56 protein-coding genes and 2 tRNA genes are annotated in these 55,120 nt (G+C 43.8%); 55 read left to right on the top strand and 3 right to left on the bottom strand.

Annotated features, from left to right (window positions below):
• Positions 1-250 precede the first annotated feature (250 nt).
• The 10 genes from BVI01S_RS13660 to rsmI all read left to right on the top strand — a co-directional run bounded on the left by BVI01S_RS13660 (position 251) and on the right by rsmI (position 7,735).
• On the top strand, positions 251-451 hold the full coding sequence (locus BVI01S_RS13660; protein ID WP_061810613.1) for a sigma factor G inhibitor Gin: 201 nt from the start codon (positions 251-253) through the stop codon (positions 449-451).
• 166 nt (positions 452-617) lie between these two features.
• A complete protein-coding gene (locus BVI01S_RS13655) occupies positions 618-2,033 on the top strand; it encodes an aminotransferase class I/II-fold pyridoxal phosphate-dependent enzyme (RefSeq protein ID WP_061810612.1) in 1,416 nt (471 codons plus the stop codon).
• A gap of 15 nt (positions 2,034-2,048) precedes the next feature.
• Positions 2,049-2,681, top strand: coding sequence for a dTMP kinase (gene tmk, locus BVI01S_RS13650; protein ID WP_061810611.1), 633 nt, complete (start codon positions 2,049-2,051; stop codon positions 2,679-2,681).
• 135 nt (positions 2,682-2,816) lie between these two features.
• Complete coding sequence (darA, locus tag BVI01S_RS13645) at positions 2,817-3,146, top strand: cyclic di-AMP receptor DarA (protein WP_034762933.1); 330 nt, start codon at positions 2,817-2,819, stop codon at positions 3,144-3,146.
• A 17-nt stretch (positions 3,147-3,163) separates the two neighbouring features.
• Positions 3,164-3,604 carry a YaaR family protein gene (locus tag BVI01S_RS13640; protein ID WP_061810610.1) on the top strand — a complete coding sequence of 147 codons (441 nt, stop codon included), beginning with the start codon at positions 3,164-3,166 and terminating at the stop codon, positions 3,602-3,604.
• A gap of 17 nt (positions 3,605-3,621) precedes the next feature.
• Entirely contained in the window at positions 3,622-4,605 is a 984-nt protein-coding gene (gene holB / locus BVI01S_RS13635) for a DNA polymerase III subunit delta' (RefSeq protein ID WP_061810608.1), read from the top strand.
• A 7-nt stretch (positions 4,606-4,612) separates the two neighbouring features.
• On the top strand, positions 4,613-5,440 hold the full coding sequence (locus BVI01S_RS13630) for a PSP1 domain-containing protein (RefSeq protein ID WP_061810607.1): 828 nt from the start codon (positions 4,613-4,615) through the stop codon (positions 5,438-5,440).
• A 14-nt stretch (positions 5,441-5,454) separates the two neighbouring features.
• Positions 5,455-5,829: a DNA replication initiation control protein YabA gene (gene yabA / locus BVI01S_RS13625; RefSeq protein ID WP_061810606.1), complete on the top strand. Its 375-nt coding sequence runs from the start codon at positions 5,455-5,457 to the stop codon at positions 5,827-5,829.
• A gap of 251 nt (positions 5,830-6,080) precedes the next feature.
• Positions 6,081-6,842, top strand: coding sequence for a tRNA1(Val) (adenine(37)-N6)-methyltransferase (locus BVI01S_RS13620; protein ID WP_061810605.1), 762 nt, complete (start codon positions 6,081-6,083; stop codon positions 6,840-6,842).
• 20 nt (positions 6,843-6,862) lie between these two features.
• On the top strand, positions 6,863-7,735 hold the full coding sequence (gene rsmI, locus BVI01S_RS13615; protein WP_061810603.1) for a 16S rRNA (cytidine(1402)-2'-O)-methyltransferase: 873 nt from the start codon (positions 6,863-6,865) through the stop codon (positions 7,733-7,735).
• Positions 7,736-7,791: 56 nt separating this feature from the next.
• On the opposite strand, the gene abrB is transcribed toward rsmI, so the two are convergent.
• Positions 7,792-8,073: a transition state genes transcriptional regulator AbrB gene (gene abrB / locus BVI01S_RS13610; RefSeq protein ID WP_034762946.1), complete on the bottom strand. Its 282-nt coding sequence runs from the start codon at positions 8,071-8,073 to the stop codon at positions 7,792-7,794.
• A 490-nt stretch (positions 8,074-8,563) separates the two neighbouring features.
• On the opposite strand from abrB, the gene metG reads away from it, so the two are divergent.
• From metG to BVI01S_RS13475, 27 genes are all read left to right on the top strand, one after another.
• Positions 8,564-10,525, top strand: coding sequence for a methionine--tRNA ligase (gene metG, locus BVI01S_RS13605; RefSeq protein ID WP_061810602.1), 1,962 nt, complete (start codon positions 8,564-8,566; stop codon positions 10,523-10,525).
• Between the two features lie 314 nt (positions 10,526-10,839).
• Positions 10,840-11,607: a TatD family hydrolase gene (locus tag BVI01S_RS13600; protein ID WP_061810601.1), complete on the top strand. Its 768-nt coding sequence runs from the start codon at positions 10,840-10,842 to the stop codon at positions 11,605-11,607.
• Between the two features lie 250 nt (positions 11,608-11,857).
• A complete protein-coding gene (locus BVI01S_RS13595) occupies positions 11,858-13,093 on the top strand; it encodes a G5 and 3D domain-containing protein (protein ID WP_244886941.1) in 1,236 nt (411 codons plus the stop codon).
• Between the two features lie 118 nt (positions 13,094-13,211).
• The gene (rnmV, locus tag BVI01S_RS13590) at positions 13,212-13,772 is read left to right on the top strand and encodes a ribonuclease M5 (protein WP_034762953.1); all 561 of its coding nucleotides are present in this window, start codon (positions 13,212-13,214) and stop codon (positions 13,770-13,772) included.
• Positions 13,765-14,643, top strand: coding sequence for a 16S rRNA (adenine(1518)-N(6)/adenine(1519)-N(6))-dimethyltransferase RsmA (rsmA, locus tag BVI01S_RS13585; protein ID WP_061810600.1), 879 nt, complete (start codon positions 13,765-13,767; stop codon positions 14,641-14,643). Before rnmV ends, rsmA begins: the two co-directional genes overlap by 8 nt.
• A 231-nt stretch (positions 14,644-14,874) precedes the next feature.
• On the top strand, positions 14,875-15,768 hold the full coding sequence (gene yabG / locus BVI01S_RS13580; protein ID WP_061810598.1) for a sporulation peptidase YabG: 894 nt from the start codon (positions 14,875-14,877) through the stop codon (positions 15,766-15,768).
• 300 nt (positions 15,769-16,068) lie between these two features.
• Positions 16,069-16,338, top strand: coding sequence for a biofilm formation stimulator Veg (veg, locus tag BVI01S_RS13575; RefSeq protein WP_032085220.1), 270 nt, complete (start codon positions 16,069-16,071; stop codon positions 16,336-16,338).
• A 119-nt stretch (positions 16,339-16,457) separates the two neighbouring features.
• Entirely contained in the window at positions 16,458-16,640 is a 183-nt protein-coding gene (locus BVI01S_RS13570) for an alpha/beta-type small acid-soluble spore protein (RefSeq protein ID WP_034762960.1), read from the top strand.
• Positions 16,641-16,870: 230 nt separating this feature from the next.
• Positions 16,871-17,725, top strand: coding sequence for a 4-(cytidine 5'-diphospho)-2-C-methyl-D-erythritol kinase (ispE, locus tag BVI01S_RS13565; RefSeq protein WP_034762961.1), 855 nt, complete (start codon positions 16,871-16,873; stop codon positions 17,723-17,725).
• A 71-nt stretch (positions 17,726-17,796) separates the two neighbouring features.
• The gene (gene purR, locus BVI01S_RS13560) at positions 17,797-18,633 is read left to right on the top strand and encodes a pur operon repressor (RefSeq protein WP_034762963.1); all 837 of its coding nucleotides are present in this window, start codon (positions 17,797-17,799) and stop codon (positions 18,631-18,633) included.
• 15 nt (positions 18,634-18,648) lie between these two features.
• Positions 18,649-19,023: a RidA family protein gene (locus BVI01S_RS13555; protein ID WP_034762966.1), complete on the top strand. Its 375-nt coding sequence runs from the start codon at positions 18,649-18,651 to the stop codon at positions 19,021-19,023.
• A gap of 171 nt (positions 19,024-19,194) precedes the next feature.
• A complete protein-coding gene (gene spoVG, locus BVI01S_RS13550; protein WP_032085215.1) occupies positions 19,195-19,488 on the top strand; it encodes a septation regulator SpoVG in 294 nt (97 codons plus the stop codon).
• Between the two features lie 791 nt (positions 19,489-20,279).
• Positions 20,280-21,653: a bifunctional UDP-N-acetylglucosamine diphosphorylase/glucosamine-1-phosphate N-acetyltransferase GlmU gene (gene glmU / locus BVI01S_RS13545; protein ID WP_061810597.1), complete on the top strand. Its 1,374-nt coding sequence runs from the start codon at positions 20,280-20,282 to the stop codon at positions 21,651-21,653.
• A 13-nt stretch (positions 21,654-21,666) separates the two neighbouring features.
• Complete coding sequence (locus BVI01S_RS13540; protein ID WP_034762970.1) at positions 21,667-22,626, top strand: ribose-phosphate diphosphokinase; 960 nt, start codon at positions 21,667-21,669, stop codon at positions 22,624-22,626.
• Positions 22,627-22,869: 243 nt separating this feature from the next.
• Positions 22,870-23,523: a 50S ribosomal protein L25/general stress protein Ctc gene (locus BVI01S_RS13535; protein WP_061810596.1), complete on the top strand. Its 654-nt coding sequence runs from the start codon at positions 22,870-22,872 to the stop codon at positions 23,521-23,523.
• A gap of 85 nt (positions 23,524-23,608) precedes the next feature.
• Positions 23,609-24,166 carry an aminoacyl-tRNA hydrolase gene (pth, locus tag BVI01S_RS13530; RefSeq protein ID WP_034762974.1) on the top strand — a complete coding sequence of 186 codons (558 nt, stop codon included), beginning with the start codon at positions 23,609-23,611 and terminating at the stop codon, positions 24,164-24,166.
• A gap of 114 nt (positions 24,167-24,280) precedes the next feature.
• A complete protein-coding gene (fin, locus tag BVI01S_RS13525) occupies positions 24,281-24,511 on the top strand; it encodes an anti-sigma-F factor Fin (protein WP_061810595.1) in 231 nt (76 codons plus the stop codon).
• A gap of 85 nt (positions 24,512-24,596) precedes the next feature.
• Positions 24,597-28,127, top strand: a complete 3,531-nt coding sequence (mfd, locus tag BVI01S_RS13520) for a transcription-repair coupling factor (RefSeq protein ID WP_061810594.1) — start codon at positions 24,597-24,599, stop codon at positions 28,125-28,127.
• A 295-nt stretch (positions 28,128-28,422) separates the two neighbouring features.
• Positions 28,423-28,959, top strand: a complete 537-nt coding sequence (gene spoVT / locus BVI01S_RS13515; protein ID WP_034762981.1) for a stage V sporulation protein T — start codon at positions 28,423-28,425, stop codon at positions 28,957-28,959.
• A gap of 157 nt (positions 28,960-29,116) precedes the next feature.
• A complete protein-coding gene (locus BVI01S_RS13510) occupies positions 29,117-30,733 on the top strand; it encodes a putative polysaccharide biosynthesis protein (RefSeq protein ID WP_244886940.1) in 1,617 nt (538 codons plus the stop codon).
• 13 nt (positions 30,734-30,746) lie between these two features.
• A complete protein-coding gene (gene yabN, locus BVI01S_RS13505) occupies positions 30,747-32,207 on the top strand; it encodes a bifunctional methyltransferase/pyrophosphohydrolase YabN (RefSeq protein WP_061810592.1) in 1,461 nt (486 codons plus the stop codon).
• A gap of 22 nt (positions 32,208-32,229) precedes the next feature.
• Entirely contained in the window at positions 32,230-32,496 is a 267-nt protein-coding gene (locus BVI01S_RS13500) for an RNA-binding S4 domain-containing protein (RefSeq protein WP_034763029.1), read from the top strand.
• A gap of 98 nt (positions 32,497-32,594) precedes the next feature.
• Complete coding sequence (gene yabP, locus BVI01S_RS13495; protein WP_034763030.1) at positions 32,595-32,891, top strand: sporulation protein YabP; 297 nt, start codon at positions 32,595-32,597, stop codon at positions 32,889-32,891.
• Positions 32,888-33,541: a spore cortex biosynthesis protein YabQ gene (yabQ, locus tag BVI01S_RS13490; RefSeq protein ID WP_034762986.1), complete on the top strand. Its 654-nt coding sequence runs from the start codon at positions 32,888-32,890 to the stop codon at positions 33,539-33,541. The genes yabP and yabQ overlap by 4 nt, the downstream gene beginning before the upstream one ends.
• A gap of 43 nt (positions 33,542-33,584) precedes the next feature.
• Positions 33,585-33,974: an FtsB family cell division protein gene (locus BVI01S_RS13485; protein ID WP_034762988.1), complete on the top strand. Its 390-nt coding sequence runs from the start codon at positions 33,585-33,587 to the stop codon at positions 33,972-33,974.
• A 74-nt stretch (positions 33,975-34,048) separates the two neighbouring features.
• The gene (locus BVI01S_RS13480; protein ID WP_034762990.1) at positions 34,049-34,474 is read left to right on the top strand and encodes a S1 domain-containing RNA-binding protein; all 426 of its coding nucleotides are present in this window, start codon (positions 34,049-34,051) and stop codon (positions 34,472-34,474) included.
• 164 nt (positions 34,475-34,638) lie between these two features.
• Positions 34,639-35,109, top strand: a complete 471-nt coding sequence (locus BVI01S_RS13475) for a DinB family protein (protein ID WP_061810591.1) — start codon at positions 34,639-34,641, stop codon at positions 35,107-35,109.
• Between the two features lie 52 nt (positions 35,110-35,161).
• Here BVI01S_RS13475 and BVI01S_RS13470 read toward each other — a convergent pair.
• A tRNA-Glu gene (locus BVI01S_RS13470) sits at positions 35,162-35,233 on the bottom strand.
• Between the two features lie 9 nt (positions 35,234-35,242).
• Positions 35,243-35,319 (bottom strand) — tRNA-Met (locus tag BVI01S_RS13465).
• A gap of 289 nt (positions 35,320-35,608) precedes the next feature.
• Here BVI01S_RS13465 and spoIIE point away from each other — a divergent pair.
• The 18 genes from spoIIE (at position 35,609) to lysS (ending at position 54,769) form a co-directional block, all read left to right on the top strand.
• Positions 35,609-38,095: a stage II sporulation protein E gene (gene spoIIE, locus BVI01S_RS13460; protein WP_034762993.1), complete on the top strand. Its 2,487-nt coding sequence runs from the start codon at positions 35,609-35,611 to the stop codon at positions 38,093-38,095.
• Positions 38,096-38,186: 91 nt separating this feature from the next.
• The gene (locus BVI01S_RS13455; RefSeq protein ID WP_034762994.1) at positions 38,187-38,927 is read left to right on the top strand and encodes a VWA domain-containing protein; all 741 of its coding nucleotides are present in this window, start codon (positions 38,187-38,189) and stop codon (positions 38,925-38,927) included.
• On the top strand, positions 38,896-39,903 hold the full coding sequence (gene prkT, locus BVI01S_RS13450; RefSeq protein WP_034763032.1) for a serine/threonine protein kinase PrkT: 1,008 nt from the start codon (positions 38,896-38,898) through the stop codon (positions 39,901-39,903). Before BVI01S_RS13455 ends, prkT begins: the two co-directional genes overlap by 32 nt.
• A gap of 68 nt (positions 39,904-39,971) precedes the next feature.
• A complete protein-coding gene (gene tilS, locus BVI01S_RS13445; RefSeq protein WP_034762997.1) occupies positions 39,972-41,375 on the top strand; it encodes a tRNA lysidine(34) synthetase TilS in 1,404 nt (467 codons plus the stop codon).
• Between the two features lie 3 nt (positions 41,376-41,378).
• Positions 41,379-41,927, top strand: coding sequence for a hypoxanthine phosphoribosyltransferase (hpt, locus tag BVI01S_RS22970; RefSeq protein WP_034762998.1), 549 nt, complete (start codon positions 41,379-41,381; stop codon positions 41,925-41,927).
• Positions 41,928-42,030: 103 nt separating this feature from the next.
• Positions 42,031-43,992 carry an ATP-dependent zinc metalloprotease FtsH gene (gene ftsH, locus BVI01S_RS13435; RefSeq protein WP_051758441.1) on the top strand — a complete coding sequence of 654 codons (1,962 nt, stop codon included), beginning with the start codon at positions 42,031-42,033 and terminating at the stop codon, positions 43,990-43,992.
• A 411-nt stretch (positions 43,993-44,403) separates the two neighbouring features.
• Positions 44,404-45,171 carry a type III pantothenate kinase gene (locus BVI01S_RS13430; RefSeq protein ID WP_167562119.1) on the top strand — a complete coding sequence of 256 codons (768 nt, stop codon included), beginning with the start codon at positions 44,404-44,406 and terminating at the stop codon, positions 45,169-45,171.
• 19 nt (positions 45,172-45,190) lie between these two features.
• Positions 45,191-46,072 carry an Hsp33 family molecular chaperone HslO gene (hslO, locus tag BVI01S_RS13425; RefSeq protein ID WP_061810590.1) on the top strand — a complete coding sequence of 294 codons (882 nt, stop codon included), beginning with the start codon at positions 45,191-45,193 and terminating at the stop codon, positions 46,070-46,072.
• A gap of 24 nt (positions 46,073-46,096) precedes the next feature.
• The gene (locus BVI01S_RS13420; RefSeq protein ID WP_061810589.1) at positions 46,097-46,978 is read left to right on the top strand and encodes a peptidyl-prolyl cis-trans isomerase; all 882 of its coding nucleotides are present in this window, start codon (positions 46,097-46,099) and stop codon (positions 46,976-46,978) included.
• A gap of 231 nt (positions 46,979-47,209) precedes the next feature.
• Entirely contained in the window at positions 47,210-48,139 is a 930-nt protein-coding gene (cysK, locus tag BVI01S_RS13415) for a cysteine synthase A (RefSeq protein WP_061810588.1), read from the top strand.
• 159 nt (positions 48,140-48,298) lie between these two features.
• Positions 48,299-49,699, top strand: a complete 1,401-nt coding sequence (gene pabB, locus BVI01S_RS13410) for an aminodeoxychorismate synthase, component I (protein WP_061810586.1) — start codon at positions 48,299-48,301, stop codon at positions 49,697-49,699.
• Entirely contained in the window at positions 49,696-50,280 is a 585-nt protein-coding gene (gene pabA / locus BVI01S_RS13405) for an aminodeoxychorismate/anthranilate synthase component II (RefSeq protein WP_034763010.1), read from the top strand. The genes pabB and pabA overlap by 4 nt, the downstream gene beginning before the upstream one ends.
• A gap of 3 nt (positions 50,281-50,283) precedes the next feature.
• Complete coding sequence (gene pabC / locus BVI01S_RS13400; protein ID WP_061810585.1) at positions 50,284-51,153, top strand: aminodeoxychorismate lyase; 870 nt, start codon at positions 50,284-50,286, stop codon at positions 51,151-51,153.
• Positions 51,154-51,205: 52 nt separating this feature from the next.
• Entirely contained in the window at positions 51,206-51,979 is a 774-nt protein-coding gene (gene folP, locus BVI01S_RS13395; RefSeq protein ID WP_082804741.1) for a dihydropteroate synthase, read from the top strand.
• Positions 51,972-52,331 (top strand): dihydroneopterin aldolase, encoded by a 360-nt coding sequence (gene folB, locus BVI01S_RS13390; protein WP_034763016.1) that lies wholly within the window; start codon positions 51,972-51,974, stop codon positions 52,329-52,331. The genes folP and folB overlap by 8 nt, the downstream gene beginning before the upstream one ends.
• A 1-nt stretch (position 52,332) precedes the next feature.
• The gene (gene folK, locus BVI01S_RS13385; RefSeq protein WP_034763018.1) at positions 52,333-52,857 is read left to right on the top strand and encodes a 2-amino-4-hydroxy-6-hydroxymethyldihydropteridine diphosphokinase; all 525 of its coding nucleotides are present in this window, start codon (positions 52,333-52,335) and stop codon (positions 52,855-52,857) included.
• Positions 52,809-53,033 (top strand): helix-turn-helix domain-containing protein, encoded by a 225-nt coding sequence (locus BVI01S_RS13380; RefSeq protein ID WP_034763022.1) that lies wholly within the window; start codon positions 52,809-52,811, stop codon positions 53,031-53,033. Before folK ends, BVI01S_RS13380 begins: the two co-directional genes overlap by 49 nt.
• A 248-nt stretch (positions 53,034-53,281) precedes the next feature.
• Positions 53,282-54,769, top strand: coding sequence for a lysine--tRNA ligase (lysS, locus tag BVI01S_RS13375; protein WP_061810583.1), 1,488 nt, complete (start codon positions 53,282-53,284; stop codon positions 54,767-54,769).
• The last annotated feature ends 351 nt before the right edge of the window (positions 54,770-55,120 follow it).

Below are 55,120 nucleotides of genomic sequence, written 5' to 3'. Positions count from 1 at the left end.
TTGCTCTTTTTTTTGTGTTGATTTGAAGTTCGAAAAATCATTCCATCTCTCAACCTAATACACTCATAATCTCAAGTCATCAATATACCAACATCTTTTCACAATCTTTTTTATAGAGACATACACAGACACGTTAACGGCAACATAAGATTAGAGTACACTTGATTATTCTGTCAGTTGAAATGTTTATAATTATGTATACAATTAGTGATTTTGAGGCAGAATAGATTGTATGGAGGTGGAGGGCCCGATGGTAAATCAGGAACGTAAGGCGGCTTTGGAAGAGTGCATCGTTTGTCACGTTGAGAAGAAGGTTGGAATCCATCTATACACATCGTTTATCTGCACAGATTGTGAAAAGGAAATGGTTCACACAGAAACGAATGATCCTTTGTACAAAATGTTCATACAAAGGCTGAAAAAAGTGAATACTCCTCAAATCTACTCATAACCAGAAGGTATACATGGTTATGATTTTTTTTGCTTTCAGCGTTTCAATGGTTTATGAGTTTCGTTGATTCACCTCTCTCCAAAAAAGATTTGAATTCTCCGAAGCATGGTGCCGCGTGGGTATGATACGATATGGATGGATATTTTACTTTAAGGAGATAGATGGAATGAAGCGAGATCATACAAGAACCCCGCTGATTGAGGCGATCGAGAGGCATCGGTCCATACAACCCATTTCATTTCATGTACCAGGGCATAAGAACGGTTTATTGGTGCAGGATCAGCCATTTTATCAATCGGATCTTACAGAGTTAAGTGGTTTGGATGATTTACATGATTCCCTTGAGGCGATCCGGGAAGCGGAGGAATTGCTTGGGGATGTATATGGGTCTTTAGCGAGTCACTTTCTGGTGAATGGAAGTACGGTAGGGAATATTGCAGCGATCCTTGCTTCCTGTGAACCGGGGGATACAGTATTTGTTCAACGGAATTGTCATAAGTCGGTGCTGAACGGCGTCAGGCTTGCCAAGGCTATTCCGGTTTTCATTGAAACCGAGTGGGATGGCATGGGGACCGCCCTTGGGATACGGTTGGAGGATATAAAGGAAGCGATGAACGTATTCCCTCATGTGAAAGCTTGTGTACTCACGTATCCGACTTATTATGGCTTTACATACAATCTTAAAGAAATCATAGATGAGTGTCATAAGCATGGTGTCATCTGTCTTATTGATGAGGCTCATGGTGCTCATTTTACATTGGGCACGCCTTTTCCCGAGTCTGCCATGGAGTGCGGGGCAGATATTGTGGTTCATTCCGCTCATAAGATGCTTCCGGCCATGACGATGGGATCGTATTTACATATTGGAAGTAGCCGGGTGGATGCGCATAAGGTAAAAGACTATTTAACTATGCTACAATCAAGTAGTCCTTCGTATCCGATTATGGCATCTCTTGATTACGCGAGATCCTATGTCGGGACGTTTTTAAAAGAGGACTTGGATCAAACACTTGAGCATATTCGCGAATTTATAGATGGGATTGAACGGATCCATCCTCAGCTCATTGTTCAACAGGCACATGATCCATTAAAGCTGATCATGAAGTTCGCAGGGCGGACGGGTTATGTTCTAAAGGAGCTGTTAGAATCTGTAGGTGTCTACCCTGAACTTGCTGATCCGAATCAGGTACTTCTGATTCTTCCTTTAGTAAAGAAGGGTTTTTCGTTTCCGTATAAGGAAGCGATCACCAGGATAAAAAAGGCGCTCGAGGATGAGCCTGTGGTGGAAGTCCTTCCTATGGAGGGAGTAATCAGCCCGAGAAGGACAACCCCTTTCTCAAGCCTTGCATTAACCCTGGAGGAAATGGACGGGAAAGTGGAAGTGTTGATTTCCCTGGACGATGCAGAAGGAGAAGTTTCCGCTGGAATGGTGACACCTTATCCACCGGGCATCCCCATACTGGTGCCGGGGGAACGCATCACTGCAGATGTAATCCGGCGTTTGAACGAATATATAAGGAATATGGCAAACATACAGGGGCATCATCGATTGGCTGACCACTGTCTGTATGTGTATCGATAAAGCGGAGGGAAACAAATGACAAGAGGATTGTTCATTACCGTTGAAGGACCCGAGGGAGCCGGGAAGTCAACGATATTATCAGAGTTATATCAACAACTGCTGCAGGATGGCCTGGATGTTGTCCAGACGAGGGAGCCGGGAGGTATTTCCATTGCTGAGCAGATCAGGGAAGTCATATTAAATACAATGAACACGGAAATGGATAAGCGGACGGAAGCACTGTTATATGCAGCTGCGAGACGTCAGCATCTGGTGGAGAAAGTGATCCCCGCCCTTGAGGCAGGCAGGATCGTGATTTGTGACCGGTTTATCGACAGTTCCCTTGCCTATCAGGGAAATGCCCGTGGAATCGGGATGGAAGAAGTCATGGACATCAATCAATTTGCGATTGAGGATAAGATGCCGGATCTCACGCTGTATTTTGACATTGATCCCGAAGAGGGGTTAAAGAGAATTGCCAAGCATAACGGCAGAGAAGTGAATCGATTGGATCTCGAATCGGTTGAATTTCATACTCGCGTCCGGGAGGGGTATCAGAAGTTGATCAAACAATATCCCGATCGCATTCAAGTCATCGATGCCAGTAAGAGTAAGGAAGCGGTATTTGCTGACGCGTATGAAATCGTGACGGGTTATTTAAACAGGTGAGACTAGTAGAAGAGACGGACTGCCGGGCAAAAATTCGCTGCCTGGTCCTCCGTCTCTTTTTTAGATGAAGCATTGGAGTCTTTTCAATGATATAATAGAAGGAAGTAAATGGCTTTATAACGGAGGAGTTCATTCATGAAGGTAATTATGGCAGTTGTACAGGATAAGGATAGCAATCGTTTGTCTAATGCCCTGATGGAACATAATTTTCGTTCGACAAAATTAGCGAGCACCGGCGGTTTTCTGAAGTCAGGAAATACGACGTTCATTATTGGTACTGAGGATATTCGTGTGGAAAAAGCCTTACAGGTCATTAAGGAAAACTGTCAGTCACGGGATCAAATGGTAGCACCGGTGTCCCCTATGGGTGGAAATGCAGATTCCTATGTGCCTTATCCCGTAGAAGTGGCTGTAGGCGGGGCAACGGTATTCGTTCTCCCTGTAGAACAATTCCATCAGTTTTAAAGTGAGGTTGGATCACGATGAAAATTAATCAGGACCACCGTGTGTCCTTGGATAGCATGGCGAAAGATCAGAGAACTGGCAGTACCGGCCAAGTGAAGTTCGGTCAACTCGTTCAGAAACATGATCAGAAAATGCAGATGGACCAACTTAGTAAGCTTCTTGGGACGATAGAGGACGCAGGCACACGTTTAGCCCAGTCAAGGACATTCAAAGATCTTGCCAAATATAAAACATTGGTCAAGAAGTTTGTACGGGAAGCAGTCGACTTCGGAATGGACCTGAAGCAGTCCCATACCTGGAATCAATATGGGGAGGGACGAAAGCTGAATATCGTCGAAACGGTTGATCAGCATCTTGTCGGTTTAACGGAAGATGTATTGGATAAAGAAAAGAAGTCAATTGATATATTAGGGAAAATCGGGGAAATAAAGGGTCTGCTTATTAATCTTTATATGTAAGAGAGTGATGTTAAGACATGTTGTTTGAAGAGATACAACCATTTCAGCCAGTCGTCCTTCAGATGCTGCAGAATAGTATATTGAAGGATCGTGTCGCTCATGCTTATTTATTTGAGGGTGAAAAAGGGACACGAAAGAAAGAAATGAGCATGCTGTTCGCCAAGGCCTTATTATGCCTGAACCGGGTAGACGGAAAGCCGTGTGAAGACTGCTCCAACTGCAAAAGGATCAATCACGGGAATCACCCGGATCTGCATGTGGTGGAGCCTGATGGTCTATCTATCAAGAAGGATCAGATTAAAAGTCTGCAAGAAGAATTTTCGAAAACGGGTGTAGAATCCAAGAAGAAGATCTACATCATCGTTCACGGAGATAAGATGACGGCGAATGCTGCCAATAGCCTATTAAAGTTTCTGGAAGAGCCGTTAGCAGATACAACCGCGATTCTCATCACAGAAAATATTCATCGGATCCTGCCAACCATTCTTTCCAGGTGCCAGACGGTTTCATTTAAACCATTACCGAAAGAACAGCTGACCCAACAGTTATTGGAAGAGGGGATCCCGCCTCACTTTGCCACTCTTGCAGCCAACTTGACGAACCATTATGAGGAAGCTGTAGAAATATGTCAAAATGAGTGGTTTGCACAAGCAAGAATAATAGTGTTAAAATTATATGAAGTCCTCCAGAAAAGTCCCTTCCAAGCAATGGTCAAAATACAAGAGGATTTTGTACAGCACTTCAAAGAAAAAGATCAAGTCGATCGAGCATTGGATCTTTTACTTCTAATATATAAAGACTTACTTCATATCCAGTTAGGAAAAGAAGAGCAGCTCGTGTACCCGGACCAAAAGGAAAACTGGAAATCCAACGCACTTCAAGTATCAACCAATCGTCTTTCTACTAATATGACGGTGATCCTTGAAGCAAAACGCAAATTAAACGCCAATATGAATTCGCAGCTGCTAGTAGAACAGCTTATGCTAAAACTGCAGGGGTGATGGTCCTTTGTACGATGTTGTAGGAGTTCGCTTTAAAAAAGCGGGTAAAATCTATTATTTCGATCCGGGTGAATTGGACATTCAAAAAGATTGTTATGTAATCGTTGAAACGGTCCGCGGAGTCGAATTTGGTAAAGTAGTCGTAGAGAGAAAGCAAGTCGGAGAAAACGATGTAGTGCTTCCGTTGAAAAAAGTGATTCGGATCGCCGATCAAAAAGATCGATTGATCGTGGACGAGAACAAGTCGTCTGCAACGGAAGCCTATAACGTATGTTGTGATAAAATTAATCAGCATCAATTGGATATGAAATTGGTAGATGTAGAATATACATTCGATCGTAATAAAGTCATATTCTATTTTACGGCTGATGGACGTGTTGATTTCCGGGAGCTGGTGAAAGATCTGGCCTCCATTTTCCGTACGCGCATTGAACTTCGTCAGATTGGCGTTCGAGACGAAGCAAAAATGCTTGGTGGTATTGGTCCTTGTGGCCGCATGCTGTGTTGTTCAACCTTTTTAGGGGATTTTGAACCTGTGTCCATCAAAATGGCGAAGGATCAAAATCTATCCCTTAATCCCACGAAGATTTCAGGTTTATGCGGACGTTTAATGTGCTGTCTGAAATACGAGAATGACGAGTATGAAGCAGCGAAAGAAGAATTACCTGATATCGGAGAAGTGATTAAGACACCTCATGGAAAAGGTAAAGTGGTAGGTCTTAATATTCTGGAACGTATTCTTCAGGTGGAAATCAAAGAAGAAGAGCGGGTTCTGGAATTCACATTAGATGAAATTATGAACGAAGGTGCCGTATCATTCCAAGCCACAGAGTAACGGGGTGTAGTGTCGTGGATAAGAAAGAGTTCTTTGATTCAGTCAGTAACATGGAACAACAAATTGGTGACTTGTATCATCAATTAGGTGAGCTCAAACAATGCCTAGCTGAAATGTTAGAGGAAAATAATTCTCTAAAGTTAGAAAATGAACATTTGCGCCGTAGACTGGAACAAACAGAGAACTCACCAAAAAAGGTACAAACAAACAACGATGCGGGTACGACGAGTGAGTCAGACTTAGAAGATAAAACACTGGATATCGGAGAAGGCTATGACAACCTTGCTCGACTATACCAGGAAGGATTTCATATTTGTAACATACATTTCGGAAGTCCCCGGAAGGATGAAGACTGCTTATTCTGCCTTTCTTTCTTAAATAAGAAATAAAGGACACTTCATTCTTCTGAACAGAATACAGATAAAAAGGACTGATCCACATATATAGTGGGATTGGTCCTTTTTATTCGAAGAGCGCAGGCGGCTTGAACAGGCCCGACAAGCATAAGATGAATGGGCTGAGAAGGCGTTCTTTGCCTTCTTGGACCATTTAGCTTATGACCTCGAGGGACTAGCCGCCGGAGCTGGACAATCGAAAAGCAAAAACAACATATAATAGAAGAAAAAAATGGAGGAAAGGCATGGTCGAGTTAAAAGAAGATGAGCGTTTAGATTATTTATTAGCTGAAAACATGAGGATCATTCAGAGTCCTTCCGTGTTCTCTTTTTCAACAGATGCGGTCCTATTGGCCCACTTCAGCTATTTGCCGATTCATAAGGGTAAGGTAGTTGATCTATGTTCAGGGAACGGCATCATCCCCTTATTGCTGAGTGCAAGAACCAATGTCCAGATAACAGGAGTGGAAATTCAAGAGCGGTTATTTGACATGGCACAGCGGAGTGTCGAGTATAATGACCGTCAACATCAAATCACGATGAAAATAGGCGATGTAAAGGAGATTGATCAACTCCTCCATCATTCTCACTATGATGTGGTTACATGCAATCCTCCCTATTTCAATACGCCGCCAGGAGATAAACGAAATGTGAACGAGCACTATGCGATTGCCCGTCACGAAATCTTATGCACCCTTGAGGATACCATCAAAGCGTCCAGCTATTTGCTGAAACAGGGAGGCAAGGCTTCCTTCGTTCACCGCCCAGGCCGTTTGATGGATATCCTTTCACTGATGAGAAAACATCGACTCGAGCCCAAACGATTGCGCTTTGTGTATCCAAAGCCCGGGAGAGAAGCCAACACGATATTAATAGAAGGAATAAAAGATGGGAAACCGGACCTAAAGATCCTTCCCCCTTTATATGTATACGATGAGCAGAATGAGTACTCTAAAGAAGTACATGATATGCTATATGGAAAACATAAAACGAACCACCAAACATGAACCAGGAGGTGATATTCACCATGAAGCAGCAGAAAAGTTTTCAGGACAGTGAAAAAGGAAGCCTGTATCTTGTCCCCACGCCGATCGGAAATCTCGAGGACATGACGTTCCGTGCCATCCGAATGATGAAGGAAGCGACGGTGATTGCAGCGGAGGATACGAGGAATACCAAGAAACTGTGCAATTACTTTGAAATTGATACACCAATCTTCAGTTACCATGAACATAATAAAGAAACGAGCGGACAGAAACTGATTGAGCGAATGGAGAGGGGAGAGCTCGTGGCCCTTGTCAGTGATGCAGGAATGCCATCGATCTCAGATCCAGGTTATGAATTGGTGAAAGAAGCAATCGAACACAACATTGCCGTCATTCCACTGCCCGGGGCAAATGCCGCCCTTACGGCTCTCATCGCTTCAGGTTTAGCTCCTCAGCCATTTTACTTCTATGGTTTTCTGCATAGAGGAAAAAAAGACAAAAGAGCTGAGCTTGAAACCCTTAAATCGTTGGAGGATACATTTATCCTTTACGAATCACCTCACAGATTAAAAGAAACATTAAAAGAATTATATGCGGCTTTGGGAAATAGACAAATCGTCATCTGCCGAGAGCTCACGAAGAAGTTCGAGGAGTTCATTCGAGGTTCAATCGAGGAAGTAATCGAATGGGCGAATGAGGGAGAAGTGCGGGGGGAATTCTGCTTGTTGATCGAGGGGGCAGGTCCACAAGAGAAAGAGGAGGAAGACGCTTGGTGGAGCAGCTACTCCCTGCAAGATCATGTCCAGCACTATGTAGATGAAGAAAGCATGTCCTCAAAGGAAGCCATCAAACAAGTCTCCAAGGAGAGATCCCTCCCTAAACGTGAAGTATACCAGGCTTACCACGTGGAATAACTGCCAAACAAAAAGGCCTGAGTCGAATGGACTCAGGCCTGTCATATAGCAAAGGATTATTTTGATTGTAAAGATTCCTGAATTTCTTTCAGTAACTGATCTGCACCTTCACGGCTAAGAACTAATTTACCATTCGCAAGCTTGATGTTGTCATCAGAAACTTCACCAGTGATTTGGCAAGTCATGCTTGGCTTATATTTCTTTAAGATGATTCTTTCGTCATCCACATAAATTTCCAAAGCATCCTTCTCAGCGATACCTAATGTACGACGTAGTTCGATTGGAATAACGACACGGCCCAGTTCATCAACTTTTCTTACAATACCTGTAGACTTCATTTGAGAATCTCCTCCAAATAAATATGATTATTTATCTCTATCTGTTTCGTCAATATTCGACAAATTTCATTAACTGATACTATCATACCAACGATTAGGAATCTCGTCAATAATTAAATCTGTAAATTATTAATAATAAATGGATGTTTAAGTCTTGTTATAATAAGCTTTACGCTTTGTTGTAAAAAATTGTATTACCAATTGAATATTATTGTAATGAAAGTAATATTAAATAAGTTTGTCGAATTTTCTTTACCTAATGCACAAGTTCGACATATTTCGACAAAATCCAATGTCGTTTTCGACAAAACTTACAATCAACATTGTTTAGTTGCAGAAACCCTTTATTTTAGGTATATTTTGATGAGATAAGAGGTTAAGATGATAGGTAAGGTTAAGAATGGATGTATATAACAGACATGCCACTATAAACCATTCGGAGTCTGGTTTGGCTTTATGGGGGTAAGTGAAAAATGAGGAGGAACAGGAAGTGGAAGAAAAGTTGAACACCTTCTATATTACAACGCCGATTTATTATCCAAGTGGAAATTTACATATTGGACATGCATACACCACGGTTGCCGGTGATGCCATGGCCCGTTACAAGAGAATGCGTGGATTCGATGTCATGTACCTTACAGGGACGGACGAACATGGACAGAAGATCCAAAGAAAAGCCGAAGAAGAAGGAATCACACCTCAGGCATATGTTGACGGAATTGTAAGTGGCATTAAAGACCTGTGGGAGAAACTGGATATTTCTTATGATGACTTTATCCGGACGACGGAAAAGCGCCATAAGGATATCGTGGAAAAAATCTTCAATCAGCTTGTCCAGCAGGGCGACATTTATCTGGATCAGTATGAAGGATGGTACTGTACACCATGTGAATCCTTTTTTACGGAAAGACAATTAGAAAACGGGAATTGTCCTGATTGTGGACGCCCGGTTGAAAAAGTAAAGGAAGAGTCGTATTTCTTCAAGATGAGTAAATACGTCGATCGCCTACTTGCTTATTATGAAGAAAATCCTGAGTTCATTCAACCAGAATCCCGGAAGAATGAGATGGTGAATAACTTCATTAAACCAGGTTTGGAAGACCTTGCTGTTTCACGTACCACTTTTGATTGGGGAGTGAAGGTACCTGGTGATCCGAAGCACGTCATTTATGTTTGGATCGATGCCCTTTCCAACTACATCACGGCTTTAGGGTATGGCAGCGAACAAGACGCAAACTACTTGAAATATTGGCCGGCGGATGTGCATCTGGTAGGAAAAGAAATCGTCCGTTTCCATACGATCTACTGGCCGATCATGCTGATGGCTTTGGATCTTCCGCTTCCTAAGAAAGTCTTCGCTCATGGATGGCTTCTGATGAAGGACGGGAAAATGTCCAAATCCAAAGGGAATGTCGTGGATCCTGTTACCCTTATCGATCGATATGGTCTTGATTCTCTTCGCTACTATTTATTAAGAGAAGTGCCATTTGGATCGGACGGTGTCTTTACGCCGGAAGGATTCGTGGAGAGGATCAATTTTGACCTGGCCAATGACCTCGGGAACTTATTGAACCGGACAGTGGCCATGATCAATAAATACTTCGATGGAGTCATTCCAACGTATGTTGATTCTAATGGTGAATTTGATCAAGCACTCTGGGATATGAACAATGAAACGGTGAAGAAGTATGAAGAAGCCATGGAAAATATGGAGTTTTCAGTTGCCCTGTCCAGCCTTTGGCAGTTAATCAGCCGTACGAATAAATACATTGATGAAACACAGCCGTGGACCCTGGCGAAAGATGAAGGTAAAAAAGAAGAACTGGGAAGTGTGATGAGTCACTTGGCTGAATCATTGAGAAGAGTGGCAGTCCTTTTACAGCCTTTCTTGACAAGAACACCTAAGAAAATCTTCGAGCAGCTGAATTTGCATGATGAAAACATGCACACATGGGAAAGCCTTGAGCGTTTCGGAGCCATTCCGTCAGGCACCGAAGTAGTCAAAAAAGGGGAGCCTATCTTCCCGCGTCTTGAACTACAGGAAGAGGTAGCCTTTATTAAAGAGAAAATGCAGGGATCTGCTCCTGTCGTGGAAGAAAAGAAGGAAGTTTCCGCACCGGAAGCTTCAGAGGAAATCGGGATTGACGATTTCATGAAAGTTGAGCTTCGCGTAGCCGAGGTGATTGGAGCGGAACCGGTTAAAAAAGCCGATAAACTTCTAAAGCTGCAATTGGATCTAGGCTATGAAAAACGTCAAGTAGTATCGGGGATTGCAAAATTCTATCAGCCGGACGAGCTCGTTGGGAAAAAAGTGATCTGCGTAACAAACCTGAAGCCGGTAAAACTTCGCGGGGAACTTTCCCAAGGAATGATCCTTGCCGGAGAAGAAAATGGAACGTTATCTCTTGCTTCCATCGATCAGTCCTTACCAAATGGAACAAAAGTTAAATAAATGATTCTTTGTGATAGATCAATAAAGGGATGTTCCACGTGGAACATCCCTTTATTATATGTATATAATGAATCTGACGAATAGGGATTGTTATTAAAGGGAATTAATTATATAAGTATAATTAATAGAGAGGGATAAACAGATGATTTTGGTTCTGTCACTAAAATAGATAAAATGAAGTGTGACTGTAATGCGAACTCTGTAAATAAAAAATATCCAAAGAAACCATAATATGTAATATGAATGTTACATGAATGTGATGCTTGTCATGCGTTTTTATATTAAACTTATCTTTATTACAAGGAGTGTCTTATATGCTATTTGATACACATGTTCATTTGAATGCTGAACAATTTGACGAAGATCTGGAGGAGGTATTGTCAAGGGCAAGAGAAGCTGGAGTCGAAAAAATGGTGGTTGTCGGCTTTGACCGTCCGACCATTAATCGGGCCATGGAACTCATTGGTCAATATGATTTTCTATATGCCGCAATCGGGTGGCATCCAGTGGATGCAATTGATATGAATGATGAGGATTTAGCTTGGATAGAAGAACTTTCACAGCACCCTAAAGTCGTTGCTATAGGGGAAATGGGGCTTGACTATCATTGGGACAAATCCCCCAAGGATGTTCAAAAAGAAGTATTCCGAAAACAGATTCAACTAGCTAAGAAAGTAAAACTCCCGATCGTCATACACAACCGTGAAGCCACACAGGATATCGTGGATATTCTTAGGGAAGAAGGAGCGGAGGAAGTAGGAGGGATCATGCACTGCTTCAGTGGAAGTCCTGAAATCGCTCAAGAATGTGTAGAAATGAATTTCTATATTTCCCTTGGAGGTCCCGTAACGTTCAAGAATGCCAAGAAACCAAAAGACGTGGCAAAAGAGATCCCGCTTGAGAAGCTTCTGATTGAAACCGATTGTCCTTATCTCGCTCCTCATCCATATAGAGGGAAGAGAAATGAACCGGCTTACGTGAAGCTTGTAGCGGAACAAATCGCGGAATTAAAAGAAGTGTCTTTGGAGGAAGTAGAAAGGATCACAACAGAAAACGCAATAAAATTATTCAACATAAACTGACATCAGATATTGTCGAGAATTGAGAGAGCTTGTCCTAATAGTTAAGTAAAACAAAAAGTTCTACATAGGAATCGTGTTTCATAGGATAAACGTGTCGATAACTCTCTCTTTTCTTTTTCTTGCATTTTCTGCATAATATGTTTTGTGTTCCCCGGGTTGTAATATTTTGCTAGATTAGGTTAGAAGAAGTAAGGGTTGACAGTCACTGGATAACTCTATATAATCACTCCGAGAAAAGGAGGCGTTTTTCATGAACTTTAAAGCCATGAAAAGCCTGTTTTCCAAGTCTTTGAGTCGAAGGAAATGGATTGTTACAATCGGAACCATCGTAACATCGGCAGCTGTATTCGGAATTCTTTTTTATGAGGGATCGAAGAACACTGTAGCATTGACCTTAGACGGCGAGCAAAAAGAGATTAGGACGCATGCAAACACGATTCAAGATATATTAAAAGAATTAGAGATTTCACCCCGCTCAGAAGACTATTTGTACCCCTCGGGGAATACGAAGGTTTCAAATAACATGAATATTGTTTGGGAACCGGCAAAACAGGTAGGGATAGCAGTAGGAGGCCAGGAGAAAAAAATCTGGACGACTGCTGAAACAGTAAAAGAGTTACTCTCTGAAAATGAAATCCAAGTAGGAGAACATGATAAGGTCCAACCCGGCTTATCAGAAAAAGTAACAGGGAACATGAATGTAAAGATTGATACCGCATTTTCACTTAAGCTTGTAAACGGTGGAAAAGAGCAAAAGGTATGGTCTACTTCGACTACGGTCGCTGACTTTTTAAAGCAACAAGGAATTACACTAAAAGATTCAGACCGTGTTGAACCAAGTTTAGACAAAGTTGTTAAAGCAAATGATGTCGTAAATGTCGTTCGAGTTGAAAAAGTCACCGATGTAGTGGAAGAGACAAAGAATTTCACCGTTATTTCCAAGAAGGACTCCGACCTTTCAAAAGGAAAAGAGAAAGTCGTTCAAGAAGGCAAAAACGGAAAAGTTGAAAAGAAGTATGAAATCGTAAAAGAGAATGGTAAAGAGGTTTCCAGAAAATTAGTGAGTGAAAAAGTCGTGGAAGAAAGTCAGGATAAAATCGTCAATGTCGGAACAAAGGTTTTAGTGGCCCAGGTTTCACGTGGACGTTCTTCATCCTCCTCATCCAGTGCAGAAGCATCAGCCGCTCCTAGTGGCGGACGGGAATTCTATGTCAGTTCTACTGCGTACACAGCTTCGTGTAATGGATGTTCCGGCCATACGGCTACAGGCATCAATCTAAAATCGAATCCTAACGTTAAAGTGATCGCAGTCGATCCTTCCGTTATTCCTTTAGGTTCAAAGGTCTATGTGGAAGGCTATGGATATGCTGTTGCGGCAGATACAGGCGGAGCGATCAAAGGGAATAAAATCGATGTATTCTTCGCATCCAAATCAGACGCTTATCGTTGGGGAAGAAAAACCATCAAAGTGAAAATATTGAACTAGGAGCAGGGTGTTTTCCTGCTTTTTTTTATTTCTCGGTTAAAACCGTTATAATAGCTTTAGGTCTTCATTTATTAGACGAATTGAAGTGCAAAAATGTTTCAACTTTTTTGGAGGAATTATGAAAATCAAAGAAATCATTGTGGTGGAAGGAAAGGACGATACGGTAGCCATTCAGCGTGCCGTCGATGCAGATACGATCGAAACGAATGGCTCTGCGGTTTCTCCTGTTACTATAGAGAAAATTAAGCATGCCCAGGAAAAAAGGGGCGTTATCATATTTACGGATCCCGATTATCCGGGAGAACGAATTCGGAAGATCGTGAGTGAAGCGGTACCCGGATGCAAGCATGCCTTTGTACATAAGAAAGACGCACTGCCGAAATCAGGCAGGGGGATAGGTGTCGAACATGCAAGCCCGGACGTCATAAGGGAGTCCTTGAAGGAAGCTCATTTATTGGATGTCGATCAGCCGGAAATCATTTCGAAAGAAGATCTGATCGATGCCGGCTTGATCGGAAGCCCGCAGTCGAAGGACAGGCGAATAGCCCTTGGTGAGAAGCTTAGAATCGGATACACTAATGGAAAACAGCTGCAGAAACGTTTACGGATGTTTAATATTCAAAAAGAAGAATTTAAAAAAGCGTTAATGGAAATCATTCAGGAGGAAGAACATGCATAAAGATATTGCAACCCCGATACGAACAAAGGAAATCCTTACAAAGTACGGATTTTCGTTTAAGAAGAGTCTTGGTCAGAATTTTTTAATTGATCCCAATATTTTAAGGAACATAACGGAATATGCTGGACTATCCGAGAAAACAGCGGCTATTGAAATCGGACCTGGAATCGGAGCCCTGACAGAACATCTTGCCCGTACTTCGGGAAAAGTTGTAGCCTTTGAGATCGATCAGCGACTGATCCCGATCCTGGATGACACCCTGTCTCCTTATGATAATGTGAAAATAATAAATGAAGATATCCTTGAAGCGGATGTTGAAGCGATCATAAACAGAGAATTTGAAGGTTTCGACGATATTATGGTGGTAGCCAATCTTCCGTATTACGTCACCACGCCCATCATCCTGAAATTATTAATGGAACGTCTCCCGATCAGGGGAATATGCGTCATGCTCCAAAAGGAAGTAGGGGACCGTATTTCAGCTCAACCGGGAACAAAGGCATATGGATCACTATCCATCGCCATTCAGTATTATACAGAGGCTGAGATGGTCATGACTGTCCCTAAAACGGTCTTTATGCCCCAGCCGAATGTAGACTCTGCCGTCATCCGGCTAACGAAGCGTGAGAGGCCTCCTGTAGAGGTCATCAGTGAAGACTTCCTATTTACCGTTACACGCTCTTCCTTCGCTCAAAGAAGAAAGACGATTTTGAATAACTTAACGAGTCAACTCCCTCAGGGGAAGGAAAAGAAAGAGCTGATCCTGGAGGCATTATCCCAAGCTGGCGTCGAACCTACCCGCAGGGGGGAGACACTGACGATACAGGAATTCGGCCGCTTAAGCGATGAGTTGTACCCGAATTTCAACTAAAGCATGCATAAATGGCTAAACGTGAAGGAGCGTTTAGCCATTTTTTTGTATATGTAAACTGATCAGTCCACTCCCATTTTATTGACACGGAATATTCCGGAAGTGCATAGGTTATCACAGGGAATATTTACTTAATGGATGATAAGGAAGGGCTTTGAGAAGGGCAGGCGGATGCAGACCCTCCTCGGCTTGTTGATTTCCTATTTTGTATTATCAACCAATGTTTAGCCCATGGGAGTGACTGATGTGAATATCGAAATCAATGATGTCGTAGGTCGCCTTTCATATCGATGTGATATTTTATTCAGGGTAATAGATATCCGCATGATAGATGGTCATAAAACGGCAGTACTGTATGGTGAAGATTTTCGATTAATAGCGGATGCTCCTTTTCATGATTTGAAGAAGATGGACCCTAGAGAACAGGACCGCATTGCGCAGGAATTTCGTTCGAAAGAAGAACAATCCCTCGACCTGTTCCGACAGGATATAGAGCTTCTCAAGTATAAGCAGGAATACAGGGTCACGAATGCTTATCGAGACGATTACAACTATTTCCAAGTCCCGGGGAAAGTGCTTCATCTTGATGGAGATCCCAGCTATTTAAGAAAATGCCTAGATCTTTATGAGAAAATCGGTGTCCCGGTTAAAGGCGTACACTGTAGTGAAACAGAGATGCCTAACCAAATCGGATCCATTATCGATAAATATAGACCGAATATTATTGTATTAACAGGTCACGATGCCTACTCCAAGTCGAAAGGGGCCAAGGCTGATATCAACGCGTACCGCCATTCGAAGTATTTTGTTCAGGCAGTAAGGGAGGCCCGCAGCAAATCCCCCCACCTGGATCAGCTTGTGATTTTCGCCGGCGCCTGTCAATCCCACTTTGAATCCCTGATCCATGCAGGTGCCAACTTCGCGAGTTCCCCGTCAAGAGTCAATATCCATGCCCTCGATCCCGTTTATATCGTGGCAAAGATCTGTTTCACAGGATTTAAAGATTCGGTGAATGTCTGGGATGTCATCCGCAACACACTGACAGGAGACAAAGGATTGGGCGGAATCGAGACAAAAGGTGTTCTTCGGACGGGAATGCCATACAAAATCACAGAAGAAGAATAGGGAAGGTTCGACAAAACCTTCTAAGACCTTACAATTACTTGTAGGGTCTATTTCCTTTTCAGGTGACATATACTGGTTGGGTGGTGATTTTTTAACCTTGTCTCGACTTGTCAAGCCGCCTCCGCTTTTATTGTTTACATAATTTTTCATTCATTGGGGAATGTTAGGGTTGTAGAAAAAACGTACTTTTTGTTGAATAAAATATATTGACAGGTGTTCATGGTTCTTGTTAAAATAATAAATTTATTTGACTAAAATTACATAATGTGTTATAGTTAATAACAGTGAGGTGGAAGCGAAATGCCAAAAACATTAGCCGACATTAAAAGATCCCTTGATTCTAATCTGGGGAAACGTTTAATGCTTAAAGCAAACGGTGGACGTCGAAAAACAATTGAGCGTTCAGGTGTTCTAGCCGAAACGTATCCTTCTGTATTCGTGGTTCAGCTGGATCAAGAAGAGAATGCGTTCGAACGAGTTTCTTACAGCTATGCAGATGTTCTCACTGAGACAGTTCAATTAACATTTTATGATGAAGCAACAGGAAATATCATCTTTAGCCAGCAGTAGACAATTGTTTGCTGCTTTTTTATTTGTTTAAAAATACATGTTTTACATATGATCTTTCAACATTATTTAACCTTTCCGTACACATACTAACCCTGTGGTGCAACTAAAGGAGGTAGACAATGAGTAGAAGAAGAGGGATCATGTCTGACCAATTAAAAGAGGAAATCGCTCAGGAATTAGGGTTCTATGACGTTGTTCAGAAGGATGGCTGGGGCGGGATCACGTCCCGGGATGCAGGGAATATGGTAAAGCGTGCAGTTGAGCGCGCAAGCAGGCAGCTGTCCGAACATCATACTCACTAACTCTTTTACACATATGGATTACATCTTTTATCAGTACCATATAAAAAGGGTCGCCTAAAAAGTGTCATGCTTTTCCGGCGGCCTTTTTTTATAAGAGGCAACGCAATCTTTCCTATCATTACTTTACGTGATAAAATAACATACTTATATGAGTATGTTTAGAAGTTAACACTCTCTATAATAAGTGTATGATACAATATAACAAAGAGTATTGGTAAGAAGGTGATGATATGAGGTTATTAGTAAAGGCGCCGGCAAAAATTAACCTATCACTTGATGTTTTACATAAACGTTCAGATGGTTACCATGAAGTTGAGATGGTTATGACGACAATCGATTTAGCGGATAGAATTGAACTGACGAATCTTTCAGACGATACGATCAAAATTCTTTCCCACAATCGATTTGTGCCGGATGATGGAAGAAACCTTGCCTATCAGGCTGCACATCTGTTGAAAGAGAAATTGAACATCAAGAAGGGTGTAGCCATTTCCATCGATAAAGTGATCCCTGTAGCAGCAGGGTTGGCAGGGGGAAGCAGTGATGCTGCTGCGACCTTAAAAGGACTGAATCGATTATGGGATTTAGGTCTGAGTATGGACGAATTGGCAGAGCTGGGTGCTGAAATTGGTTCTGATGTATCCTTCTGTGTTTATGGAGGGACAGCCCTGGCGTCGGGAAGAGGAGAGAAGATCAAACATCTTCCCGCTCCCCCGAACTGCTGGGTGATTTTGGCCAAACCGACGATAGGCGTTTCAACAGCGGATGTGTATAAAAATCTGGACTTGAAAAACATACAGCATCCGGATACCAGCGCAATGGTATCAGCTTTAGAACATGGGAATTATCGTGATATTTGCTCCAATCTCGGGAATGTACTCGAATCGGTTACATTGGATATGCATCCGGAAGTATCCCAGATTAAAGATCAAATGGAGCGGTTCGGTGCCGATGCCGTTCTGATGAGCGGAAGCGGCCCGACAGTATATGGATTGGTGCAATATGAATCAAGACTTCATCGAATCTACAATGGTTTAAGAGGTTTTTGTGATCAAGTTTTCGCAGTGCGCATGCTTGGAGATTAAGAGCTCTTGCCGAAATCCGTATATTAATGATATATTTACTTTATAATATTCGGATTTAGGAGGTTTCTTTGGTGAAGTTTAAGCGCAGCGAACGATTGATTGATATGACGCACTATTTATTAGAACGGCCCCACCAACTTGTGCCCTTGACTTTTTTCTCTGAACGGTACGGTTCTGCCAAGTCTTCCATCAGTGAAGACTTGACGATTGTAAAGGAAACATTTGAGGGACGGGGTGTCGGGACGGTACAGACGGTTCCCGGGGCAGCAGGTGGAGTGAAATATGTACCAAAGGTAAACAGTCAGGAAGCGAAGGCCATGATTGAAGAGCTTTGTGTCCACCTGGAAAGCTCCGATCGTCTTTTACCGGGCGGATACCTTTATATGACCGACCTGCTTGGTAACCCCCAGCTCATGAAGAGTGTCGGGAAATTACTGGCATCTGCATTTGCTGAAAAAGATATTGATGTCATTATGACAGTGGCAACGAAGGGAATTCCGATTGCCAATGCGATTGCCTCATATTTGAATGTACCGGTGGTCATTGTCAGACGGGACAGCCGTGTAACCGAAGGATCGACAGTGAGCATCAACTATGTGTCCGGTTCATCGAAGAGAATTCAATCCATGGTTCTTTCTAAAAGAAGTTTGAAGGAAGGATCTAAAGTATTGGTTGTCGATGATTTCATGAAGGCAGGCGGAACCATCAATGGAATGAAAAACCTGTTGGAAGAGTTTTCTGCCACCTTGTCGGGAATCGGGGTTCTGGTTGAATCCAATAGCATGGACGGACGATTGGTGGATGATTATGTTTCATTGTTGAAATTGTCTGAAGTAAATGAAAAGGATAAACAGATTTCCTTAACCGAAGGAAATTATTTTCAATCCAATCTAACATTTTTACCATAAGGGGAGGCATTTACTATGCGTGTAGTTTCTACTAAGGAAGCACCGGCAGCAATCGGGCCATATTCACAAGGTATTGTCGTAAATAATTTGTTCTACAGTTCAGGACAGATTCCTTTAACGGCCGAGGGTTCAATGATCGAAGGAGATGTAGTGGAGCAGACGCATCAAGTCTTCCGCAATCTTCAAGCCGTATTATCGGAAGCTGGGGCTTCCATTGAAACAGTGGTCAAAGCAACGGTCTTCATCAAGGATATGAATGATTTCGGGGCAATCAATGAAGTGTATGGGGAATATTTCAGCAACCACAAGCCGGCCCGTTCTTGTGTGGAAGTAGCCCGCTTACCTAAAGATGCTCAGGTTGAAATTGAAGTAATCGCACTCGTGAAGTAATCTTCACGGGTGTTTTTTTGTATCAAAAAAGAAGTGTAGTTCAAATGGAATGGTTGAATGAATGGAAAAAATAAAACTTTTCAAAAAATTTTACAATTTAAGAAGGAATATCTAAATAATTCGTTGAATACATAGAGTAGATTTCATCTAGGGAAAAAGGTGGTGAACAGAATGGAAGTAACAGACGTAAGATTACGCCGAGTAAACACCGACGGTCGCATGAGAGCTATCGCATCTATTACGCTGGATAATGAATTTGTTGTTCATGACATTCGCGTGATTGATGGGAACAATGGCTTATTTGTAGCGATGCCAAGTAAGCGGACTCCGGATGGAGAATTCCGTGATATTGCTCATCCAATCAATTCGGGTACCCGCGGCAAGATTCAAGACGCCGTTTTAGCTGAGTACCACCGTTTAGGAGAGCTGGAAGAAGTTGAGTTAGAAGAAGCTGGGGCTTCCTAATAGGATCTATTGCATCAAGAGCCTACTTTTTGTAAGGCTCTTTTTTTTGTCTTCTGGAGCCCCTTTTTAAAAAGCGCTGGTTCTTACGTTTTTTGTATACCCAGGCTTATAGAATGGTGAAACCTATAAATGAACATTTTTTGGTTTTTTGTGGGAAAGAAAATTCGACATTGGGTTTCTGCTTTTCTGCGATGTCCAGCTCCGGCGGCTAGAGGCTCGAGGTCATAAGTCAAACCTGTCAAAAAGGCAAAGAGCGCCTTTCCGGTCAATTCATCTTATGCTTGTCGGGCCTGGGCAAGCCGCCTCCGCTTTTCTGCGATGTCCAGCTCCAGGGGCTTGGGGCTCGAGGTCATAAGCCAAGTAACCCAAAAAGGCAAAGAACGCCTTTCCGGGTTACTCGTCTTATGCTTGTCGCCCCAGTGCGAGCCCCTTCCGCTTTTCTGCGATGTCCAGCTCCGGCGGCTAGTCCCTCGAGGTCATAAGTCAAATCAACCAAAAAGGCAAAGAACGCCTTTCCGGTTGATTCGTCTTATGCTTGTCGGGCCTGAGCAAGCCGCCTCCGCTTTTCTGCGATGTCCAGCTCCAGGGGCTTAGGGCTCGAGGTCATAAGTCAAACATGCCAAAAAGGCAAAGAGCGCCTTTCCGGCATGTTCGTCTTATGCTTGTCGCCCCAGTGCGAGCCCCTTCCGCTTTTCGTTTGTCAAATATATGTACTTTTACATGAATCCTTGAAATGGTAGAGTTTTTAGGATATATTCGTTATGGATAAAAAGGTTATTGGAGGACCAAAAATGACAAATCGATATGCCGTTATTTTAGCTGCTGGACAAGGTACGAGAATGAAGTCGAAGCTTTATAAAGTTCTTCATCCTGTGTGTGGCAAGCCGATGGTGGAACATGTGGTCGACCAAATTTCAACACTACATATAGAGAAGACTGTCACAATCATCGGTCATGGTGCTGAGCTTGTGAAGTCGCATTTAGAAGGCAAGAGTGATTTTGCTCTACAGGCTGAGCAGTTAGGGACAGCTCATGCTGTGATGCAGTCTGAAGATGTCCTGGGTGACCTTGAAGGTACTACTTTAGTGGTATGTGGCGATACGCCGCTCATTAAAGGAGAGACGATGGAAGCGCTGGTGAAGCATCATGAAGGACAGGGTGCCAAAGCGACCATATTGACGGGGCATACGGAATCCCCTGATGGATACGGACGGATCATCCGTAACCAGGATGGATTAGTGGAACGCATTGTGGAACATAAAGATGCAAGTGAAGAAGAACGAAGTGTGAAAGAAATTAATACCGGAACGTATTGTTTTGATAATAAAGCGTTATTCGATGCCCTGAAGAAGGTTTCGAATGATAACGTACAAGGTGAATATTATTTGCCGGATGTCATTGAGATCCTTCAATCGGAAGGTGAAATCGTCAGTGCCTATCAGACAAGTGACTTTGATGAGACGCTTGGTGTCAACGATCGCGTGGCCCTTTCTCAAGCAGAGATCACAATGAAAAAGCGCATCAATGAATTCCATATGCGCAATGGTGTAACGATCAAAGATCCAAACAATACTTATATCGATGCAGATGTCACGATCGGAAGAGATACCGTGATCCTGCCTGGCACAGTGCTTCAAGGCAGCACATCGATCGGTGAAGATGCCATGATCGGACCGAACTCCGAGGTGAAGGATTGTGAGATCGGGGACCGTGCAGTCTTGAAGCAGTCTGTGGCTCATGACAGTTCGATCGGAGCGGATGTTCAAATTGGGCCATTTGCTCATATCCGCCCTGCTTCTACCATTGAAGATGAAGTGAAGATCGGTAACTTTGTAGAAATCAAGAAAGCAACATTCGGCAAAGCGAGTAAGGCTTCACATTTAAGCTACATTGGTGATGCTGAAGTCGGACGTGACGTCAACATCGGGTGTGGATCCATCACAGTGAACTATGATGGAAAGAATAAGCACCTGACAAAGATTGAAGACGGTGTATTTGTAGGCTGCAATTCTAATCTGGTTGCCCCCGTCAGCGTAGGGAAAGGTGCCTACATTGCCGCTGGTTCTACCATTACTGAGGATGTTCCCGGTGAGTCTCTTTCCATTGCAAGAGCTCGCCAAGTAAATAAAGAAAATTATGTTCAAAATCTAAATCATAAGAAATAATGGGAGGTCCACAATGCCAAACTCTTATATTAATTCCAAGTTAAAAATCTTCTCTCTTAATTCTAACTACCATCTTGCAAAGGAAATTGCTGATGAAGTAGGAGTGGAATTAGGTAAATCGTCCGTGAAACGTTTTAGTGACGGTGAAATCCAAATCAACATCGAAGAAAGTATCCGTGGTTGTGATGTATTTGTCATCCAATCCACTTGTCAGCCGGTAAATGAAAACCTGATGGAGCTTCTGATCATGGTGGATGCCCTGAAACGTGCTTCTGCCAAGACGATTAACATCGTGATGCCTTATTATGGTTATGCCCGCCAAGACCGTAAAGCTAGAGCACGTGAGCCGATCACTGCTAAATTAGTGGCGAACCTTTTAGAAACAGCCGGTGCTACACGTGTCATCACATTGGATCTGCATGCTCCTCAAATTCAAGGTTTCTTCGATATCCTGATCGATCACCTCATGGGTGTTCCGATCTTAGCGGATTACTTTGAAGAAAGAGGATTCAATACGGAAGATCTTGTTATCGTATCTCCGGACCATGGTGGGGTGACGAGGGCACGTAAGCTTGCAGAACGCTTGAAAGCGCCTATCGCCATCATTGATAAGCGTCGTCCGAAGCCGAATGTGGCAGAGGTGATGAACATCGTCGGTAATATCGACGGGAAAATCGCGATCTTGATCGATGATATCATCGACACCGCCGGTACGATTACACTTGCAGCCAATGCATTGGTTGAAAACGGAGCGAAAGAAGTCTTTGCCTGCTGTACGCACCCGGTTCTTTCTGGCCCTGCCATCGAGCGCATTGAAAACTCCAACATCAAAGAATTGGTTGTGACGAACTCCATCCCATTGGGTGAAGAGAAAATGATCGGTAAAGTGAAGTCCCTGTCAGTGGCTCCTTTGATCAGCGAAGCAATCATCCGCATCTATGAGCAACAATCTGTCAGCACGCTTTTTGATTAAGAATTAATATTTGTAGTTTGTGCATAGAAAGAAGAGCTTGTCCTTTTAATCTTAGGACCAGCTCTTCTTTTTCGTTTTCCGGCTCCTGTCGGAAAGGCTTGAAACCCTTATCTGTCAACATCCTCGAAGCACTCTTCTTGTAATGAATTGATTTTTCTATGTTTATTTCAAATCACATTAGGGTAATTACTATATATAGAACTTTAACTAACATAAAAGATTAGGGAAGGTGTTGGATTAGACATGGCAACAGAATTAAAAGCAAATACCAGGAAAGATTTTAAACGATCTTCATTAACAAAGCTGAGACATGAGGGGAATATCCCGGGAGTCGTGTACGGCTACAAAGCAGATAATACACCCATTATGGTAGATGCCATTACATTCATTAAAACCATCCGTGAAGTAGGAAGAAACGGTATCATTTCTTTAAATGTAGATGGCAATAAACAAAACGTCATTTTAAGTGATTACCAGCAGGATCATCTGAAGGATGCTGTCACGCATGTGGACTTCCTTGCTGTGAATATGTCAGAAGAAATCGATGCGGATGTTCGTATTGAGCTTGTAGGAGAAGCGGCCGGCGTGAAAGACGGTGGCGTAATGCAGCAGCCTCTGCATGAGGTATCTGTAACAGCGAAACCAAATGATATCCCTGAATCCATCGAAGTGGATGTAACCGAGCTCCAAGTGGGAGAAACGGTAACGATCAGTGATATCCGTGATAGGTATAGCGTCACTCTCAATGAAGAGGATGACCGCACCATTGCTTCCATCCTTGCTCCAAGACAGGAAGAAGAAATCGACAGTGGTGAAGAGCAGGAAGCTGGCACACCTGAGAATGAAGAAGGAAGAGAATCGGAAGCCAGTGATGAAAGCGAATCGAAGGAAGAGTAAAAAATCAATATTTTTTGGCGTAACCTTTTGCAGGTTGCGCTTTTTACGTTATTCTAGAGGTATAAGGTCAGAAGAGGTGTTAGAAATGAAATTAATCGTTGGGCTCGGGAACCCGGGATCACAATATGAGAAAACGAGACATAATATCGGTTTCGTTATTATAGATGCATTAGCCGATCGACTGGGTGTTTCGTTGAACCAGTCCAAATTTAAAGGGGTTTACGGCACATATCATCATAAGGGTGAAAAGGTCGTTCTATTAAAGCCCCTTACGTATATGAATTTGTCAGGGGAAAGCATTGTACCCCTGATGGATTATTTTGAAATTGAAGATGAGGATTTACTTGTCATTTATGACGACCTGGACTTGCCTGTAGGAAAATTAAGATTAAGGCAAAAGGGGAGTGCCGGGGGGCATAATGGCATTAAATCGACCATTGCCCATTTAGGTTCCCAGCAGTTTAATCGTCTGCGGGTGGGCATCGACCGTCCGACCAACGGAATGAGCGTGCCGGATTACGTCCTGGGCAAATTTTCGAAGGAAGAGCAGCCTGAACTGGATAAAGCCATTTCTTCAAGCGTGGAAGCGTGTGAAACCTGGTTGGATAAACCATTTCTTGAGGTCATGAATAAATTCAACTGACCATGTCATATACTGAATGTCCAGCGTCCCTTTATCGTCAATCCTTTCCGGGTCTGAATAACTCCCTTCTAACAGGTTCATACTAACAGTATAAATGTGTATGGAGGGAAAGATATGGCGATCCATTATCAGTGTCGGCATTGCGGAACGAATGTCGGGACTCTTTCAAATGTGTCCGTTCATTCCAAGCAGCTCGGAATTCATATGCTGACGGATGAAGAGCGGCTACATATGGTTCACTATCAGGACAACGGGGACATCCAAGTAAAAACGATCTGTGAAGATTGTCAGGAGAGCCTGGAGAGAAATCCGGACTATCATGAATTAGATCATATCATTCAGTAAGAACGCTTTGGTGAAGAGCCAAAGCATTTTTCTGTTTATACTTTTAGATCATTTATAGAAAGAACCACAGGGGAGGAGCGTACACTTGAAAGGTATTTTAAAGCAGGTTCACCAAAGTGAAGAACTACAGTCCATCATCGCTGGAGTGGAGGAACGTCTGTCTGAACAACTTGTGGCAGGATTATCCGGCTCATCCCGGACAGCTTATATAGCAGATGTCTATCTACAAACGAATAAATCCACCCTAGTGGTGACGCATAATTTGTTTCAGGCACAAAAAGTCTATGATGACCTCATTCAATTTTTGTCTGAGGACGAAGTATATTTATATTCTGCTAATGAGCTGATCGCAGCTGAACTAAGTGTGGCAAGTCCCGAGTTGAGGGCACAACGGATCGAAGTATTGAATAAGCTTTCCAATCATCAAAAGGGTGTCTATATTGTACCTGTTGCCGGATTGCGAAAAATCCTTCCACCTCAATCGATGTGGGCAACGAATCAGATCCGTTTTCAAATGGGTGAAGATATCGACTTGGATGAAATCTTAAATCAGCTGGTGCAAATGGGCTATCAACGGACAGGGATGGTCAGCACACCTGGTGAATTCAGCCTTCGCGGTGGGATTGTCGATATTTTTCCGTTAACCACTCAGAACCCTGTCCGGATTGAATTATTCGACACTGAAATTGATTCGATCCGCCTTTTTTCGGTTGAAGATCAGCGTTCGATTGATAAACTCAATGAGATTGAAATAGGCCCTGCGACAGAGGTCTTATTGAAGTATGAAAATATGGAGAGGCTTATTCATGAAATCAACGCAGGTCTTTCCACAAGCTTGAAGAAGGTCAAATCGGCGGCCGTAAAAGAGAAGATGACAGAGTACATAGGGTATGAGGTGAGTCAGCTCGAAAATGGGCAGGTTCCTGAGCAAATCTTTAAGTACCTGTCCCTCGCATATGAAAAGCCTAGTAGTTTGCTAGATTATTTACCAGATGACGGGGTTCTATTCTTTGATGAATACAGTCGCGTCCAGGAAATGAGTGAATCCCTGGAGAAAGAGGAAGCGGAATGGTTTACCTCCCTGCTTCAGGAAGGACAGATCATTCAAGACGTTCCTGTGTCCCACACGTTTTCTTCGTTGGTTAGTAAGACGAAGCTGCCAAAGGTGTATTTTTCATTGTTCCTGCGCCATATTCCGAATACCAGTCCACAAAACATCTTCAATGTTTCAACGAAGCCGATGCAGAATTTCCATGGGCAGATGAACGTATTGAAGGCAGAGTTGGACAGGTGGAAAAAAGGAAGATATACCGTTGTCTTGTTAGGACCGGATGAAGAACGCGTAAAGAAGCTTCAAAGGGTACTGGACGATTACAAGATTGAGATTGCCTTTGTCGAAGATGGAGATAAGCTCCTGCCGGGAACGATTCAGATGATCAATGGAAGCCTGACAAGCGGATTTGAGCTCCCTCTTCAGAAACTTGCGGTTATTACAGAAGAAGAATTGTTCAATAAGAAAACCCAAAAGAAGCCGAGAAGGCAGAAACTTTCAAACGCAGAGAGGATCAAAAGTTACTCTGAGCTGAAAGTCGGGGACCATGTGGTTCATGTGAATCACGGGATCGGTAAATTCCTTGGGATCGAAACATTGGAGATCAACGGGGTGCACAAAGATTATCTCCATGTGAAGTATCAGGGGAATGACAAACTTTATGTACCGGTTGACCAAATTGAACTGGTCCAGAAATATGTTGCCTCGGAAAATAAGGATCCAAAGCTTTATAAACTGGGTGGAAGTGAATGGAAGAAGGTCAAGTCGAAGGTTCAATCTTCCGTTCAGGATATCGCCGATGATTTGATCAAGCTTTATGCTGAACGGGAAGCGGCAAAAGGCTATGCCTTCTCTCCTGATGGTGACATGCAGAGAGAATTTGAAATGGCTTTCCCTTATGAAGAAACAGATGATCAACTGCGCTCTGTCAGTGAAATCAAGCACGATATGGAAAGAGAACGTCCGATGGACCGCCTGTTGTGTGGGGACGTAGGATATGGAAAGACCGAGGTTGCGATCAGGGCTGCCTTCAAGGCGATTGCAGACGGAAAACAGGTGGCGATCCTCGTGCCCACCACCATCCTTGCTCAACAGCATTATGAAACCATCAAAGAGCGTTTTCAGGACTTCCCTGTGGAAATCGGTTTATTAAGCCGTTTCCGAACGAGGAAGCAGCAGCAGGAAACAACGAAGGGTCTTAAGACCGGAACGGTGGACATTGTAGTGGGAACCCACCGACTTCTCTCAAAAGACATTCAATACCGTGATATAGGACTCTTGATCATCGATGAAGAACAAAGGTTCGGTGTCACGCATAAAGAGAAGATCAAACAATTAAAAACGAATATCGACGTTCTGACCTTAACGGCCACGCCGATCCCCCGTACCCTTCATATGTCGATGCTCGGTGTAAGGGATTTATCGGTTATTGAAACGCCGCCTGAAAACCGGTTCCCGGTTCAGACCTACGTAATGGAGTACAACGGTGCCCTGATTAAAGAAGCGATTGAAAGGGAAATGGCGAGGAATGGCCAAGTGTATTTCCTCTATAATCGTGTAGAAGACATTGAAAGAAAAGCCGATGAGATCTCCATGCTTGTACCGGATGCCCGGATTGCCTATGCTCACGGTCAAATGAGCGAGAATGAGCTCGAAGCCGTCATCCTGAGCTTCCTTGCAGGAGAATACGATGTACTGGTCACGACGACGATTATTGAAACGGGTGTCGACATCCCGAACGTCAATACGTTGATTGTGTTTGATGCCGACCGGATGGGCTTATCCCAGCTTTATCAGCTTAGGGGACGTGTTGGGCGTTCAAACAGAGTTGCCTATGCCTATTTTACTTATCGTAAAGATAAGGTCCTGACAGAAGTGGCAGAAAAACGATTGCAGGCGATTAAAGAATTCACGGAACTGGGATCGGGGTTCAAAATTGCCATGCGTGACTTGACGATCCGTGGAGCGGGTAATCTCCTCGGGGCGCAGCAGCACGGATTCATCGATTCTGTCGGATTCGACCTGTACTCCCAAATGCTGAAAGAAGCCATCGAAGAACGAAAAGGAGATCTTCCGAAGCAGCCTGAATCAAGCTTTGAAGTGGACATTGAAATCGACGCTTATATTCCGGATGATTATATTAAAGATGGTCATCAAAAGATCGAAATGTATAAACGGTTCCGCTCCATTTCTACCCTTCCTGAAATCGAGGAGCTTGAAGAAGAGATCCTGGACCGGTTCGGTGAATATCCGGAAGAGGTGGGTTACTTATTCCTCATCTCTGAAATGAAGATCTATGCGAAGAATACAAAGCTCGAATCCATCAAGCAGGATAAGAAAACGGTGAATATCTTTATGTCACCGGAAGGAACGGCACAGATCGACGGCTCCAAAGTATTCAATCTTTGCAACAAACACGGCCGTGCAGTCGGACTTGGAATGGAAGGCTCCAAGCTTAAGATATCGATTAATACAACACGCTTGGAACCGTCCAAATGGTTTAACATGGCATATGACATCATCAAACATCTGGATGAAGCGGTAAAAATAGAAGAAAACGTGTGATCATTTCATCAATTCGACACAAACCAGTGGCATTTCTTCCCTTCGTTATAAGAATGTAACCAAAATGTAAACGCGTGGATTGTTTCACTCTACTATGATAAGGGTATTAGTATTTATGCAGCTGCCAACAATGGAAAAAGATACCTGCATTAGAATTTTAGTGAAATTACAGAAAAAATAACTGAATGTGTATAGAACTTCTAAGTTGTAAGATACTAAACTCAACAATGGTAAAGTATTCAACAAGGATGCATTGCCAAATAAAAATCATCTGATGAAAGTGAGGCAACTATAGATGAAAGCAACTGGTATTGTTCGTCGTATTGATGATTTAGGACGTGTCGTCATTCCGAAAGAAATTCGCAGGACATTAAGGATTCGCGAGGGAGATCCCCTGGAAATCTTCGTTGATCGTGACGGAGAAGTCATCTTAAAGAAATATTCCCCAATTAGTGAACTTGGTGACTTTGCTAAGGAATATGGCGAAGCATTGTACGACAGTCTGGGAAGTGCCGTGTTAATTTGTGATCGGGATGCTGTCATCGCCATCTCCGGCGCTTCAAAGAAAGAGTATTTAAATAAGAACATCAGTGAACTCATCGAGAAGGTAATGGATGACCGCACGTCTCTATTACACACTCAACAGGGACAAGCTGAGCTTGTTGAAGGACACGGTGAGGATCTTGCTTCCTATACGATTGCTCCGATTGTCGCAAATGGAGATCCGATTGGTGCCGTTGCGATTTTCTCAAAGGACCGTACAGTAGGCGAAGTGGAACAAAAGGCAGTAGAAACGGCAGCTGGCTTTTTAGCAAGACAAATGGAGTCATAACGTAAAGGAGTGGCAAATCGCCGCTCTTCTTTTTTTTGTCGTCATCCCCATTCGAGAAAACATACAACCCTTTATGGTAAAATGACCAGTATATAAATGATTTTTCTTCGGTCTGTCAAGACTTGAAGCAAGAGGTATAGAAAGGCAGGAAAACGGGTTGAGTCAGAAGTACTCCTCCAGCCGGTTTTTGAAAGGGGCCATGGTATTAACGGTTGCGGCATTGGTAACCAAATTATTAAGTGCCGTTTATCGGATCCCTTTTCAAAATATTGTTGGAGATATCGGGTTTTATATATATCAGCAGGTGTATCCGTTCTACGGAATAGCCATCGCTCTATCCACCTACGGATTCCCTGTCATCATTTCAAAGATGGTTGCAGAGAAATTAGAAGGAGAGGATGAAGAGGGTGCAAAGAGAGTGGCCGTCACCTCCTTTTTATTCCTTTGTTTCGTTGGTTTTTCCTGGTTTCTGCTCGTCTACTTCGGTTCAGGCGTAATCGCACGTTGGATGGGAGATCCCCTGCTGAAGCCGTTACTTCAAGTGATTTCTTTATCGTTCCTATTATTAGCCCCCCTCTCCGTCATCAGGGGGTATTATCAAGGGAAAGAAGATATGGTGCCAACAGCTGTTTCCCAAGTGACGGAACAAGCAATCAGGGTGGCGACGATTCTGATTTTTTCGACCATCCTTGTATCTCAAGGGTACTCTTTATACATGACAGGGAAAGGTGCGCTGTTCGGGTCGATTACCGGTGGTCTGGGCGGACTTCTTGTTCTTCTTACTTTTCTAACTGCACGGAGGGAAAAGCTGTTTTCACGTAAATATCTTTCTCTTCCTGCCGATTACGCACAGATCTGGTCCCGGTTATTCAAAAATGGAACAGCTATCTGTGTAAGTGCCATGTTGCTTGTCTTACTCCAATTTGTGGATTCATTAAATGTCTACTCCCTTCTTCTGTCATCAGGGATGGAAGCGGAAAGCGCGAAAACGTGGAAGGGGATTTATGACCGGGGACAACCCTTTGTCCAGCTCGGGACGGTAGTGGCTACTTCCATTTCACTGACCATCGTTCCATTGGTGACAAATGCCTATCTCAAAAGAAGAGAATCATTAGTAAGGGAGTACAGTCAGCTTTCCCTTAAGATCAGCATCACCATCGGATTCGCTGCCACGCTGGGAATCATCAATATCATGGTACCGACCAATACGATGCTATTTGAAAATGCCCTCGGTTCCAAGGTCATCGCTGTCTTCTGTCTATCGATATTCTTCAGCTGCCTTATTTTGACGTTTGCAGGCATCTTTCAGGGAATCGGGAGAATTTATTACCCGGCATTCTGTATCCTGATGGGGATTTTAGTAAAATACCTCGGAAATGCCTGTCTCATCCCAGTGATGGGAGTCATGGGGGCATCGATCTCGACTGTTGGCTCTTTAAGTATCATTGCCATCATGATGGTGATCAAGCTTAGAAAATGGTTTCCGATCCGATTCTTTACGTTCTCTTTTTATAAGACATTGCTGCTGAGCGGAGCGGCCATGACGATTGGTTTACAGGGGCTGTTGTGGATATATGATACACTTTTGGATAATGGAATGCCCGGGCGTCCGCTTTCCGTCCTTTTTTCAATAGGAGGCGTTTGTATCGGCGGCATCCTTTTTTTGATCGTGTTTTTAAGAGGGAATGTCCTTTCAAGAGAAGACATCAGTTTCTTGCCCTTTGGGAGTAAATGGGTGTGGTTGATGAATAAAGTTCAGCCGAATAATAAGTAGCGAGGAGATTAACATGAATACGATAACGATCGTCGGGTTAGGCGCAGGAGATTTAGAACAATTACCATTGGGAGTATACAGGAGGATTAAGAACAGTTCACACCTTTACTTGAGGACAGATCAGCATCCCGTCGTAAAGGATTTAATAGCAGAAGGGATCACCTATCATTCTTTCGATGCTGTCTATGAAAAACATGATCAGTTCGATCTCGTATATGAAGAGATTGTTCAAAACCTGATCACGGCATCAGAAGAGCATTCCCTTGTCTATGCCGTTCCGGGTCACCCATTGGTTGCAGAAAAGGCTGTCCAAATGCTGTTGGACCTACATAAAGAAGGAAAGATACACGTTGAAATCGGCGGTGGACAGAGTTTTATAGATGCCTTGTTTGCTTCTGTAGGAGCGGATCCGATTGATGGATTCCAGCTCCTTGATGGTACCAGCTTAAAGCTTCATGATATCCATATGAACCAGCAGCTCATCATCGGGCAGGTGTATGATGCCTTCATCGCTTCTGAAGTGAAGCTCACTCTGATGGAGCTTTATCCATATGATTATGAGGTCTCCCTTGTAACGGCTGCCGGAAGCACGGAAGAAAAGGTGGAGCGGATCCCGCTGGTGGAGCTTGACCGGGTTGCGGGTCTCAGTAATTTGACAAGCCTCTATGTTCCGGCGGTCGAGGAAATGGAATCCTCCTTTAAGCAATATGCGACATTAAGGGAAATCATTTCGACGCTTCGCGGACCGAATGGCTGCCCATGGGACAAAGAACAAACCCACCATTCACTCAAGAAATATCTCCTTGAGGAAACATATGAGCTACTGGAAGCCATCGAGGAAGAAGATATTGATCATATGATCGAAGAGATGGGGGATGTCCTCCTTCAAATCATGCTCCATGCACAAATAGGCGAGGATGAGGGCATGTTCACCATGGAAGAAGTCATCGAAGGACTGGCGTCCAAGATGGTCCGGAGACATCCTCATGTATTCGGAACTGTTCAAGTGGAAAACACGGAGCAGGTGAAAGCAAACTGGGACGAAATCAAGAAACGTGAAAAACAGGACGACAGGGAACCGATGCTTAAGAACGTGGCAAAAGGTATGCCTGCTCTCATGAAGGCATTTGAATATCAGAAAAAAGCTGCAAAAGTGGGCTTTGATTGGGCAGACCCTAAAGGTGCCTGGGAGAAAGTATGGGAAGAATTAAAGGAATTTGAAAGAGAAGTCGAGAATAATAGTGAACACGACATGAAAAAAGAATTTGGAGACGTGTTATTCGCTCTGATCAATGTGGCCAGATTTTATAAGATTTTCCCTGAGGAAGCCTTAGCCATGACGAACACGAAGTTTTACCGCAGGTTTTCCTATGTGGAAGAACAAGTAATGAAATCGGGTAAGCGTTTTGAAGATTTTACATTGGAAGAGTTGGACCGATTTTGGAACGAAGCGAAAAAGATGAATATCGAATAAGGGGAAATGTACAATGGTATCCATGAGATTAGATAAATTTTTAAAAGTATCCAGACTCATAAAAAGAAGAACCCTGGCGAAAGAGATTGCCGACCAGGGACGTATCACTGTGAATGGGCAACAGGCCAAAGCAAGCTCCAATGTAAAAGTAGGGGATGAATTAAGCGTAAGGTTTGGCCAGAGAATTATGAGGGTAAAGATTGAAAGGCTTCTTGAAACAACGAAAAAAGAAGAAGCAAGCGGGCTTTATTCCGTCCTTTCAGAGGAAAGGGTCGAGGAAACGGAGTAAGGGATACATAGCATTTGGCCTGTTATTTGGTTCTATTTTTCCCCTATACACATAAACATAGTTACAAAGCTTGTACTATGGGAATGTGAGGGATGGATATGAATCAATATGATGGAAACAAAGATAAAACCTTTCAGGAACATGACGTAATGATGAGGGGCCGCAAGCTGCTTGATATTACAGGAGTGAAGCAAGTGGAAAGCTTCGATAACGAAGAGTTCCTCCTTGAAACCGTCATGGGATTCCTCTCCGTCAGGGGCCAGAATCTTCAAATGAAAAATCTGGATGTGGATAAAGGCATCGTCTCTATAAAAGGAAAGGTGTTCGATCTCGTCTACCTGGATGAACAAAACGGGGAGAAGGCTAAAGGCTTCTTTAGCAAGCTGTTTCGATGACCCTCTCGACCCAGTTCTATACCATGCTCTCCATGATCGGCATGGGGGCACTATTTGGTATGACGTTGGACACGTATTCCCGGTTTTTACACCGGTCCGAGAGAAAACGGTGGCTTGTATTCATCAATGACATCATGTTTTGGGTTTTGCAGGCACTGGCGATTTTTTATATTTTATTCGTCGTGAATTTCGGTGAGATCCGCTTTTATATTTTCATTGCGCTATTATGCGGATTTGCCGCTTACCAGGCGTTGATCAAGCAGCATTATTTGGCGTTCCTTGAACGCCTGATATTGTTTTTTATCTCCCTGTATAATTTCGGAGTGAAAATGGTGAAAAGATTGATTTATTCACCGATAAAATGGATGATTGTGCTTCTGATCACGATTGTATTATCTATAGGAAAAGGGCTCTTATCCGTCATATTATTCTTTTTAAAGGTGATCATGAAAGTGATGCAATGGGCGATTAAGCTCGTAATCACACCGATATGGTGGATATTGAAGGGTATTTGGAATTTATTGCCGAAAAATCTTACAAAAAGAGTCGAGAAGTTATATAATAAAGTGGCAGGAATTTTTAAAGCGTACATCAAAAAAGTATATAGAGTGGTAGAAAAGTTCAAAAAGAAACCTAAAGATAAAGAATAGGGCTTAAGGCTTTGCCACTCCATATTGTAAAGGAGGTTTGGGAATGAGAAAAAACGTGACACCAATGGAAAATGAATATGTCCGCCATCAGGAGCATATGCATAAATCTTCTTCTAAGAGAAAAAAGCGTTTGGTCCGTCGATTAGCAGTTTTCTTTGTTTTAGTGTTGGCAATTAGTGGATTTTTAATCTCGACCCTCATTTCCAGAGCCCAGGTTTTAGAAGATAAACAAACGGAAAAAGCACAATTGGAAAAAAAGTTAGAAAACCTGAAAGATAAGCAATCAGCCTTGGAAGAAGAGATTGTGAAGCTTAACGATGATGAATATATAGCCAAACTGGCGCGCCGGGATTACTTTTTATCAGATGAAGGTGAGATTATTTTCAACATACCTGAGACAGATAAAGAGAAAGAAGAAGAGGTGTCTTATTGACACTCTTTTTTTTAATTGGCTATAATATATAGTAAGGTTTATCTTTTATAATTTTAAGGAGGAGCATTTCTTTTATGTCAATCGAAGTAGGCAGCAAGTTACAGGGTAAGGTAACAGGTATTACAAATTTTGGAGCGTTCGTGGAATTATCGGAAGGTTCAACAGGATTAGTTCACATTAGTGAAGTTGCAGACAACTATGTTAAGGATATTAACGAACACCTTAAAGTCGGCGACGAAGTAACGGTTAAAGTTATTAATGTTGAGAAAGATGGAAAGATCGGTTTATCCATCCGTAAAGCGAAAGATCAACCACAACGCCCGCAGCGCCCTCAGCGTCCTCAGCGCCCGCGTACTAATAATAAACCGAACGACACTCGTACGAAAGAAAGTTTCGAACAAAAGATGGCACGTTTCTTGAAAGACAGTGAAGATCGTTTATCATCTTTAAAGAAAAATACTGAGTCTCGTCGTGGTGGAAAAGGGGCGAAAAAAGGTTAACTTGCTGTCTATTAACCCATATAGCAGGTTGTGAACGGAAAACAGGCATACCCATTCTGATGGGTATGCCTGTTTTTTTATATTATTGATAGACATCAACACAGGAGAATCCCCTCCTCCTATCGAATAGGTAAAGATAAATAACGTGAGTGGGGGCAGAATGGATGAAATACGAACAGATTATCGATCACTATGAGTCATTTAAGATGTGGTTGGAGGAATTGAAGCTGCTAAGTGAAGTTGAATGGTTCAAGCCTATGGAAGAAGATAAATGGTCGATCGCTGCCAATATAGCCCACATCATTAAATGGGATCAATATTCTTTACAGGAAATTCTCCCTCATGTTTCAGAAGGGGCAGAACTACCACCCTTTCCTGATTTCCAGAAATTTAATGGAGAAGCGGAAGACTATGCCCATCATGTAGTGAATCAGGGAGATTTGATCAAAGAAGGGATCAGAACAAGGGATCTGATGATCACTTATGTAAAAAACGTACCGGAATATGATTTCGGGCAATCGTTCAAAGTCGGGGATCAAAGCTTCACCCTGGAAGAATTTTTCGAAGACTTCATCAGTCACGATAAGCACCACCAAGAGCAGATCGAAGAATTGGTATCTGCTGAAAAGGTTTGACACGAAAATAGAATAAACAAAAAAGACTATCATCATGATAGTCTTTTTTCTATGACCCGTACGGGATTCGAACCCGTGTTACCGCCGTGAAAGGGCGGTGTCTTAACCGCTTGACCAACGGGCCGACACAATATGGTAGCGGCGGAGGGGATCGAACCCCCGACCTCACGGGTATGAACCGTACGCTCTAGCCAGCTGAGCTACACCGCCATATGGATATGCGCCTTTTTGGCACAAAAACTATGATACCTAGAAAGGGTTTGCTTGTCAATATACAATCATAAAGAAATTGTCAAAATTCCCTTAAGCAACGATACGTAAGGAATTTGAAAGAAAAAACACGGGAATATACGGGGAACCTTCATGAATATTCTGAATATTTTACCGGAAACCATAGAAAGACGTCGAAACATTCTTGGAATGCATTCCCTCATTTTGACAAAGTTTTGAGCTTGTACCCTTTATACTGAACAAAAAAGAAATGGGGAGTGTTTCATACATGGGGAAAGTCGATCAGTCGATCATCGAACCAGTTCAGAACGTAGACATTGAACACACGAGGGTGGAACTGTCCAAGGGGATCCGGTCCATTTATTCAAAGCTTGAGTGGTTATTCGTAGAAAAGGGGGTTGCTTTATTCGTCATCGGGTTTCTTCTCGGAAGAGCTTTAATCCTTTCACATCTGACACCTTTTGCTCTGCCATTCTTTGCGTCGGTTTATATTATACGGAGAGAGAAGTCACCGATCGCACTCATGGGGTTGCTGGCAGGAGCGCTCACCTTATCCATTCCTAGTATCAGTTATACGTTTGTCAGTGCGGTATTATTCCTGTTAACGTATCGATTATCCCAAAAATATCACAAGAATAATGTGAGGGTTGTCGCCTTCTATGTGTTCTTTACGGTGATGGCTGCAAAGCTTGGGTTCGATTATATCCAACAGGGACAGGCCTTGACGATCTATAACGGGGTCATGGCGGTCATTGAAGCAAGTCTTGCGTTTCTCTTAACGTATATCTTCATCCAAAGCGTCCCCCTTGTCACGGTTCAGCGCAGAAGGAAATCACTGAAAACAGAAGAAGTGGTGAGTTTGATCATCCTCCTGGCCTCGATCATGACGGGAACGATCGGATGGTCCGTATACAATTTGTCTGTAGAACATGTGTTATCAAGGTATCTGGTACTGTTGTTCTCCTTTATCGCAGGCGCCACAGTGGGCTCGACGGTAGGGGTCGTGACCGGCCTCGTCTTCAGTTTAGCCAACGTTTCAAGCTTTTATCAAATGAGCTTGCTTGCTTTTTCCGGACTTCTGGGCGGACTCATGAAAGAAGGGAAGAAATTCGGAGCGGCAATCGGTTTGTTAATCGCTACATTGCTGATGGGTATGTACGGGGATACGGATACAGTCATAACGAAAACCCTTTATGAATCGGGGGTAGCGATATTACTCCTATTTCTCACCCCTCAAAGTTTAACGTCTAAAATCGCGAGGCATATACCGGGTACAGCTGAATACCAGCAGGACCAACAGGGGTATATGCGCCGGGTGAGGGATGTGACCGCCAACCGGGTCACTCAATTCTCGTCAGTGTTTCAAGCTCTTTCGAACAGCTTTCAACAAATAGAAGACCGGTTTGAAGAGGAGGAAGATAAAGAATTTGACTATTTTCTCAGCAATGTCACGGAGAAGACGTGTCAAACCTGCTTTAAGAAGGATCAGTGCTGGGCGCGGAATTTCGATAAAACCTATAATCTCATGAAAGAAGTGATGACTGAGTATGATCAGGGAAGGGTCCCCCTTTCCCCTAGGCTTGCAAGAGAAGTAGAAAAGCATTGTACGAGAGAGAAAAAGCTGAAGGATACGATCTATCAGGAGCTTACTTTCTATCAGGCCAATCTGAAATTGAAGAAACAGGTCCAGGAAAGCAGGAAGCTTGTGGCTGACCAGTTGCTTGGTGTGTCCGAAGTCATGGGGAATTTCGCGAAAGAAATCCAGAGAGAAAGGGAGAATCATCATATTCAGGAAGAGCAGATCCTGGCGAGTATCGGAGAGTTCGGAATCGAGATCGAAAATATAGAAATCTATAATCTGGAGCAAGGGAACGTCGATATTGATATGACCATGCCTTATTGCGGGGGTCACGGACAGGGGGAAAAGCTCATCGCACCCATGTTATCGGATATTCTAGGGGAAAACATCGTCGTACAAAAGGAGGAGTGCGCTCAATTTCCGAACGGTCAGTGTCACGTAACCTTTCAATCTGCCAAGAAATTTGTCGTCGATACAGGGGCATCCCATGCTGCAAAAGGAGGCGGACTGGTTTCAGGAGACAGTTACTCCATGATTGAATTGGGAAGGGGGAAGTATGCCGTTGCGATCAGTGACGGGATGGGGAACGGTGAACGGGCCCATTACGAGAGCAATGAAACACTGAGGCTATTGAAAAAGATCCTGGAATCGGGGATCGAAGAACAGGTGGCGATCAAGTCCATCAATTCGATTCTTTCCCTCAGAACGAATGATGAAATTTTCTCCACACTGGATTTAGCCATGATTGATCTTCAGAATGCGTCTTCGAGGTTCTTAAAAATAGGTTCGACCCCAAGCTTCATAAAGCGGGGGGATAAAATCCTTAAGGTGGAAGCCAGTAACTTGCCGATGGGGATGCTTCAGCAGGACTTTGATGTCGATGTCGTCTCGGAGCAGCTGAAAGCGGGAGATCTTCTCATCATGATGAGTGACGGTGCCTTTGAGGGACCGAAGCATGTAGAAAATTATGACCTGTGGATGAAGCGGAAGATAAAAGAACTTGAAACCGATGATCCACAGGAAGTGGCAGACATATTAATGGAGGAGGTCATCCGGTCGAGCTCCGGATTAATAGAGGATGATATGACGATTGTGGTATCGAAAATCAAACATAACATACCGAAGTGGTCATCCATCCCCATGCAAAAATCGAAGACGAAAGATAAAATTTCCTAGGATCCGCACCCTTTAAAATAGTTAACTAGAGTATAAATCCCTCCTTATTCGGCGAAGATGATAACAACTTTAGAATGAGGAGGGGAGTCTGATGAAGCCAGGTACACTTCGTCAAATTCTTTTAATTACGGATGGTTGCTCGAACCAAGGAGAAGATCCAATTGCGATGGCGGCCCTTGCCAAGGAGCAGGGGATCTCGGTCAATGTAATTGGAGTAATGGACAATGACGTCATAGATGATAATGGGATGCAGGAAATTGAAGGGATTGCTCTATCGGGGGGTGGGGTGAGCCAGATCGTATATGCACAACAGCTTTCACAAACAGTACAGATGGTTACACGTAAAGCCATGACCCAGACCTTGCAGGGAGTGGTAAATAAAGAGTTGAAACAAATCCTCGGGAAATCTGCTTCCATGGAAGAGCTTCCTCCCGAACAGCGTGGAGAGGTTATGGAAGTCGTGGATGAACTGGGTGAATCCGTCGATATGGAAGTGTTGATTCTTGTCGATACGTCTGCAAGCATGAAGCACAAGCTTCCGACGGTCAAAGAAGCCCTACTGGATCTGTCATTAAGCTTAAATGCACGCATGGGCGATAATAAGTTTTCTGTGTTTGTATTTCCCGGGAAACGACAAGATGTCGAAAAATTGCTGGATTGGACACCAAGGCTTGAAACACTGACGAGTATTTTCTCTAAATTGTCTCCAGGCGGTATCACTCCAACCGGGCCGGCGATCTCAGAGGCCATTACACACTTTAAGAAAAAACGTTCATTAAGGGGATTGCTCTCTCGTGGCGATGATGAACAATACTTCGAAGAAACCATTTAGTTTTCCCCCTGGAACAGTTATAAGAGGCAAGTGGTATAAACATATTTATACGATTGTAAAAGAATTGGGGTATGGGGCGAACGGGATTGTATACCTTGTGCAAGGGTCCTCGGGATACCAGGCGTTGAAAATGAGTGACAGCAATGTATCGATAACATCTGAAGTCAATGTATTAAAAGCTTTCTCAAAGGTCCAAGGTGCCCCCCTTGGGCCCAAGCTTCTTGATGTGGACGATTGGGAAGTAAGGAGTCAAAAAATCCATTTCTACGTGATGGAATATATACAGGGAACCGATCTCCTGTCGTTTGTTCAATCAAAGGGATTCTCCTGGACAGGTGTCCTCGTCGCCCAACTCCTGACAGACTTGGAGCGGATTCATAAGGAAGGATGGGTCTTTGGGGATTTAAAGCCTGAAAACTTAATTGTGACGGGTCCCCCTTACAGAATTCGCTGTATCGATGTTGGGGGGACGACCATTAATGGACGGGCGATCAAGGAGTTTACGGAGTTTTTTGATAGGGGATATTGGATCGGGGGATCCAGGAGGGCGGAACCTTCCTATGATCTTTTCTCAGTAGGGATGATTCTTATCAATTTGGCCCATCCAACGCGTTTCACCAAGATCGGGGAAGGGAATATAAAACAACTGAGGCAGGCTGTGGATTCAAAGGACCAGCTGAAAAAGTTTGCAGGGACAATCCTTGCTTCCCTTGAAGGTACATTTCAATCTGCCAATGAAATGAGAGAGAGTCTTTTACATGGACTTTCTCATGCCCAGCCGGTGCAGCAGACGAAGCCTAAACCGAAGGCCAAAAGATCCGTTCCGCAAAACTCTACTGTAAGAACATCTTCCCCCCACCCAAGCAGATATCAAAATCAGCGGAATAAAAATTCTAGTCACTTTCTGGAGACTGTGCTTGTTGTGATCATTGTATCGCTCCTGTACGTTTTGTATATTTATGGAGAATTACTGTAGCATGACGGTGTGAGAAAGTAGTAGAAATTGATACAATGGGGAAAATGGTTTTAGGAAGAGGAAGCACAATGTTAGAGCATACGACAAAACGATTCATTCAAGATCACCGGCTCATTCAAAAGGGCGACCGCATTCTGGTAGCCGTATCAGGCGGTCCCGATTCCCTGGCGCTGCTGCACTTTCTTGACTCGAACAAAGGAGAGTTAGGGGTGGAAGTGGCGGCGGCCCATCTGGATCATATGTTCAGGGGGGACGAATCCTTTCAGGAGCTTCAGTTCGTCCGGGATTTCTGTCATCAGCGGAATATCCCTTTTTACGGAGAAAGAGTGGATGTTTCGAAGGAGATCGAAGCCGTAAATGGCAGCATGCAGGATATGGCCCGAAAGATCCGTTACGGGTTTCTGAAGGAAGTCATGAGAGAGATATCAGCTACTAAGCTTGCCCTGGGTCATCACGGGGATGATCAAGTCGAAACCATCCTGATGAAATTGACAAGAGGGGCATCGGGGGCGAGTAGAGCCGGCATACCCCTGAAACGATCATTTGCTGACGGTGATATTATCCGGCCTTTCCTGACTGTGACGAAAATGGAGATCGAGAACTATTGTGAAAAACATGATCTTGAGCCGCGAAGAGATCCCAGTAACCAGAAGGAAGTTTATACAAGGAATCGGTTTAGAAAGAGAATCCTTCCATTCTTAAAACAGGAAAACCCTCATGTTCATCTTCAATTCCAACGATTTAGTGAAGAATTGGCAGAAGATGAGGCATATTTAGAGGAATTAACAAAGGAAAAGTTGAATAAGGTATGGAATAACACCGGGGATTACTCCTCCATACATATCGATGGTTTTCTTGCAATGGCTCAGCCTTTACAAAGAAGAGGGATTAATCTAATATTAAACTATCTTTACAAACTAAGACCATCTTCCTTATCGTCTATACATATTTACGATGTATTGGGTATTTTAAAAGGAAAAGCGCCGAATGCCAGCATAGACTTACCAAAGGGGCTTAAGGTAACACGTGCGTATCATACATGCTATTTTCACTTTGGAGAATTAGCCTTAACCGAGGTTCCCTATTGTTATGAGCTGCAGGTTGATAAGGGGCTGGACATTCAAGGTGAATATCAGTTTCATCTCTATTCTTCCCCGTACACCCCGGGCTGTACCAGTGATGTGATCTATCTTGATCCACGCTCTGTGTCCCTCCCTCTTTACGTGCGAACGAGAAGAAAAGAGGATAAAATGAAAGTGAAGGGGATGGAAGGCTCCAAGAAGCTGAAAACCCTCTTTATCGATCATAAACTTCCCGCTCACCTTCGTGAGGAGTGGCCGGTTGTAGTGGACGCTGAACAACATATACTCTGGGTTCCGGGCATGAAGAAGTCTATTTACGATTTGGGAGAAGAGCAGGAAAATAGTTTAGTACTACAATTTACAAGCAATCATCTTCTAGGAGGCAGTTGAACATTGTTAAACCAAGATATTGAGAAAGTGTTAATTTCAGAAGAAGAACTTCAAGAAAAGATCAAAGCGTTAGGTGCACAATTAACAGAGGAATATCAAGATCGTTTTCCTTTGGCGATTGGCGTTTTAAAAGGTGCGATGCCATTTATGGCTGACCTTTGCAAGCGCATGGATACCCATATGGAAATGGATTTCATGGATGTATCCAGCTACGGGAACTCTACTGTCTCTTCCGGAGAAGTAAAGATTGTGAAAGATTTAGATACCAAGGTGGAAGGCCGGGATATCCTCATCATTGAAGATATCATCGACAGCGGATTGACATTAAGTTATTTGGTAGAGCTTTTCCGCTATCGTAAGGCAAAATCCATCAGCATTGTGACTCTGCTTGACAAGCCAACCGGTCGTAAAGCAGATATCAAAGCGGACTATGTGGGCTTTATTGTTCCTGACGAGTTCGTGGTCGGATATGGCCTTGATTACGCTGAAAGATATCGTAATCTGCCGTATATCGGTGTTTTAAAACCAAGAGTGTATACAACAGGAGAATAAGTATATTCTAAAGAGGAATCTTGTAAGTGCAATTTGTTGTAATGCCATGATTTTCTATGATACTATTTTACTTAGTTTGTTTACCCGTGGGAGGAGGTAAGGGATGAACCGGATCTTTCGAAACACCATATTCTATTTACTGGTCTTTTTAGTGATCATAGGTGTGGTGAGTTATTTCAGTAACAACAACGAGCCAACCAAAAATATCGAGTACAGTACATTTATTAATAACCTTGAAGACGGAGATGTTTCTTCTTTTTCAATTCAACCTGGCAGAGGTGTTTATGAAGTAAAAGGACAGATGGAAGGGGCTAAAGAAGGAGAGTACTTCTTGACCTATGTCCTTACTACAGATGGAAAGCTGATGGATAAGATCAATGCGGCTGCGTCAGAGCAGGGCATTGATGTGGAAGTGTTACAGGCCAAGGAAACAAGCGGCTGGGTATCTTTCTTCACAACCATTATTCCGTTTGTCATCATCTTCATTCTGTTCTTCTTCTTACTTAACCAAGCTCAAGGCGGCGGAAGCCGTGTCATGAATTTTGGTAAGAGTAAGGCAAAGCTTTACAGTGAAGAGAAGAAGAAAGTCCGCTTTAAAGATGTAGCGGGAGCAGATGAAGAAAAGCAGGAGCTTGTAGAGGTAGTGGAATTCTTAAAGGATCCACGCAAGTTCTCTGAAGTGGGTGCCCGTATTCCGAAGGGTGTCCTTCTAGTGGGACCTCCTGGTACAGGTAAAACCTTACTTGCACGAGCGGTAGCTGGAGAAGCGGGAGTTCCATTCTTCTCAATCAGTGGTTCCGACTTCGTTGAGATGTTTGTCGGTGTCGGTGCATCTCGTGTACGTGATTTATTTGAAAATGCGAAGAAGAATGCGCCTTGTATCATCTTCATTGATGAGATTGATGCAGTCGGCCGTCAGCGTGGAGCAGGATTGGGCGGAGGTCACGATGAGCGTGAGCAAACCCTGAACCAGTTACTTGTTGAGATGGATGGTTTCGGAGCGAACGAAGGAATCATCATCGTCGCTGCAACGAACAGACCAGACATTCTGGATCCGGCATTATTGCGTCCAGGACGTTTCGACCGTCAAATCACAGTAGATCGTCCAGACTTAAAAGGTCGTGAAGCTGTCCTTAAAGTACATTCTCATAACAAACCGCTTGATGATTCTGTCGATCTTAAAGCGATTGCCATGAGAACACCAGGTTTCTCCGGAGCCGATTTGGAAAACCTTCTGAACGAAGCGGCACTTGTTGCGGCCCGTGAGGACAAAAAGAAAATCGATATGCGTGATATCGACGAAGCAACCGACCGTGTCATTGCAGGTCCTGCGAAGAAGAGCCGCGTCATATCTGAAAAAGAACGTAAAATCGTGGCATTCCACGAAGCGGGTCATACCGTGATCGGATTAGTCCTTGATGAAGCTGACATGGTACATAAAGTAACCATCGTTCCTCGTGGGCAGGCTGGCGGCTACGCTGTCATGCTTCCTAAGGAAGACCGTTACTTCATGACGAAGCCTGAGCTTCTTGATAAGATTACCGGATTACTCGGTGGTCGTGTAGCAGAGGAAATCATCTTCGGAGATGTATCCACTGGTGCGCACAATGACTTCCAACGTGCAACTGGAATCGCCCGTAAAATGGTCACTGAATATGGTATGAGTGACAAGCTCGGACCACTTCAGTTCGGTCAGTCCCAAGGTGGTCAAGTGTTCCTTGGACGTGACATCAATAGTGAACAAAACTATTCAGATGCCATCGCGTATGAAATTGACTTAGAAATGCAGCGTCTGATTAAAGACAGTTATGAGAGAGCGAAGCAGATTCTTACTGAGAATCGTGACAAGCTTGAACTCATTGCCAAAACATTGTTGGATGTAGAAACATTAGACGCAGCGCAAATCAAGTCTCTAATGGATCACGGCAAATTGCCTGAACGCACGTATGAATCCGATCAGGATAACAGTGACGTGAAGGTCAACATCCAGAAGAAAAATGAAGAAACTGCGATTGTAGAAGACACAACTTCCAAAGAAGACGACTCTAACTCAGATCGCACGTAATAGTAAAGGATGCACTCATTTATGGGTGCATCCTTTTTTGATTACTGAATCTTGTGCTTTTCGCCTCTAGGCAAAGCCCTTGCGCTTTTGTACTCATCCAGCTCCACCGGCTAGATCCTCGAGGTCATAAGCTAAATGGTCCAAGAAGGCAAAGAACGCCTTCCTGGCCCATTCATCTTATGCTTGTCGGATCTGACCAAGCCGGTTCCGCTTTTGTACCATCCAGCTCCAGGGCTTAGAGGCTCGAGGTCATAAGCTAAACATGCCCAAAAGGCAAAATCCCGCCTTTTAGGCATGTTCATCTTATGCTTGTCGCCTCTAGGCAAAGCCCTTGCGCTTTTATACCTATTTAAAATAAATTATGGTATGATGTTGGCAGTGTGAAAACAATTGGCTTAGTAGGTGAGGATATTGATTTTTGTAATGGATGTAGGGAATACCAATATTGTGTTTGGTGTATATGAAAATGACCATTTAAAATATCATTGGAGAGCTGAAACGAATCGACATAAAACCGAAGATGAGTTTGGCATGCTTGTAAAGAATCTATTTGAGCATGTGGATCTGACGTTTGAGGAAATTGACGGAATCATCATTTCTTCCGTTGTCCCTCCAATCATGTTCAGTTTGGAACGCATGTGCGAGAAGTATTTTCATATTACTCCGCTTGTCGTTGGACCCGGGATTAAGACAGGCTTGAACATCAAGTACGAAAATCCCAGGGAAGTCGGAGCGGACCGGATCGTCAATGCAGTCGCTGGCATTCACGAATACGGCGGCCCGCTTATCATCGTTGACTTCGGTACAGCGACGACGTATTGCTATATCAATGAAGAACGACAATATATGGGTGGTGCGATCGCCCCGGGAATAGGTATATCAACGGAGGCCCTGTACTCCAAGGCGGCCAAACTGCCAAGGATTGAAATCGCCCGTCCGGAACAGATCATCGGTAAGAATACCGTCACTGCCATGCAGGCGGGTATCCTTTATGGATATGTCGGACAAGTCGAAGGTATCGTTCAAAGAATGAAAGCACAAAGTAAGAAGGAGCCAACGGTCATTGCAACGGGAGGATTGGCCACGCTGATCTCGAAAGAATCCAATAGCATTGACGTAGTAGATCCATTCTTGACGTTGAAAGGGTTAAAATTAATCTATAAGAGAAACATGAACTAGAGTGAAAGGAGCTACAACCATGAGTGACTATTTAGTAAAGGCGTTAGCCTATGACGGGCAGGTACGTGCGTATGCTGTCAAAAGTACGGATACAGTAGGAGAAGCACAAAGAAGACATGGTTCATGGCCGACTGCATCTGCAGCACTTGGTCGAAGCATCAGTGCCGGTGTGATGATGGGAGCTATGCTGAAAGGTGAAAATAAATTGACGATCAAAGTAGAAGGCGGCGGTCCGATCGGAGCCATCCTTGTGGACAGCAATGCAAAAGGTGAGGTCAGAGGATACGTGACCAATCCCCATGTCCACTTTGATTTGAATGAGCACGGAAAGCTTGATGTCCGCCGTGCGGTCGGTATGGAAGGTACGTTATCGGTTGTGAAAGATATCGGTATGAGAGACCATTTCTCTGGTCAGGTTCCGATTGTATCAGGAGAACTCGGGGAAGACTTCACCTATTATTTCGTCACGTCAGAACAAGTGCCATCATCTGTAGGGGTGGGAGTGCTGGTCAATCCAGACAACTCGATACTTGCTGCAGGAGGATTCATCCTCCAGCTTATGCCTGGTACAGAGGATGAAACGATTACAAAGATTGAGGAACGCCTGGCGAAAATCCCTCCAATCTCCAAATTGATCGAAAAAGGCCTAAGTCCTGAAGAGGTATTGGAAGAAGTACTAGGAAAAGGGGAGGTCAAAGTACTTGAAACACTTCCAGTAGCATTTAAGTGCCAATGCAATAAAGATCGTTTCTCGAATGCCATCATCAGCTTAGGGGAACAGGAAATTCAAGAGATGATCGATGAAGACGGCAGTGCGGAAGCAAGCTGTCATTTCTGTAATGAAACCTATCTATTTTCTAAAGAAGAATTAGAAGAACTGAAAGAAAGCGCTAAGGAATAAATTACATTCAGGGAGAATGGGGAAATGAGAATTAAACGGTCTGTACTCATGGTGATCATCGGGGTACTGCTTGTCACGAATCTGATCACACTTGTGTGGAACTGGTCCTCGGGGAAAGTCGGTACCCCTGAAGTGGTGGCATCGGTTGGCGGGGAATCAGTGACCCGGGAGGATTGGTTATACGCACTGGAGCAGCAACATGGTAAAGAAGAATTGAGGGCCATGGTCAATCAAAAAGTGATCGACCACCTGGCGAAGAAATACGATATTTCTGTTTCAAATAAAGAAGTAGAACAGGAATACTACCTGATTCAATCCGTTTATAATGCCTATGATGAAGAGAATCTTGAAGATGAAGATACGCTGAAAGAGCAGATCAAATCTGAATTATTATTAGAGGAGCTCATCACGAAGGACGTTCAGGTTCCCGAAAAAGAGATGAAGAAATTCTATGCTCAGAATGAGGAGCAGTATTCAATCCCTAAAATGTACAAGCTGAAGCAATTGAAGGTAGCGGATCAAACAGAAGCGGATCAGGTTCTGAAGGAACTCGATGGCGGATCTAACTTTGAAGCACTGGCCATGGAACGGTCTACCGATGAGCAAAGCGCACATTTAGGAGGGGACATTGGGTATGTTCCCATTGATGGAGATATTCTTTCTCCGGAAGCGAAGTCGGAGGTAGAACCCTTATCGCAGGGTGAATGGACATCACCGATTCAACAGGATTCAGACTATGTGATTTATTATGTCGACGGTATTCTGAAGGAGAGGGATTTTTCGTTTAAGGAAGTAAAATCACAAATTCGCAGACAGATTGCTTTAGAACAGGTTGAAACACCGCTTAAGCCTGAATCCTTTTGGGATGAGGTGGACGTCGAGTGGTTTTATGGCAAGCAGGAGTAATGAAGGAGCTGACTTTCGGTCAGCTCCTTTTACATAGTTCGAACCCTTTCAACGAAACATAGGATAAGTGTAAGGTGCATATAAATGTAGGTGAGTGAAGAGGGTGTGCCATCGGTGTATGCCGTATAGCAGTGCCCGGAAAAGAAAAGCAATTCCGTTGACAAATATATTGAATATTGTTACATTTTATTAAAACCAACAAATTTACTTGGAATTAGGAGTGATGAACGAATGGTGAGAGTAGCCAATTCAATTTCAGAATTAATAGGTCAGACTCCAGTGGTAAAACTGAATCGATTAGTGGATGAGAATAGTGCGGATGTTTATTTGAAATTAGAATACATGAATCCAGGCAGTTCTGTGAAAGACCGGATCGCCCTGGCCATGATTGAAGCAGGGGAAGCTGCAGGTACGATCAAACCCGGAGATACGATCGTTGAGCCGACAAGCGGCAACACGGGTATCGGCCTTGCCATGGTCGCTGCCGCTAAAGGTTACCGTTCTTTGCTCGTCATGCCTGACACGATGAGTACAGAGAGGCGCAACCTGTTACGAGCCTACGGAGCAGAACTTGTATTGACACCGGGTTCTGAAGGAATGAATGGCGCCATTCGCAAAGCGGAAGAGCTGTCGAAAGAAAAAGGCTTCTTCATGCCGCAGCAATTCAAAAACGAAGCTAATCCCAAGGTTCATCGTGAAACGACCGGACCGGAAATCGTGGAACAGATGGGTGATCAGCTTGATGCCCTCATCGCAGGTATCGGTACTGGCGGAACGATTACGGGCGTTGGTGAAGTGTTGAAAAAGCATTATCCATCGGTTGAATTATATGCAGTCGAGCCTTCGGATTCCCCTGTCTTATCAGGAGGAAAGCCGGGTCCTCATAAAATTCAGGGAATCGGAGCCGGATTCATTCCTGAGATTTTAGATACAGATGTGTATGACCATGTTATACAGGTGGATAAGGATTCAGCTTTTGAGTATGCAAGAAGAGCGGCTAAAGAAGAAGGGGTCTTAGGCGGGATTTCCTCCGGGGCAGCCATCTTTGCAGCCCTAGAAGTAGCGAAGAAGTTAGGGAAGGGCAAAAAAGTGCTCGCCATCCTCCCTAGTAACGGGGAGCGCTATTTAAGCACTCCACTTTACCAATTTGATGAAGAATAGAATGTGAATGCCGGATCCTGAAGTGCATGTTGCTTCAGGATCCTTTTTTTATGTTTAAAAAACCTCTCAGCCCTGCATAATTTCAATTTTTTAACGATGAAACCTTCCTGAAGTTCATGTATCATGAAAGGAGATAAACATTAGGAGTGTGAGGGGTCCGTGCAGCACCTGTATTTTCATAAAAACCATACAACCAAAGAACAATTCTTCGCAGCATACGAACAGCTCAGTCAGCATCAAACACATCACATTTTGTTAGAAAGCGGACGGGGTGGTCGTTATAGTGTGGCTGGACTGCAACCTGACGTCATTTTCCAAAGTATTCCGGAAGGTTTGAGAATACAAGACTCTACTGGAGCTGAAGTGATACATGGAGATCCATTGATCCAATTGGAAAAATGGATGACCCCCCATCGAACGGAAAGAAGAGAGGATCTCCCTGACTTCCAGGGGGGAGTGATCGGTTTTCTTAGTTATGATTATGCAAGAAAGATCGAGAAACTTCCTTCGCTGGGACGTGATGATCTGGAGATTCCCGACCTTTATTTTTACTACCTGAAAGAGTGGGCGGTCTTCGATCATCAGGAGGATTGTTTATGGACAATGATGTTATCCGAGCAAGATCCGGAATCGGCAGTGGCGAAGCTTTCACAGTGGACTGCTTCCTGGGATAATGCCCTGTCATCCAAGAATGAAACGAAGAAGGTTTCCAATGACGACATGGCGGAAGTTGAAGTGTCGATGGATGAGGAAGAATTTTCAGCAGCAGTGAAAAGAATTCAAGCTTATATCTCACAGGGGGATGTCTTTCAGGTGAATTTATCTGTCCGGCAGTCTCAACAGCTGAGAACAGAGCCATATGCGGTTTACAAAAAGCTTCGGGAATTAAATCCCTCTCCTTATATGAGTTATATCCACAGCCCGGATTTCCAGATTGTTTCCGGGTCACCTGAACTGCTCGTGAAGAAAAAAGGAATGGAAGTAAGCACAAGGCCGATTGCAGGTACCCGTTCCCGTGGAAAGGATGCGGATGAGGATGAGAGACTTGCCCTGGAACTGATCCATAATGAAAAAGAGAGAGCCGAGCATGTGATGCTAGTTGATCTGGAGCGGAATGACCTGGGGAAGGTGTGCGAATACGGCACAGTCGAAGTCAACGAGTTCATGGTGATCGAGAAATATTCCCACGTCATGCACATCGTATCCAATGTCAGGGGCAAATTGGATGAAACCAAAACAGGGGCGGACGTCATTCGATCTGTTTTTCCCGGGGGAACGATTACCGGGGCTCCTAAAGTGAGGACGATGGAGATCATCGAAGAGCTTGAACCGGTCAGGCGGGGCATTTACACAGGCTCCATTGGCTGGATCGGTCTCAATGGCGATATGGAATTGAACATCGTCATACGCACGATGCTTGTCAAAGAAGGAAAAGGTCACATCCAAGCAGGAGCGGGAGTAGTGATCGATTCCAATCCGGAGTACGAATACAAGGAATCCCTCAAAAAAGCGAAAGCCCTCTGGGTCGCGAAGGCAATGGCGGAAGGAGAAAACCTATGATTCTCATGATTGATAACTATGATTCATTCACCTATAATCTTGTGCAATTTTTAGGGGAGCTTGGGGAGGAACTGATCGTGAAGCGAAACGATGAGATCACCCTCGATGAAATTGAAGCTTTGTCTCCGGATTATTTGATGATTTCTCCGGGTCCGTGCAGCCCGAACGAAGCGGGTGTAAGTCTTGAGGCGATCCGGACATTTGCCGGGAAGATTCCGATCTTCGGCGTCTGTCTCGGACATCAGTCAATCGCCCAGGTTTTCGGAGGAGATGTCATTCGTGCCGAACGGTTGATGCACGGAAAGGTCTCCCCGATGATCCATGACGGGAAAACCGTATTTGAAGGGATGCCGAATCCTTTCAATGCTACGAGGTATCATTCCCTGATCGTTAAACGCGAGACCCTTCCGGATTGCTTCGATATTTCAGCAGAAACGGCACAGGGAGAGATCATGGCGATCAGACATAAATACCTTCCCTTGGAGGGAGTGCAGTTCCACCCTGAATCCATCATGACGGAGCAGGGGAAGCGGCTGCTCCTTAACTTTCTGAACGCGTATAAAAAAGTAGGGTTGGCCTGACTTATGTATCTATATATAAACGGAGACATCGTACACCAGTCAGAAGCGGCCATTTCTCCATTCGACCACGGCTATTTGTACGGCATGGGAGTATTTGAAACCTTTCGCACCTATGATGGTCATCCCTTTTTACTAAAAGATCATCTGAACAGACTGTCACTTGGGTTAAAGGAATTGAATATTGAAGCCGACCTGGATGAGGAAACGATCAGGTCGACCATCTCGGAGCTGTTAAAGAAAAACGACCTTAAGGATGCATATTGCCGGTTTAATGTGTCAGGCGGACCAGGGGAAATCGGCCTGAAGACGACTCCTTACGAGAACGCAACCGTCATTCTTTTTCAAAAGGAATTACCTCCTTCCGCCCCCTTAAAGGAAAAGGAAGGAGTGTTCCTGAAGCTTAGAAGAAACACTCCGGAAACGGGAGAACGTCTCAAATCCCATCATTACCTGAACAATATGGCGGCAAAAAGGGAACTCGGGGCAGCCGTGGATAGAGAAGGGATCTTTCTGACAAAAGAAGGGTTCCTCTGTGAAGGGATCACCTCCAACCTCTTCTGGGTAAAGGACGGGGAATTATTTACGCCGTCGGTGGAAACCGGTTTGTTAAACGGGATCACCAGGCAGTTCATCCTGGCTCTTGCCGATCGATTGAATATACCGGTACAGGTCGGGATGTTTGAAAAAGTGGACATGCTTGAAACGGACGAAGTGTTTTTCACGAATTCCGTTCAAGAGATCATACCGGTGAACAAAATGGACTCTTTACGTTTACCGGGCCGACATGGGAAGTATGTTGGGTTGTTTCATGAGCAGTATACGAAATATACACGACACTTGAATTCAATACAGGAAATGAAGCGAGGGGGATGACGCATTGAAGTGCGGAAAATATGAACTTGATTTTACAGACAAGACCCTGATCATGGGGATACTGAATATCACTCCCGATTCATTCTCGGACGGCGGGTCTTTCAATGAGTTGGACCGGGCTGTCGATCGGGCGAAAGAAATGGTGGAAATGGGTGCTGATATCATTGATATAGGTGGTGAGTCGACCCGGCCAGGCCATGAGGTCGTTCCTGCCGAAGAAGAGATTTCCAGGGTTGTGCCGATTATTGAAGCGATCTCCCGGGAAGTGAACGTACCAATCTCCATTGACACGTATAAGGCTGCGACGGCAAGAAAAGCGATTGAAGCGGGCGCAAGTATCATTAACGATGTATGGGGTGCGAAAAAGGACCCTGAAATGGCACGGGTAGCAGCAGATACCGGTGCTCCGATCATTCTCATGCATAACCGGGATAATCGGGAATACAACCACTTCGTCCGGGGTGCGATTCAAGATTTGCAGGAGAGCATCTTCATCGCCAAGGGAGCGGGTGTAAAAGATGAACAGATCATCCTCGATCCTGGCATTGGTTTTGCCAAAACAGTACAATTGAACATAGAAATGATGAGGCATCTGGATGTCATCGTCTCCCTTGGCTATCCGGTCCTGCTCGGAACGTCACGGAAATCCATCATCGGACATGTCCTTGATCTCCCTGTTAAGGAGAGGATGGAGGGGACGGGGGCGACAGTTTGCTACGGTATTCAAAAAGGCTGTCACATCGTACGTGTTCATGATGTAAAGGAAATGGCACGCATGGCAAGGATGATGGATGTCCTCGTTGGAAAGGAGAAAAGGTATGGATAAGATTCTATTGAACGAAATGGAGTTTTACGGCTATCACGGTGTATTCCAGGAGGAGAACAAACTTGGACAACGTTTTCGTGTTAGTGTAGAGTTGCATTTAGATTTAAGGAAGTCCGGTCAAAGCGATCAGCTTGAAGACTCCGTAAACTATGCGGAGATCTATTCCATCACCAAAAGTGTTGTGGAAGGAGAGCCCAGGAATCTGGTCGAAGCTGTGGCTGAAGACATCTCTTCCCGGATCCTGGAAACATTCAACGCTGTCAAGAGCTGCAAAATCACACTAATCAAGCCTGATCCACCCATTCCTGGTCATTACCGATCGGTGGCGGTGGAGATTAATAGGAGTCGATAGGATGAATACTGCATATATTTCCCTTGGTTCCAATATGGGAGACAGGGCGGGTTATTTAGAAAAAGCCATAAACATCTTAGGCAGTCATGGTAAGATAGAGGTAACGAAACGATCCTCTCTGTATGAAACAGACCCGGTAGGATTTACAGAACAAGATCAATTTTTGAACATGGTCATCGAAATTCGTACCAGTTTAAGTCCAGAAACTCTATTACATCAGTGCTTGCAGGTGGAAATCGACCTTGGAAGGGAAAGGGAGTTCAAATGGGGTCCGAGGATAATCGACCTCGATATCTTACTCTTTAATCACGAAACGATCGAAGCAGAGAATCTTCTCATCCCTCATCCAAGAATGCAAGAAAGAGCATTTGTATTAATCCCGTTATTAGAGGTGGCTCCAAGTATCGAGCACCCATCTTTTAATGCCCCGTTGGCTGAATTTCTGGACGAAATACCTGACAAAGAAGGAGTTCGGTTATGGAAACAGATAAATGGGGAAGACGCATTCGTGCATTCAGAAAGCTAAAAGGATTTACTCAGGAGAGTTTGGCCAAGGAACTTTCCATCTCCGTTTCGGTCCTTGGGGAAGTGGAAAGAGGGAGTCGGATACCGAAAGAGGATTTTTTGGAGAACGTTGCAGAAGTCCTGGACATTCCACTGAACGATCTGATCCCTCAAGAAGAATCTGACCGTAGTGAGTAAAAGCCGCATGATTCACCTGTATTCCTTTTTATGTTATTCTAGATAAGGCTGTAACCAATATGTGACCCTGTCACCCTATTGGATCGGCCTTTTTTAGATTTTTTCAATAGGTTTTCGGGCACCTCGGCGTACGTTTCTGAAATTACTCATACTTTAGGGGTGTTACAAACATAGATATTGTGTAAAATAGTATGGTATATAACCGTATTAGTCTACTAAAGCAAGCAGATAGAATAGGAGTGAAACACATGAGTCACGAAGAAATCAATGACCAGCTTCGCGTCAGACGCGAAAAGATGGAAGCCATCCGTGAAAAGGGACAGGATCCATTCGGTAAACGATATGATCGAACACACAGTTCATCGGATATCAAATCTCAATTCGATGAGTTTTCTAAAGAGGAACTGGAAGAGAAAGATATCACTGTCACGATCGCAGGCCGTATCATGACGAAGCGCGGAAAAGGGAAAGCGGGATTTGCCCATCTTCAGGATTTGACTGGACAAGTTCAAATCTATGTTCGTAAAGATGCCATAGGGGAAGAAGCGTATGAGGTTTTCAATACAGCAGACCTTGGTGATATCGTAGGGATCACGGGTACTGTATTCAAAACAAAGGTAGGGGAACTTTCTGTTAAAGCGAAAGAATTCCACCTGCTGACGAAAGCACTTCGCCCGCTTCCTGAAAAATTCCACGGTTTAAAAGATGTTGAACAACGTTATCGTCAACGTTATCTGGACCTGATTACAAGTCAGGAAAGCAAAGAAACGTTCATCGCCAGAAGCCGCATCATTCAATCCATGAGAAGATACCTGGACAATAACGGTTACCTGGAAGTAGAAACACCAATGATGCACGCAATCGCAGGTGGGGCTTCTGCCCGTCCGTTCAATACACATCATAACGCTCTTGATATGCCCCTTTATATGCGTATCGCAATCGAGCTCCATCTAAAACGCCTGATTGTTGGCGGTCTTGAAAAAGTATACGAAATAGGTCGTGTATTCCGTAACGAGGGAGTTTCAACAAGACATAACCCTGAGTTCACGATGATCGAGCTTTATGAAGCGTATGCAGATTACCGTGACATCATGGCTCTGACTGAAAATCTTGTTGCCCATATCGCAAAGGAAGTATTCGGATCTACTACGGTTCAATACGCTGACAATGAAATCAACCTTGAGCCGGAATGGACTCGTCTTCATATGGTAGACGCCGTTAAAGAGCACACAGGTGTAGACTTCTGGCAGGAAATGTCCGATGAAGAAGCACGTGCCCTTGCCAAAGAACACGGCATCGAAATCAAAGACAACATGCAATATGGTCACGTCGTCAATGAATTCTTCGAACAAAAGGTGGAAGATAAGCTGATTCAGCCTACCTTCATCTATGGTCATCCCGTGGAAATCTCTCCACTTGCGAAGAAGAATGATGAAGATCCGCGCTTCACGGATCGCTTTGAACTATTCATCGTTGGCCGTGAACATGCCAATGCCTTCACGGAGCTGAATGATCCGATCGATCAAAGAGAACGCTTTGAGGCACAATTGAAAGAAAGAGAAGAAGGAAACGACGAAGCCCACATGATGGATAATGATTTCATCGAGGCTCTTGAATATGGAATGCCGCCAACGGGTGGCCTGGGTATCGGCATCGACAGACTTGTTATGCTGTTAACCAATTCCCCATCCATCCGGGACGTACTATTATTCCCATTAATGCGTCACCGTGACTAATAAGATATGTAAAAACAGCCGAGGGTTCAGCCTTGGCTGTTTTTTTGAATCATATCGAAAAAGATGGTAGATAATAATTTGGTGCAAATACTCAATCGGGACTAAAGGAGCTCATTCTTTTACGTAAAAATGAAAGGAAACAATGTCATTTGGCTGATATTATATAGAAGTTAAAAAAGTATCATAAAAACTCTTGCGCCAGGGTTTTTATGGTGGTATAGTATTATCTGTTGCCGCAAAACGCGACACACAACATGAAAAACTTGATCAAAACTTCTTTTAAAAAGTTGTTGACAACAAGCTAACAATCATGTAACATAGTAAGGGTCGCTTCGAGAGAAGTACTTACAC

The organism is Rossellomorea vietnamensis NBRC 101237 (assembly GCF_001591825.1).
In the GTDB taxonomy this organism is placed as follows: Bacteria; Bacillota; Bacilli; order Bacillales; family Bacillaceae_B; genus Rossellomorea; species Rossellomorea vietnamensis.
The sequence above is the reverse complement of the archived record's forward strand: the minus strand, read 5'-3'. Positions and strand labels throughout refer to the sequence as shown.

What these genes read in the sequence shown, in the direction of transcription:
- BVI01S_RS13660 (WP_061810613.1), top strand. Translation starts at nt 251, where the DNA reads ATGGTAAATCAGGAACGTAAGGCGGCTTTGGAAGAGTGCATCGTTTGT.
- BVI01S_RS13655 (WP_061810612.1), top strand. Translation starts at nt 618, where the DNA reads ATGAAGCGAGATCATACAAGAACCCCGCTGATTGAGGCGATCGAGAGG.
- tmk (WP_061810611.1), top strand. Translation starts at nt 2,049, where the DNA reads ATGACAAGAGGATTGTTCATTACCGTTGAAGGACCCGAGGGAGCCGGG.
- darA (WP_034762933.1), top strand. Translation starts at nt 2,817, where the DNA reads ATGAAGGTAATTATGGCAGTTGTACAGGATAAGGATAGCAATCGTTTG.
- BVI01S_RS13640 (WP_061810610.1), top strand. Translation starts at nt 3,164, where the DNA reads ATGAAAATTAATCAGGACCACCGTGTGTCCTTGGATAGCATGGCGAAA.
- holB (WP_061810608.1), top strand. Translation starts at nt 3,622, where the DNA reads ATGTTGTTTGAAGAGATACAACCATTTCAGCCAGTCGTCCTTCAGATG.
- BVI01S_RS13620 (WP_061810605.1), top strand. Translation starts at nt 6,081, where the DNA reads ATGGTCGAGTTAAAAGAAGATGAGCGTTTAGATTATTTATTAGCTGAA.
- rsmI (WP_061810603.1), top strand. Translation starts at nt 6,863, where the DNA reads ATGAAGCAGCAGAAAAGTTTTCAGGACAGTGAAAAAGGAAGCCTGTAT.
- abrB (WP_034762946.1), bottom strand. Translation starts at nt 8,073, where the DNA reads ATGAAGTCTACAGGTATTGTAAGAAAAGTTGATGAACTGGGCCGTGTC.
- BVI01S_RS13600 (WP_061810601.1), top strand. Translation starts at nt 10,840, where the DNA reads ATGCTATTTGATACACATGTTCATTTGAATGCTGAACAATTTGACGAA.
- BVI01S_RS13595 (WP_244886941.1), top strand. Translation starts at nt 11,858, where the DNA reads ATGAACTTTAAAGCCATGAAAAGCCTGTTTTCCAAGTCTTTGAGTCGA.
- rnmV (WP_034762953.1), top strand. Translation starts at nt 13,212, where the DNA reads ATGAAAATCAAAGAAATCATTGTGGTGGAAGGAAAGGACGATACGGTA.
- rsmA (WP_061810600.1), top strand. Translation starts at nt 13,765, where the DNA reads ATGCATAAAGATATTGCAACCCCGATACGAACAAAGGAAATCCTTACA.
- yabG (WP_061810598.1), top strand. Translation starts at nt 14,875, where the DNA reads ATGGGAGTGACTGATGTGAATATCGAAATCAATGATGTCGTAGGTCGC.
- veg (WP_032085220.1), top strand. Translation starts at nt 16,069, where the DNA reads ATGCCAAAAACATTAGCCGACATTAAAAGATCCCTTGATTCTAATCTG.
- BVI01S_RS13570 (WP_034762960.1), top strand. Translation starts at nt 16,458, where the DNA reads ATGAGTAGAAGAAGAGGGATCATGTCTGACCAATTAAAAGAGGAAATC.
- ispE (WP_034762961.1), top strand. Translation starts at nt 16,871, where the DNA reads ATGAGGTTATTAGTAAAGGCGCCGGCAAAAATTAACCTATCACTTGAT.
- BVI01S_RS13555 (WP_034762966.1), top strand. Translation starts at nt 18,649, where the DNA reads ATGCGTGTAGTTTCTACTAAGGAAGCACCGGCAGCAATCGGGCCATAT.
- spoVG (WP_032085215.1), top strand. Translation starts at nt 19,195, where the DNA reads ATGGAAGTAACAGACGTAAGATTACGCCGAGTAAACACCGACGGTCGC.
- glmU (WP_061810597.1), top strand. Translation starts at nt 20,280, where the DNA reads ATGACAAATCGATATGCCGTTATTTTAGCTGCTGGACAAGGTACGAGA.
- BVI01S_RS13540 (WP_034762970.1), top strand. Translation starts at nt 21,667, where the DNA reads ATGCCAAACTCTTATATTAATTCCAAGTTAAAAATCTTCTCTCTTAAT.
- BVI01S_RS13535 (WP_061810596.1), top strand. Translation starts at nt 22,870, where the DNA reads ATGGCAACAGAATTAAAAGCAAATACCAGGAAAGATTTTAAACGATCT.
- pth (WP_034762974.1), top strand. Translation starts at nt 23,609, where the DNA reads ATGAAATTAATCGTTGGGCTCGGGAACCCGGGATCACAATATGAGAAA.
- fin (WP_061810595.1), top strand. Translation starts at nt 24,281, where the DNA reads ATGGCGATCCATTATCAGTGTCGGCATTGCGGAACGAATGTCGGGACT.
- spoVT (WP_034762981.1), top strand. Translation starts at nt 28,423, where the DNA reads ATGAAAGCAACTGGTATTGTTCGTCGTATTGATGATTTAGGACGTGTC.
- yabN (WP_061810592.1), top strand. Translation starts at nt 30,747, where the DNA reads ATGAATACGATAACGATCGTCGGGTTAGGCGCAGGAGATTTAGAACAA.
- BVI01S_RS13500 (WP_034763029.1), top strand. Translation starts at nt 32,230, where the DNA reads ATGAGATTAGATAAATTTTTAAAAGTATCCAGACTCATAAAAAGAAGA.
- yabP (WP_034763030.1), top strand. Translation starts at nt 32,595, where the DNA reads ATGAATCAATATGATGGAAACAAAGATAAAACCTTTCAGGAACATGAC.
- yabQ (WP_034762986.1), top strand. Translation starts at nt 32,888, where the DNA reads ATGACCCTCTCGACCCAGTTCTATACCATGCTCTCCATGATCGGCATG.
- BVI01S_RS13485 (WP_034762988.1), top strand. Translation starts at nt 33,585, where the DNA reads ATGAGAAAAAACGTGACACCAATGGAAAATGAATATGTCCGCCATCAG.
- BVI01S_RS13480 (WP_034762990.1), top strand. Translation starts at nt 34,049, where the DNA reads ATGTCAATCGAAGTAGGCAGCAAGTTACAGGGTAAGGTAACAGGTATT.
- BVI01S_RS13475 (WP_061810591.1), top strand. Translation starts at nt 34,639, where the DNA reads ATGAAATACGAACAGATTATCGATCACTATGAGTCATTTAAGATGTGG.
- spoIIE (WP_034762993.1), top strand. Translation starts at nt 35,609, where the DNA reads ATGGGGAAAGTCGATCAGTCGATCATCGAACCAGTTCAGAACGTAGAC.
- BVI01S_RS13455 (WP_034762994.1), top strand. Translation starts at nt 38,187, where the DNA reads ATGAAGCCAGGTACACTTCGTCAAATTCTTTTAATTACGGATGGTTGC.
- prkT (WP_034763032.1), top strand. Translation starts at nt 38,896, where the DNA reads ATGATGAACAATACTTCGAAGAAACCATTTAGTTTTCCCCCTGGAACA.
- tilS (WP_034762997.1), top strand. Translation starts at nt 39,972, where the DNA reads ATGTTAGAGCATACGACAAAACGATTCATTCAAGATCACCGGCTCATT.
- ftsH (WP_051758441.1), top strand. Translation starts at nt 42,031, where the DNA reads ATGAACCGGATCTTTCGAAACACCATATTCTATTTACTGGTCTTTTTA.
- hslO (WP_061810590.1), top strand. Translation starts at nt 45,191, where the DNA reads ATGAGTGACTATTTAGTAAAGGCGTTAGCCTATGACGGGCAGGTACGT.
- BVI01S_RS13420 (WP_061810589.1), top strand. Translation starts at nt 46,097, where the DNA reads ATGAGAATTAAACGGTCTGTACTCATGGTGATCATCGGGGTACTGCTT.
- cysK (WP_061810588.1), top strand. Translation starts at nt 47,210, where the DNA reads ATGGTGAGAGTAGCCAATTCAATTTCAGAATTAATAGGTCAGACTCCA.
- pabA (WP_034763010.1), top strand. Translation starts at nt 49,696, where the DNA reads ATGATTCTCATGATTGATAACTATGATTCATTCACCTATAATCTTGTG.
- pabC (WP_061810585.1), top strand. Translation starts at nt 50,284, where the DNA reads ATGTATCTATATATAAACGGAGACATCGTACACCAGTCAGAAGCGGCC.
- folP (WP_082804741.1), top strand. Translation starts at nt 51,206, where the DNA reads ATGGGGATACTGAATATCACTCCCGATTCATTCTCGGACGGCGGGTCT.
- folB (WP_034763016.1), top strand. Translation starts at nt 51,972, where the DNA reads ATGGATAAGATTCTATTGAACGAAATGGAGTTTTACGGCTATCACGGT.
- folK (WP_034763018.1), top strand. Translation starts at nt 52,333, where the DNA reads ATGAATACTGCATATATTTCCCTTGGTTCCAATATGGGAGACAGGGCG.
- BVI01S_RS13380 (WP_034763022.1), top strand. Translation starts at nt 52,809, where the DNA reads ATGGAAACAGATAAATGGGGAAGACGCATTCGTGCATTCAGAAAGCTA.
- lysS (WP_061810583.1), top strand. Translation starts at nt 53,282, where the DNA reads ATGAGTCACGAAGAAATCAATGACCAGCTTCGCGTCAGACGCGAAAAG.